Source organism: Sodalis sp. dw_96 (assembly GCF_018449575.1).
Classification (GTDB): domain Bacteria; phylum Pseudomonadota; class Gammaproteobacteria; order Enterobacterales; family Enterobacteriaceae; genus Acerihabitans.
The window spans coordinates 171,556-228,606 of record NZ_JAAVUT010000008.1 but is presented as its reverse complement, the minus strand read 5'-3'; the positions used below and the strand labels follow the sequence as shown (position 1 = coordinate 228,606).

The following is a 57,051-nucleotide window of genomic DNA, read 5'->3' as shown; positions in this document are numbered from 1 at the left end:
CGCCAGTTATCCGGTAATGAGACTTGGATGCCCGGTTGCAGCGGCGGCTGTTGCGGTTGGCGTATCGTGCCGACGATAAGTTCAGCCCGATCCAACCGGTTAATTTCATGGGGCAGCAACTGCACCGCGCCTGACGCCTTCGGCATCAGCCAGAACAGCGTAAACAGAATACCGAGGATAAAAAGGGGCACCGGTTTTTTCAGTGTGGCCCCCCTCATTATATCAGGCCTTTGTTCCTGGCCTGGATGATCGCCTCTACCCGGTTATGGACGGCTAATTTGCTGTAGATATTCTTGATATGCGTTGCCACGGTATGGCTCGACAGACTCAGCATGCGCGCTGACTCCGCCACGGAGAAACCCTGGGAAATATGTTTGAGGATATCCATTTCCCGCAGGGTGAGACTATCCGGCCCCGCCGGGGCAGCGGACTTTTCGGCGGGTTCGAAACGTTTAAGCAGATAGCGGGCAATCTGAGGCGACAAGGGTGCGCCGCCGGCGTGCACCAGCTCCACCGCCCGGGCGAAATCCTCGATGGAGGTATCTTTGAGCAGATAGCCCCGCGCGCCGGCCTCAATGGCCCGTATTACGTGGGCCTCATCGCCGAATATGGTGGCCACCAGTACCGCGGTGGGATAGATTTGCTGTTGTAGCGTTTTGATCAGTTCGATACCGTCGCCGTCGTGCAGGCCGAGGTCAATGATAGCGACATCGGGAACGGTGTGCCGCAACAAGGCTCTGGCTTCGGTCAGGGTAGCCACACTGCCCACCAAACTGAGATTAGGGTGGGTCGTTACCATCGACTCGAATTCCGAACGCATAGATTCATCGTCTTCAACCAATAATACCCTGATGCTGAATGTCTTCATGATGGCGCCATAAAAAAAAGAATTTTGCAACTCATCCGCTAAGCCTTACTATTCGCTCCGCTCACGGCGCGGCATGATTGATCACTGGATTTGCGCTGGTTTTTTCAATTTTTTCAGAAGATAGCGAGAAACCTGGCGCGGTGTAATTAGTTAGCATGATCAGTTACTAAAATCAGTTTTGCATGGAATGACTGAATTAGGAAGGTGAGATAGTGCTCAGCTCAGCGCCCTTTGCGTTCCGCTTGCTAAAACAGGGACTCTTCAGGCTAAATTTTCAGACTATTATCACCCCATTTACTTAGGGTCTCAGGCCGTTATGGGTTTTCTCATGACCTTGAATGCGCCCGCCAGGGCGACGAATATCACCAGTGTGCACAGCACAACAAACAGTTCACTGCCGATTTGTAATCCCCAGGTACTGGCGGCAACGCCCATGACGCCGACGGTTACCCCGGCGGTGATATAGCCGCCGAAAAAAAATGTGCCGGTGACCCCAGCAAGCTCGTCCGGCGGCGCGTATTGCTTGATAAGCGTGATACCGGCGAATTGCGACAGGCTTTGAGCGAAACCGGCGCTCAGAGCGGCGGCCAGCAGCAGGCCGATGGAGGCGTTATATTCGGCGCTTACCACCAGCACCACCGCCAGCAGGCCGAGCAGCTGGCTTGCAAGAAGCGTGGTGAACAGTCGCCAGCGGCGCAGGGTGAGCTGAGCCATGGCCCCGGCGCCGAACACCACAAAGGCGCAGGCGCCCGCCAGCAGACGGCTGTCATTGTGCAGCAATCCGGCCAGCAGGCTTGGTCCGAGGGAGATAAACAGCGCCGACAGGGCAAAGGGACCGGAAAATATCATGATGGCCAGCAGAATAATGCCCCGATTGTGCTCAGGCAGGCGGGGCAGTTGGAACCAGGATTTTCTCCTGGCGCCGGTGACCGGTTCCGGCGGCGGGATGCGTAATACCGATAACGACACCGCCGCCAGACAGGGGATCAGCAGCAGGAAAATCAAACGGGTGGGCAGCGGGGCGAATTGGGCAAAAGCGCCGGACAGCAAGGGACCGACGCCAAACGCCATCACCGTGGTAAAGCTGGCCACCAGCGGGGCGAATCGATAGCCGCGCCGCACCCCCGCTTCAATCACCGCGGCGGTGCCGGCGCTGGCGAAGGCGCCGCTGGCAAAGCCGATTAATAGCCGCCCGGCCATAAGCCACAGCATGTTCTGCGCAAAGGCAAAACAGACGCAGGCGGCGATGGCCACCAACAGCGCCGGCGTCAGCACCGCGCGCCGGCCATGGATATCCGACAGCCGGCCGGCAACCAGCAGCGATAACAACACGCCAAGGTTATAGCAGATGAAAATATAACTGATCCCGGAGGTAGGGAAACTCATTTGCCGTTGCCAGAGGATATAGAGCGGCACCGGGGCGTTGGCGGCAATGAAAACCAGTAACAGGCCCAGAGTGACCCCCACCAGCGGAGGATGCGGCCGAGGGTGGCCTAAGCGATGGTCTGACATCATAAATTATCCGTACGGCATATGACCCATGGCGTTGAAGGTAACCTGCCCGCCGGGATCCTTGCGAAAATTGAACCGGCGGCAACGGTCTTGGCCGTTGAAGGCCGGATAAGTAAGCACGCTATGACGTTTGACCGGGGTTGTCCAGCCTGGGGGAATCGGATACGCACAAACGGGTAATATCATCTCAAATGAAACTAAAAAATTTCATTTAGAAAAAAAATATAAAGATAAACTTTCATAATAAAAGATTAAACTTTTAAATTGTGATGTGCATCTGATAAATGAAAGAGCATCTTGGCTACCTTAAGCATCGAATTAACAACATAGCGCCTGGCTATCCTGTTGTTTTCCGCTTAAGTGAACCAAGGAGAAGATATGTTTGATGTCATAGCCCATGGAGCCGAGTGGTTTATCGGCCTGTTCCAAAAAGGAGGGTCGGTGTTCGTCGGGATGGTCACCGGCATACTCCCGCTGTTGATCAGCCTGCTGGTGATCATGAATGCCCTGATCGTGTTTGTCGGCCAAAGCAGAATAGAACGCCTGGCTCAGCGTTGCGCCGGCAATCCCGTATCCCGCTACCTCTTTTTACCGGTTATCGGCACTTTTGTGTTTTGCAATCCAATGACCTTGAGCCTGGGCCGCTTTATGCCTGAGAAATACAAACCCAGCTATTATGCCGCCGCGTCCTACAGCTGCCATTCGATGAACGGCCTGTTTCCCCATATCAATCCCGGCGAACTCTTTGTCTACCTGGGTATCGCCAACGGCCTGACCACCCTTAATTTACCCCTGGGACCGCTGGCGGTGAGCTATTTGCTGGTGGGTATGTTCACCAACTTTTTTCGCGGCTGGATTACCGATCTGACCACAACTGTCTTTGAACGCAAAATGCATATCCAACTCGATCAGCATGTCCGGCTTTGAAGCAAGGAGAATGGGATGAATAAGTTTATTCGTATAGAGAAAGGCGAAAGCGGCTGGGGCGGTCCTTTACTTATCGAGGCGGTACCGGGCAAAAAAGTGGTCTACATCACCGCCGGTACCCGGCCGGCGATAGTGGACAAGTTGAGTGAACTCACCGGCTGGCCGGCGATAGACGGTTTTAAAGAGGGCGAGCCGCCGGCGGATGAGATTGGCGTGGCCGTCATTGACTGCGGCGGTACTCTGCGCTGCGGCATCTATCCCAAACGCCGTATCCCGACGGTGAATATCCATTCCACCGGCCGTTCCGGTCCGCTAGCGCAATTTATCCATGAAGATATCTATGTCTCGGGGGTACGGGAGAAAAATATTCAATTATTGCGCGACGACCCGATGTCCTGTGCCGCCGTGCCGTTACCGGACGACGCGGCCGCCGTTCAGGCTGAGCACCGTTCGGCGCCGGCTGAAGATAACCGATCCTTCGCCGGTAAAGAGTATGACGCCAGTAAAAAAATCACCGAACAAAGCGACGGACTGTTGGCGAAAATCGGCATGGGCATGGGCTCGGTGGTGGCGGTATTTTTCCAGGCCGGACGTGAAACCATCGACACGGTGTTGAAAACCATCCTGCCGTTCATGGCGTTCGTTTCAGCGCTGATCGGCATCATCATCGCCTCGGGCCTGGGAGATTTCATTGCCCACGGCCTGACGCCCCTGGCCAATAGTCCCATCGGGTTGGTGACGCTGGCATTGATTTGCTCTTTCCCGCTGCTGTCGCCTTTCCTTGGCCCGGGGGCGGTGATTGCACAGGTTATCGGCGTGCTGGTGGGGGTGCAAATCGCCCAGGGACATATCCCCCCGCATCTGGCGCTGCCGGCGCTGTTTGCCATTAATGCACAGGCGGCCTGCGATTTCATTCCGGTGGGACTGTCTCTGGCCGAAGCCAAGCAGGATACGGTGCGGGTCGGGGTGCCTTCGGTGCTGGTGGGCCGATTTCTTACCGGCGCGCCCACGGTATTGCTGGCCTGGGCGGTATCGGGTTTTATCTATCACTGATTGAGCCGTTCAGGAGCCGTCATGAATATTATTTACCAAACCACGTTTACCCGCATCGGCGACTACGCCCGGGACTCCCTGGCGGAGGATATGGTGATCACCTTTCGCGAGGGCGCGCCGGAGGATATTGAATCTTTTTGTTTTATACACCGCCCAGGTGATAGCCAGGGTGACTTGCAGCCCGGCGAGACGCTGCAGCTTGGGGGCAGTCGATTCCCCATTACCGCGGTAGGGTCGGTGGCCGACCGGAACCTGCGCGAATTGGGGCATATCACGATCCGTTTCGACGGCGCCGAACAGGCGGAGTACCCGGGGACGGTGCATGTGTCCGGCCTTACCCCGGCGGATATTCCCGTCGGCAGCACGTTAATGATTTTGGCTTGAATACAGAGTGCAGGAGAAGTTTATGAAGCAGGTTGCGGTAGTCATTGGTGGTGGTCAGACCTTGGGGGCCTTTTTATCCGCGGGTTTAGCGGAGGCCGGTTACCGGGTGGCGGTGGCCGATTTGAATGCGCAGCATGCCCGACAGGTGGCGGCGGAAATCAATACCCATTTCGGGGCCGGGACGGCGGAGGGCTTTGAGGCCGACGCCACCAGCGAAGAGAGCGTGCTGCGGCTGGCGCGGGCGGTGGATGAGCAATTCAGTCAGGTAAACTTGCTGGTGTATAGCGCCGGTATCGCCAAGGCGGCTCCCATCACGGAGTTTAACCTGGATGATTTCGATTTGTCCCTGCAGGTGAATCTGGTGGGATACTTCCTTTGCGCACGGGAATTTACCAAATTAATGATCCGCGACGGCATCGCCGGTCGAATCATTCAGATAAACTCCAAATCCGGCAAGGTGGGCAGCAAGCATAACGCGGGTTACAGCGCCGCTAAGTTCGGCGGCGTGGGCTTGACCCAGTCCCTGGCGTTGGATCTGGCGGAATACGGCATTACCGTGCATTCGCTTATGTTGGGTAATTTGCTGAAATCGCCGATGTTTCAGTCGTTATTGCCGCAGTACGCCGAAAAACTCAGCATCCGCCCCGACCAGGTGGAGAAGTATTATATCGACAAGGTGCCTCTGAAAAGGGGCTGCGAATATCAGGATGTGCTGAATATGCTGCTGTTTTACGCCAGCGACAAGGCTTGTTACTGCACCGGTCAATCCATTAATATCACCGGCGGGCAGGTGATGTTCTGAGTTACGGTCTCCCGGAGCTCCCTGGCCGGGGATTTTGTGTTGGGACCCATGGAGAATGGATGACAAACGTGCCCCCTGCTGATGACCCTGGCCGGGAATCTTTTGTGGAGACCAACGGAGAACGGATAATGAACATGACCACCCTGCTGATTACCCTGGCCGCGCTGGCCTGGCTCGGTCAGATTGTACTGGGGGGCTGGCAGATCCACCGCTTCAATCGGGCTTATGATGCCTTATGCCGTCAAGGAGCGACGGTGGGAGTGGGCCGTTCCGCCGGTCGTTTCAAGGCGCGGGTAGTGCTGGCTTTGGCCTTTGATCGGCATGAGCGGGTCTGTGATGCCTTTATGCTGCGGGGCCTGACGGTGTTTGCCCGGCCGCGGCGATTGCCGGCGTTAATTGGTTTGCACATATCCCGGTTAAACCCGGATGTGATTTTTCCGAAAGATCGGACATGTCAAACTGCACTTTTATTAGCGATTAAACCGAAAACATGATATTTTCATTTTAAAAGATACTTCCTTTCATTTGAAATATTCAAAACCGGTTTCACGGTCTGTGGGGGAGTATTCACTCATGTAGGCGGGAAAATCGTTATGAAACCAAAGCAGCGTCATGCGGCGATTCTGGAGCATCTGCAAAGCCACGGTAAGACCTCGGTGGATGAGCTTGCCAGCCGCTTTGCCACCACCGGCACCACCATTCGCAAAGATTTGACCTTGCTGGAAGAAGAGGGCTCGGTTATCCGAACCTACGGCGGGGTAGTGTTAAGCAGGGAAGAGGGCGATCAGCCCATCGATCGCAAAACCCATATCAATACCGCTAAAAAGCGGCAGATTGCCCGTCGGGCCGCCGGTCTGATTAACGACGGCGACTCGCTGATCTTCGATGCCGGCAGCACCGTGCTGCAAATGGTGCCTTATCTGGCGCAATTCAATAATATCACCGTGATGACCAATAGCCTAACCATTGTCAACGAGCTGGTGGAGCTGGATAACGATCAGACCATCCTGATGCCCGGGGGAACTTATCGTAAAAACTCCGCTTCCTTTCACGGCAGCCTGGCGGAAGCGGCGTTTTCACATTTCAGCTTTGACAAGCTCTTTATCGGCGCCGACGGGGTCGATTTAGTCGCCGGCGTCACCACCTTCAATGAAGTGCATACGGTGAGCCAGGCGATGTGCCGGGCGGCCAAGCAATTAATTTTGCTGGTGGACTCGTCAAAGTTTGGCCGCAAAAGCCCCAATGTGGTGTGCGAATTGAGCGCGGTGGATTTACTGATTACCGATCGTGATATCAATGAGGTTTATCTATCGGCATTGCGGGAGAAGGGCATTAACGTCCTGTTGGTGGGAGAGACCGATGAGTGAAGACAGAGGAAACCGCGGTCAGGCGGCTGCTGTTCACGATGATTCGTCGGGTGCGGCTCAAGCGCCGGGCAGCGATGCCGATAATCTGTCGCGTATGGCGCAGGCGGTGGGTAGCGAAAACGATGAGCAGCCCTATGTCATACAGCCGGCGGGCAGCGATGCCGATTTGTTGTCCTATGCGCGGGAGACGCTGGATATCGAGCTGGCGGAAGCGCGGCGCATGCGGGATCGCCTGGACGGCGGTATCGTGCGTGCCTGCCGGTTGCTGTTGGCTTGCCGGGGCAAGGTGGTGGTTTCCGGCATGGGCAAATCAGGGCATATCGGCAAGAAAATCGCCGCCTCCCTGGCCAGCACCGGTACGCCGGCGTTTTTTGTGCACCCGGCCGAAGCGTTGCACGGCGATTTAGGCATGATCGGTGGGCAGGATGTGGTGGTCTTCATCTCTTACTCCGGCCGTGCCCGGGAGCTGGACCTGATTTTGCCGCTGCTGGCGGAAAGCGCGATCCCCCTGGTGGCCATCACCGGAGATAGCGGTTCGCCGCTGGCGCTGGCCGCCGCCTGTGTGCTGGATGTGGGCGTAGAGCGGGAAGCCTGCCCCATGGGGCTGGCGCCCACCTCGAGCGCGGTGAATACCCTGATGATGGGGGACGCGCTGGCCATGGCGCTGATGCGTTTTCGCGGGTTCAACGCCGAACAGTTTGCCCGTTCACACCCCGGCGGCAGCCTGGGGGCGCGGCTGCTGAATTGGGTTCATCACCTTATGCGCAGCGGTGAACGATTGCCGATGATTGCCCGGCAGGGCACGGTAATGGACGCCATGCTGGAGCTTAGCCGCACCGGTCTGGGTCTGGTGGCGATATGCGACGAACGACTGAGGGTGGATGGGGTCTTTACCGACGGCGATTTACGGCGCTGGCTGGTGAAAGGCCGTACGCTGGACGAACCCATCAGTGACGCCATGAGCCGGCCGGGGTATCTATTGCCGGCGCAATGGCGCGCCGGGTCCGCGCTGGAGGCGCTGCATCAGCAGCATATTTCCGCCGCGCCGGTGGTGGACGAGGAGGGACGCCTGGTGGGGGCGATAAATCTGCATGATTTACATCAGGCGGGCATTGGCTGAAACCGGTCTCTTCCCCTTGGGTCAGAAGGAGAGCACCAGCGCCAGCGAGGCCAGGGTGACGAACAGCACCGGCACCGTCATGATGATGCCGACCCGGAAATAATAGCTCCAGGTGACGGATAGGTTTTTCCGCGCCAGCACATGCAGCCATAACAAGGTGGCCAGGCTGCCGATGGGGGTTATTTTCGGCCCCAGATCGCAGCCCACCACGTTGGCGTAAATCATTCCCTGCCTTATGGCGCCGGTGGCGGCGCTGCCGTCGATGGACAAGGCCCCCACCAGCACCGAGGGCAGGTTATTCATTACCGACGATAAAAATGCCGTCAGGAAACCGGTACCGAGGGTGGCGACCCATAATCCGCGGCCGGCGAGGTCATTCAGCCAGCCGGATAATAAATGCGTCAGCCCCTCGTTGCGCAGGCCGTAGACCACCAGATACATGCCCAGCGAGAAAAAAACAATCTGCCAGGGTGCGCCGCGCAACACTTTGCCGGTATCGATCGCCGACCCCTTGCGCGCCGCCAGATAGAGCATAACCGCGCCGAGGGAGGAGATGAGGCTGACCGGTACGCCGAGCGGTTCCAGGCCAAAAAAACCGCATAAAAGCAGGACCAGCACCCACCAGCCGGTTTTAAAGGTGCGCAGGTCGCGGATGGCTTTTCTTGGCGCCGGTAGTAATCCTCCATCATAGGCCGCCGGAATGTCACGGCGAAAGAACAGATGCAGGGTCACCAGGGTGGCGAGCACCGACACGATATTCACCGGCACCATCACCGATGCGTAGCGATTGAAGCCCAGCTTGAAAAAATCCGCCGAGACGATGTTCACCAGATTGGATACCACCAGCGGCAGGCTGGCGGTATCGGCGATAAAACCCGCCGCCATGACAAAGGCCAGCGTGGCTTTGCGGCTAAAGCCCAGCTCCAGCAAAATGGCCATCACAATCGGCGTCAGTATCAGCGCCGCGCCGTCATTGGCAAACAGCGCCGCGACAACCGCCCCCAGCAGTATGATATAGCTGAAGAGGCGCCGGCCGCGTCCCTTGCCCCAGCGGGCCACATGCAGCGCCGACCAGGTGAAAAAGCCGGATTCGTCCAGGAACAGGCTGATGATAATCAGCGCGATAAAGGTGATGGTCGCATTCCAGACAATCTGCCAGACCACCGGAATATCGGCGATATGCACCACTCCGGCCAGCAGGGCCAGCAGCGCGCCCAGGCAGGCGCTCCAACCGATGCCCAGGCCGCGGGGCTGCCAAATCACCAACACAATGGTCAGGATAAATATCCCTACCGCCAGCGCCAAACCCATAACACTCTCATTTTTTATGATTATTCAGTACGTAGCTATAATAATAGCAATAGTGTGGGTGGTGGCGTTTAGGGATATAAAAAACAGGCGACCCGATGTTGCCGCCCTACCTGCCGTTCCGGCGGTGTCTGCTCATGGCATGCGGGCCTGGCATAAGGGCACCGGTCGCTGAAGACACAGCCTCCCTGTCGCCGCCGCGGGCCGCCGGTGTCGGTGATAACCGGCAGGGACCCGGTGTTTTTCAGCCGGGGATGGGTGGGGGGAATCGACGCCAGCAGGAATTGGGTGTAGGGATGCCGTGGAGAGGAAAACAGCGTTTCCGTCGGCGCCTCCTCGACGATGCGTCCCCGGTACATGACGCCGATGCGGTCGGCGATATGATGCACCACGCTGAGATCGTGGGCGATAAACAGATATGACAGCGCCTGCTCCCGTTGCAGCTCCATCAGCAGGTTGAGTATTTGCGACTGGATGGAGACATCCAGCGCCGATACCGGTTCGTCGCAAATAATCAGCCGGGGATTGAGGATCAGGGCTTTGGCGATCCCGATCCGCTGGCGCTGGCCGCCGGAAAATTCGTGCGGATAACGCCCGGCATCCGCCGCGGTGAACCCGACCCGGATCAATAATTGACGTACCCGCTCCAGCCGCTCGCGCCGGGTGCCGATACGGTGGATAATCAGGGGCTCTTCGATGCTGTAGCCGATACTGCGTTTGGGATCGAGGGAGGACAACGGATCCTGGAATATCATCTGGACCTCTTTACGCCATTCACGCAGTGGTTTTGCCCGCAGGGTGAAAACGTCTTTTCCGTCAAAACGCACTTGCCCGGCGCCGGCTTCCACCAGCCTTAACACTGTCCTGCCGGTGGTGCTTTTGCCGCTGCCGGATTCCCCCACCAGGGCGTAGGTCTCCCGCGCGCGGACATGAAAACTCACGTCATCCACCGCGTTGAACCAACGGGAAGCAAAACCCTGCCGGACGGGGAATCGTTTGGTCAGATGCCTGACCTCCAGCAAAGGATGGACGTCATGGTCTGAAGAGTTGAGGCTTTCCGGCAATGTGAGCGTGCCGTCGGCCGATGGGCTGTGGTTCATTCCGGCATTCCCCTTTGCATGTCGGCGGTTCGCCAGCAGCGGACCCCGTGCAGGCTGTTAGCGGACGCGCCGTCGTCGGTGTCGGCCTGCACCGATAACAGCGGCGGCGGTTGCCGGCGGCAAAGCGTCTTGACATAAGGACAGCGCGGAGCGAAACCACAGCCGGTGGCCGGCTCGGTGAGGGGCGGGACGCTGCCTTTGATTTCCGTCAGCGGGATTTTACGTTGTCCGCCCAGCGTCGGCATGGAGGCCATCAATCCGCGGGTATAGGGATGCAAGGGGCTATCAAATAACGTCATGACATCCGCCTCCTCGACAATTTCGCCGAGATACATCACCAGCACCCGCCGGCACATCAGCGCCACCACCGAGAGATCGTGGGTAATCAGGATGATACCCATGCCATGGTCCGCTTTAAGCTTATCCAGCAACGCCAGGATTTGCGCCTGGATCGTCACATCCAGGGCGGTGGTCGGCTCGTCGGCGATGAGCAGGGCGGGATCGCAGGCAATGGCCATGGCAATCATCACCCGCTGGCGCATGCCGCCGGAAATTTCATGGGGATACGCGGCGGCGCATGCCGCCGGATCCACAATTCCCACCTGATGCAACAAGGCGATAACCCGCTCTCTCAGCGGTTTGCCGCCAAGCCGCCTATGTACCCGCAGGCTCTCCCCGATTTGCCCGCCCACGGTCATCAACGGATTCAAACTGGACAGCGGATCCTGAAAAATCATGGCAATCTCGCTGCCCCGGGCGGCCCGGCGCCCCTTGGGGGATAATGACAGTAAATCCTTTCCTCTAAACAGGACTTCTCCCTGAACGTCGGATATGGCCGGCGTTAACAGCCCCATGATCGACTCGGCGGTTACGCTTTTGCCGCAGCCCGATTCGCCGATGATGCCCAGGGTTTCATTTTCAGCCAATTGAAACGTTACCCCGCGCACCGGCGCGACGATTCCCTCGCCGGTGGCGAAGCTCACCGTAAGATTATTCACCGCCAGCAGGGGCTGTTTGGTCATAACATACCTTTTGGATTAACGTTTTGCCTTGAGCCGCCGGATGACGCTTCGGGACAGGGGTTTGATATTCGGATCCAGCAGATCCCGCAAACCATCCCCCAGCAGATTCAGCGCCAGGATGAGAAAGATAATCGACATGCCCGGAAAAAAGGTCATCCACCAAGAGGTGAAGATCACCTTTTTCCCCTCCAGCAATAAATTGCCCAGGCTGGGCATCGGCGCGGGAACGCCGGAGCCGAGAAAGCTTAATGCCGCCTCGGTGAGTATCGCCACGGAGAAGATAAAAGTCATCTGCACGATAAAAGGCGGCAGGACGTTGGGCATGATATGCAGCCAGATGATGCGCCGATCGCTGGCCCCTTGCGCCCGTAATCCCTCGATGTAATTTTTCTCTTTTACCGACAGGGCCGCCGAGCGCACTACCCGGGCGACGGAGGGGATATAGACCAGCGATAACGCCAGCACGACATTAGCGGTATCCGGCCCCAGGATGCCCACGATGGCAATGGCCAATAATAATGACGGGAAGGCGAACAGGCCGTCGCAAATCCGCATGGCGACAAGATCCACCAGACGATAGCCGGCGGACAATAAGCCGATGACCATGCCCAGCGCGCCGGCGCAAAGCGTCACCGACAGCCCCACCGCCAGAGAAATCCGGATGGCGAAAGCCACCCGGATCAAGAGATCCCGGCCAAAGTTATCGGTGCCGAACCAGTGATGCACATCCGGCGCTTTTAGCCGGCTCAGGGGATCGAGAGCGTAGAGATCATAGGGACTGATGGCCAGGGTGAGCAGCGAAACCGCCAACATCGCCAGAACCACTGTGCCGCCGGTCAAAAGCAGCTTATTGCCGAGCCATCGTGCCATCGGTTCGCTCCCTATCGCCTGCCGACGTTGATACGCGGGTCGATAAAACCAAAGGACAGGTCGACAATCAGGTTGATCAGGACATAACTGACGGTGATCAGCAGCACCGATCCCTGTATCACGGTCAAGTCCCGGCGCTCGATGGAATCCACGATCAATAATCCAATCCCCGGGATGCCGAACACGCTTTCAATGACAATCGCCCCGGTGACCAGCGAGCCGAACGACTCGCCGCAGATATTCAGTACCGGAATCAGCGCGTTTTTGAAGCCGTGGCGCCACAACACCGTCCATTCGGACAGGCCTTTGGCGCGGGCGGTTTTGATGTAATGCTCGTTGAGCACTTCCAGCATCACCGTGCGCGTCATGCGCGCCAGCAGGGCGGCGATTCTGATGGCCAGGGCCAGCGCCGGCAACAGCAGATAATACAGATTCTGCCACAGACCGGCGCTGTCGGATTTGTAACCGATCACCGGGAACCAGCGCAGATGCACGGCGAAAAAGAAAATCAAAAACAACCCCAACAAAAAACCCGGGATCGACAAGCCGAACGTGGCCAGGGCCATAATAATGCGGTCGGCCCAGCGGCCGCGCCTGTAGGCGGCAAGGATGCCGCCGGAAATACCCAGCGCCATGGCAATGCTTTGCGCCAGCACGGCCAGGGCCAGGGTAGGTTTGAGATGCTGGGTAAACAGTGAAAACACGCTGTCCCCTAAAAACAGCGAGTGTCCCAGATTTCCCCGCAGCACCTGGGAAAACCAGTGCCAGAACTGTTCCGGTAACGGTTGATTCAGTCCCAGCTGTTGACGCAGAGCCAACAGGTCTGCCGGGGAGGCGTTATCCCCCAGGATCACCAGCGCCGGATCCCCCGGCGTCAAATGCACCAGGCAAAACACCACCACCGCCACCACCAGTAGCACTGGAATAAGCGCCAAAAGGCGGTGCAACGTATACCAAGCCATTGAGCATCCTCATAAACCAGGCCGCTTGATTGCCGGACCGGTGTTTGCCCGGGTTATTGCTTGTTGACCTTCACGTTCCACAATATCGGGCCGATCAGATCGTCATACCCCTGTACGCTGTTTTTGACGGCGATAATGTCCGGTTGGGTATGTCCAAGCACTATCACCGGCAGATATTGCCAGGTCAGGACATGCAGCTTGTCAATCAACGGCCTGGCGGCTTTCAGCGACGGGGCCTGTTTAATCTGGTCCAATACGCCGTCGATGTCCGGACTGTTAGACCAGCCGGGGAAATGTGCGCGGGAATCGAGAAACGGGTATTGATGCAATACCTGGCGCATGGAGAACTCCAGGGCGCACAGATCAAAATTCTTCGGATCCTGGCGCCGCTGCAATACGGTGGGCCAATCGTAAACGTCCAGGCGGGATTTTATGCCGATCTGCTTTAACACCTGCTGGGCGACAATCGCCAGATTATAGAGCTCCGCATACTCCTTGGTGGCGATAATCACCACTTCCTGGCCGTGATAACCGGACTCTTTCACCCATTTCCTGGCTTCGTCCAGCTTGTGCTGGTTATAAAACGGTTTTCCCGCCTCGCTGTACCAATCCACCTGCTGCGGGAATCCCAAAGAGGAGTCGGCGCTGAAGAATCGCGGGTCGCTGTAGCCGGCCACCAGGACGCTGTTGACATCCAATGCCAGATTAAAGGCCTGGCGCAATTTGATATCGGCGAACGGACCGGTTTGTTTGTTAAACAGATAGGTGATTAACGAACCGCCTGACGCCGGGGCGTACAGATGAATGCCCGGCGCCTGTTTCAGGGTGTCGATATTATCTTTCGGCAGATTGAATACCAGATCGTATTCGCCGGTCAAGGCGCCGGCCAGCCGGGTGGATTCATCGGTGATATAGCGGAAATAGATATCTTTCACATAGGCGTTTTTCTTGCCGGATAATCCGCTGGCCGGTTCCTGCCGCGGGGTATAACCATCGAACCGGGTGAGATGGAGGTATTCCCCCTGTTTAAACTCCGCCAGGCGATAAGGACCGGTGCCGATAAGCTCTGTTACCGGCTGTTTATCGCTCTCGGCCTGGTGGATAATGCCGGCCGGCATGATGGCCGCGATGTTTTTCACGTCCGCCAGAATATTCAGCGTAATCAGCGACGGCGTTTTCAGTGTCAGGGTAACGGTATCGGCATCAAGCTTATCGAACCGTGCCCCGGGTAAATTGGCTTTGCCCTGAGTCGATACCGCCAGCCAGCGATTCATCGACGCCACAACATCATCGGCGGTGAGGGGCTGGCCGTTATGAAAAACCAGTCCTTTGCGTAAAATGAAGGTATAGGTCAGTTTATCCCCGCTGATGTGGTAGCTCTCCGCCAATTCCGGCACCGGCTCGAACTTATCGTTGATGGTGAACAGCTCTTCAAAAATATGGCGATCCACATCCGAGGTGGCGTTATTGGTGGTGAGATAGGGATCAAGGGTTCCCGGCCGGTTTCCGTAAGCGATATTCAGGGTGGCATTGCGATCGATCTGCTCCGCCGCCGCCCTGGCCGCGCCGCCGGCCAACGGTCCCAGCAGGCACAGCAGCAGCGCGGCGGCGATGAACGGCGGTCTATTCATTAAACGACTCCGAGGTATTGAGCAAACCCGCCGTGTCGGCTGTATGGCCGGAACCCGCTTCGGACCGCCCGCCGGTGAATTCACGCTGAACCTGTCGGAGCAGCGGTCCGTCGGTTAACAAGCGATAGCCGGCTTTGGCCAGCACCCGGGCGCCGGTGACCAGCGCCCGGTAGCCCTGCTCGGAATTGGCGGCTTCGCGAAATTCCACCGTATGGCCTATCAGGGAATCCGGACCGATTTTGATATAGGGATGGGCAGTGGGCACCGCGTGGCTGATATCACCGGCATCGGTGGACCCTTTGCCTTCTTTGGGGCTTAAATCCACCTGCTCCCCATGGGCGGTCAACAGGTCCAGCAGCAGGCCGTTCAACGCGTGGTTGATATTAAAATCTCGCGGACCGACCTGGTGCTCAATTTCCAGCCGGGCGCCGGTGGCCAGCGCGGCGCCTTCCGCTATGGCTCGGATGCGGGGTTCCAGCGCAATGACCTCATCGCGGGTATCGGCGCGAATATAATAATGCGCCGAGGCGTACTCCGGGATCACATTCGGCGCCTGGCCGCCGTTGGTGATAATCCCGTGAACCCGCACACCGTCGGGCAACTGCTGGCGCAGAGCGCTGATGCCGTTATACAGCAATACCACGGCATCCAGGGCATTGATACCCAGATGGGGCGCACTGCCGGCATGGGAAGGTTTGCCGTAAAAATGGAAGTACAGGTGATTATTGGCCAGCGACGGCCCGGATAACCGGGTGCGCCCGGCGGGGTGAATCATCAGCGCCGCGTCGACACCGCGTAAGAAGCCATGTTCCACAAAGCGGGCCTTGACGTTACCGTTCAGTCCGCCAGGGCCTTTCAAACCGCCTTCTTCCGCCGGGGTACCCAATACCACCACTTTCCCACCGGTATGGGGCAGGGTTTCTGCCAGGGCAATGGCGGCGGCGACACTGGTCACGCCGATGATATTATGCCCGCAGGCATGGCCGATTTCGATCAGGGCGTCATATTCCGCCAGATAGGCGATGGTCGGTCCGGGCCGTCCGCTATCTTTCACCGCGTAAAAAGCGGTTTCATGACCGGCCACATTGGAAGTGACCTCAAAATCAGCCTGTTTTAACAGCTCCGTCAGCACTGTATTGGCATGATATTCATTATTGCCGGTTTCCGGATGCCCATGAATATCCTGGCTGACGGCGATATAATGTTGCCGATGGTGTTCTATGGAATCATCTATCAATGCAAGGTTGTTGTCGGTGGTCATCTTCAGCCTCATTATTGCAAACCGAATTGTTTAGGGTATATAGCAATTGGCGGTGAGAGATAAAAATTGTTTCCGGCGCCAAATACGTTTCATCTTTGTCCGGCGGAATAGTCTGGATATCCCTCATTCCGAGAGTATGGTCAGAACCATACACTAAAAGGGATGGGGGTTTAAAATGCAAAAAACGCATATTCTAAGTTGATTATCAGCCTATGGCAGTTCCTTGACGGGAGGCTTTTTTTCGCCTTTTCGCCGGCTGAATAATGGAGAGTCTTTTTGCTTTGCTATCAGTGACAATTTTTTTGTTATAATTAATATTAAAATATAAATACCTTAATTATCATATAATTATATATTTTTTGTGTATTTAATCACCTATTAGTGGGCATGGCAACGCACCAATAAGCACCTTCCTGTCATTATTTTAGGCATTTTATGTCTATTTTATAATCGAAAAATGGCAATGACGAAAAATCACTTATGACATCCATATTTTTGCTAAAGAAGCGTATTTCTCTCCCTTATACTGAGCGCCTTTAATAACACTAACGCGGCAAAGATTTGCCGGTATTAAACAAGGGTCATTATGCGTAAAACGTTAAGCCTGTTACTGGGCGCGGGAAGTTTGCTGATATCATTGTCGGCCGCCTATGGCGCGGCGGTACCGGATGAGGTGAGAGTCGCCTATAGCGGCGGTTCCCAGGTGCTGTTATTAGCCAAGGCCGACGGCACGCTGGAAAAAACGTTGGGCACAAAAGTTAAATGGGTTCAATTCGCCACCGGCGCCGATGCGCTGAATTATTTCGCCAGCAACGCCATCGATATCGCCAATTTCGGTTCCAGCCCGGCGGTGGCCGGTATCGTGCGCAAATTACCCATCGAGATTGTCGGCGTGTCCGGTGTGATTTCCACCTATGAACGTTTGATCGGCAAGAACGGTATCAACCAGTTGAAAGATATCGAAGGAAAGCGAGTGGCTTATCCCCCTAACTCCACTTCCCAATACGCGCTGGAGGCGGCCATAGCCGTACATAAGCTGGACCGGTCCAAAATTACCCTGATTCCCCTGCGGCCGGCGGACATGGTGGCGGCCTGGCAACGCGGCGATATCGACGCCGGTTATGTCTGGGCGCCGTTTGCCCAACAGCTGGAAGCCGACGGCGGCCATCAGGTTTTCGCTACCCGTGATCTGCAAAAGGACGGCTATCTGATTTACAACAACTATGTCGTTCGCAAGGCGTTCGCTCAGCAATATCCGGCAGTGGTGACCAATTTCCTCAAGGTTCATCAGCAAAAAGTGGATGAGTTTCGTCGCGATCCGGAGCGGGCCGCCGCCATTGTAGCGAAAGAGGTCGGCGCGCCGGTTTCCACCGCCACCAATACCCTGGCCGGGCTGACGTATCCGTCTCTGGCGGAGCAGGGCACCGCCGCCTGGCTGGGTAACGGCGAAAATACCGATAACAGCGGCATCGGCCAGGCGGTAAACAAAACCGCGCACTTCCTGGAAACTACCGGCGATGTCAGGCAGCGGGATATTCCGGCCAGTTGGAAAGAGGCCATAGATTCCCGTTTTGCGCGGCAGGCGGCGGAAAAGTGACCGGTTTATGAAAACTGTTCACCATGTTGCCATAAGCGTGACCTCGGTGGCGGTGTTTTTCCTGCTCTGGCAAGTGGCCGGACAGCGCCACTGGATCGACCCTTTATTACTGCCGCCCTTGTCCGATATCGGCGAAACCACGATAGAGCTGCTCCATGACGGCTATCGCCAGGTGCCGCTCTGGCAGCATGTGGCGGTCAGCCTGGCACGGGCGCTCAGCGCGTTTATCGCCGCCGTCGCGGTGGGGGTGCCGCTGGGCCTACTGATGGGATTGTCCGAGCCGGTGGCCGCCATACTGAATCCGTTCGTGCAATTTTTGCGGCCGCTGCCGAAAATCGCCCTGATCCCGCTGGCGGTGGTCTGGCTGGGGATTGGCGAATCGTCCAAATTTTTTCTGATTTTCATCGCCACCTTTCTCAGCGTGGTGGTGGGGGCCACCGCCGCCGTGGCCCGGGTCGGCAGGACGCGTATTCGGGTGGCGCAAACGCTGGGGGCGTCGCGCCAGCAGATCTTCTGGCGGGTGGTGCTGCCCGATACCCTGCCGGAGCTGTTTACCGCCGTGCGGCTGTCCATCGGCGTCGGCTGGACGTCGCTGATTGCCGCCGAGATGGTGGCGGCCACCTCCGGCCTCGGCTGGATGGTGATTAACGCCAGCGCCTACCTGCGTACCGATATCGTCATGCTCGGCATCCTGCTGCTGGGGATTATCGGCTATTTATTGGACTTATTGCTGGTGGGGCTGCAGAAATGGCTGGTGCCTTGGGCGGGGAAAGACGCATGAACCGATTTAAACGGCTGAAGCACCAGGCGGGGAAAGACGTATGACCGCGTATATCGATGTTGCGCATGTCACCCTGCGCTTTACGGAAAAAAACCGGCAGCTTACCGTGCTGGAGGATGTCTCGTTATCCCTGGATCGGGGGGAGTTCGTGGTGCTGCTGGGGCCGTCGGGGTGCGGTAAGTCCACCATCCTGAATATGATTGCCGGTTTCACTCCCACGCAACAAGGCCGGATCCTGTGCGATGGACTGACGTTCAGCGGGCCGCATCCCAGCCGGGGCATGATCTTTCAACAGCCCAACCTTTTCCCCTGGCTCTCGGTGCTGGATAATGTCACCTTCGGCCTGCGGATGCAGGGGCAGAGTAAGACCGAGGCCGATAAGCGCGCCTTGACCTGGTTAAAGCGGGTGGGGCTGGAGGGATTTGAACGCCATGCCCCCTGGCAGCTCTCGGGAGGGATGAAGCAGCGGGTAGCCATGGCGCGGGCCTGGCTGCCGGATCCGGCGGTATTGCTGTTGGATGAACCGTTCGGCGCCCTGGATGCGCAGACCCGCATGATGATGCAGGAACTGCTGCGCACCGCCTGGCGACAGACGGGCACCACCATTTTGTTCGTCACCCATGACGTGGAGGAAGCACTGTTCCTGGCCGACCGGATCCTGATTATGTCGGCGCGGCCGGGCAAAATCGTTGAGGAGGTCAAGCCGCCATTCGGTCCTGAACGGGATATCGAGACCCTGGCCCAGGCGCCCGGCTACAGCGAGATCAAGGGGCGGATATTGCATCGGGTGCGCACTGAAGCGCGGCGCACGCAGTTGGCCAATGGGTAATGTTTATATAGCCATCATGGCAGACAGCTGACAAATGTAATCGAAGTCAATAGGGCGGGGCAGGATGCTAGAAGAGTAAACCGTCCGCGCCAGGACGGCGCGGATCGAGCCTCCATGGATGGATTCACAGCGTGTTTACGATCTGGCATCCTGCCCCGACCGGGCGCTTTATCAATAAACTTTATGACGGCTATTAGTCATGATAGCCATGTTGAGTAGCCAAGGGAGGCCGGCTTTCCACAGCTAGACGGTTTTGGCCGCGCCCAGCCTGGAGGCCAGCTGAGACAGGCCGTAGCAGAGCAGATAATAGATGACGCCGACAAACACGAATATTTCGGTGGGATAAATCTGCTCCCGGTTATTCACCTGTCCGGCGACGGTGGTGAGCTCCGGCACATTAACGATAAACGCCAGCGAGGTATCCTTGATCAGGGCCACCATCAGGCCGATATAGGACGGCATCAGGTGGGGCATGGCCTGGGGCAGCAGGATAAACCGCAGGATGCGCCATTCACTGAAACCCGACGAAATGCCCGCTTCCGTTTGCCCCGCCGCCAGGGCGTTTAGGCCGGCCAGGGTGGTATGCATCACCGCCGCCGAGGTAAACCATGCCAGGGCCAGTATTACCGTCAGCGGACCGGGTATGGAACCGCCGAACACAATGGGCAGCAGGAAAAACATCCAGAAGATAACAAAGATCAGCGGAATGCCGCGGATAAATTCGGCCCAGATAAACAATATCCGTCGGGTCCAGCCCTTGTACCGCCAGGCCACGCAGGCCAGGGTTACCCCTCCCGCCCACGCCAGCACCCCGGCGCACAGCGCCATGATAAGCGTCAGCAGCACGCCACCCGGCTGACCGTCGGCCAAACGGCCCCACAGCAGATAGGTCAGATTATTTTCAATCACATCCACATTAAAGGTCATTCCGTCAATCCTTTCCCGGGTTATCCAGAGCCGAGAGGGACAAGGGCGCCGGATGCTGTTTATCTCGTCGTTTCGGGCCCAGCCACAGCATTAGCGAACCCATGACGATGCCCAGCAGAAGATAAAGTCCGGTACCCACGGCAAAGCCTTCCAGCGCATGGGCGTTGTAACTCTCGATTTGGCTGATTTGATAGGTGAGCTCGGCAAAACCGATGGCGCTGGCCAGGGAAGAAAGCTTCATCAAATTCAGATACTGACCGATAAGCGGCTGCCATGCGTTAACCAGCCCCTGAGGCAACAGCACGTAAGCCAATATCTGCCACTGGCTGAAACCCTGTGATATCGCCGCCTCCGCTTGTCCAACCGGCACCGAATTCAGCCCGGCCTGTACCTCTTCTATGAGAAAGGCCGCGGTGAACAGCGCCAGGCCCCAGGTCGCGCAGAGAAATTCCGGCGTCAGCCAGGGGATATTCATCGGCAACACCGCCCAGGGATGCATATCGCCGATATAAAACCGCCACCCCTGCGGCAACGCACCCCAGGCGGCAAAATACCAGAACAGCAGTTGCACCAGCAGCGGCGTATTGCGGAATATCGACACATACGCCGCCACCAGGCCGCGGCCGAGCCGGCCCGGCGCCAGACGCAGCGCCAGCATCAGCAAGGTCATCATCGTCGCCAGGATACCGCCCGCCAGGGTGACATACAGGGTGGTGAGAAAACCGGAAATGAGCCAGGTCAGCGGCTGGCCGCTCAGTACGCCGGCCCAATCCACATGCCAGCTCATCAGACATCCTCCACGCGGGCATGCAGCGGATTCAACACCTTTTGCAAAAAGCGCTGCGCCCGCGGATGCTGCGGCGCGGTAAAAAAGCGTTCCGGGGAGGCCTGCTCCAGGATGGCGCCGCCGTCCATAAACACCACCCGATCGGCTATTTCCCGTGCAAAGCTCATTTCATGGGTCACCACTATCATGGTGATGCCGCTGTGTGCCAGCTCCTGCATGACCTGCAACACTTCGCCGATCATTTCCGGGTCCAGCGCCGAAGTGGGTTCGTCAAACAGGATAAGGCTGGGATCGGTAACCAGCGCGCGGGCGATGGCCACCCGCTGCTGCTGGCCGCCGGACAGCTGGGCGGGATAATGCCCGGCCTTGTCGGCCAAACCCACCCGGGTCAGCAGCAGCGCGGCTTTTTGCCGTGCTTTGTCTTTGGGCCAGCCGTGAACCTTGGTTAACGCCAGACTGACGTTTTCCAGCGCGCTGAGATGGGCATAAAGATTAAATTGTTGAAATACGAATCCGATATGGGTGCGTAGCCGGCGTAATGCTTGCCCTCTCAGGCCGGAGGTGGGCTGTCCGTCGATGAGGATTTCGCCGCCGCTCAGGGTTTCCAACTGGTTAATCAGACGTATCAGGGTTGACTTTCCCGAACCCGAAGGCCCGCAAATAGCCACCACCTCGCCGCTGGCCACGCTGAAATCCACGTTATGAATGACTTGTTGGGATCCGAAATATTTATCCACGCGGCGAAATTCCACCGCGGCGGAGTGCGGAGCGGGAATTACCGCCGCATTGGCGGCGGAAGAGATGGGTTGCGGAAATGGCATGAATCCAGCCTGTTTATTTCGCGGTGATTTTGAACAAGCGCGGCTGCGGTGATTTGGTTTGCGGGCCGAACCAGGTGTTGTAAATCGATACCGCCTGTCCGTTGGCTTCCAGCTTGAGCAGTTCGTTATTGACGAAGGTCAGTAAGGTGGTTTCTCCTTTCTTCACCCCGACGCCTATCTCTTCTTTGCTCAGCAGCTCCGGCAGCACTTTGTATTTGGCTTTATCCGGCGCGCCGTCCAGCAGGCCGGTCAGGATAGTGCTGTCCTGGGTAATGGCCTGGACATTGCCGCTGCGCAATGCCGACAGCGCCAGGGGAATATCGTCATAAGAAAGCACGCGGGCGTTGGGGAAGCGGTTATGCAGTTCCTGTTCGCCGGTGGTGCCTTTCACCGCGCCGATACGGGCGTTGGCATAATCGTTCAGCTTGTCCGGGGACGCGGCCGGAACCAGGAATTGCTGGCCGGTGACAAAATAAGGAATGGAAAAATCAATGACCTTGGCCCGTTCCGGCGTAATGGTGATATCCGCCACGATAATGTCGGCCTTGCCGGACTGCAATAACGGAATACGGTTGGCGGGATTGGTGGGCACCAATTGCACCTTCACGCCGAGGGCTTTGGCCAGGGCGTTGGCGAAATCCACATCATAACCGACGATATTATGGGTTTTGGCATCAACCGAGCCGAACGGCGGGTTGGAATCAAAGGTCGCGACCCGGATAACGCCGGCTTTTTTAATATCGGCCAGCTGATCGGCATGGGCGGCAAACGAAGAGACACCACCCAGGGCCAACAGGGTGAGCAACGCCAATGCGGATTGACGATTAACAGCAGTAGATGCCATGAGGTTTTCCTTGAGATATTTGCTGAATAAATGAGCTGGGTCAGTGGGTTATTGGCTGAGGCCGGCTTTTAGGAGGGGAATATTACACAGCGTCTCTTAATACACCACGTATAAAAAAGCATATCTTTATCACCGCTAAGCATAAGTAAAACTTATGACCGGTTTATTGCGCTGGGATGGCCGCGTTTTACCGCTGAAATAATAGGCGTGAAATAGATAACAGCACGAAAATAAAAGCATTGTGGCGGGAAATAGCCTGCCGCGATTTTCCCGTTAAAAGAAGGAATATATAAGATGTGATTTGAATATCTATATTTTAATTATATCAATCGAGATTGATAATTATTTTGATTGTTTAGATAGTGTTTAATTTATTTTGCGAAATGGCATGTAAAAGTTAATGGATGATTAAGCGCGTTTTGTGCGGACTAATCCTGAAATCGTTCCTTTGGTTTGGTGGCCCGCGCCGTAGAATTGGATCACGATGATGTTTTAGCGGGACGGGAAATGAGCGTATTAACGCCGGTAGTGGACCATGTTGTGATAAATGTCGCGGATGATTTGGATAACGCGGCGCAGATTTACCAAAGCCTTGGCTTTCAACTGACGCCGCGTGGATACCATTCCCTTGGCACCAGCAACCATCTGGCGATTTTTGGCGAAAATTACCTGGAATTGCTCGGTCACAAGGGAGGATATACCGGAAAGCAAGGCAAGGGCTGGCCGGCGCAGCCCGGCTTAAGCGGGCTGGTCTGGAAAACCGGCGGCGCGGATGCCGATGAGATCTACCGGCATTTGCAGCGGGTGGGGTTGGCCGGCTCCGGGCCGGAATACTTTTATCGCCCGGTGACGTTGCCGGACGAAAGCGAAGGAGAGGCGCGGTTTCGCACCGTACGCCTGGCGCCGGAACGCATCAATAACGGCCGCAGCTTCTTTTGCCAGCATTTAACCCCTGAACTGGTGTGGCAGGCGCCCTGGCAGGCGCATCCCAACGGCGTGACGGATATCATCGGCGTGGTGATCGCCGCTCAGGATCCGTTTACCATCGCCGATTTGTATGGCCGGCTATTCGACGGGAACGCCCCGCTTCAATCCGATGGCGCGGGGGGATACCGGTTATCCGCCGGGAAAACCACCCTGTCGTTTGTCAATCCCGTCCGGGCGCGGGAAATTTACGGTCCGGCGGCTCGCGGGGATAACGGCGCCGAACGGATGGTGGCGCTGGAGTTCGCCGTGCCGTCGCTGGGGCAAACCGAACGCTATTTCCGGCGGGCCAAACTGGCTTTCCGGGCCGATGGAGAACGGCGGCGGCTGTTTATTGCCGCCGGGGAGGCGTTTAATGTTGCGCTTGCTTTTCGGGAAATATAATTTTCCGGCCGGTCTGCTGCAAGCCGGCCTGCGTCTGCTTTCGGGTGGACGGGCGAAGGTAAAATCCCCCGGGACCGCCGGCCGGCTGAGGCGGCGTCACCGTCCCTCTCGGGAAGAGCCGATGGCGCTGTTTGACGGCTGCGGTGGATTTATGCCGCTACCCGCCGGAAGCGCTTATGCGGATATCCCACGCTTTTGTGACTCACCTTCAGGGATATCGGCGGCGGTGGAAGCCTCTCCCCGCCGTTCGCCCAAATAGGCACGACGAACGCGCCCGTCGCCGGCAAGTTCGGCGGCGGTACCGTTCAGGGATATGCGTCCGCCCTCCACCACATAGGCCCGATCGGAAATTTTCAGCGCGGCGCGGGCGTTTTGTTCCACCAGCAAGATGGCGATGCCCTGGCGGCGTATCTGTTGCAACAAATCAAAAATCTGCCGCACCAGGCGGGGGGCCAGGCCCAGGGAGGGTTCATCCAACAGCAGGATGCGCGGACGGCCCATCAGCGCCCGGCCGATACACAGCATCTGCTGTTCACCGCCGGAAAGCGAGCCGGCTTTTTGTTTCAACCGATCTTTCAATAACGGAAATATGGACAACACCCGGTCCCGCTCGCTGGATTTTTTGCCCTGCTGTATGCCGCCGAGGATCAGGTTTTCCTCCACCGTCATGGTGGGAAAAATCTGTCGTCCTTCCGGCGCCTGAGCCAGGCCGAGCCGGACAATGGCGTGGGCCGGCAGACGGTGGATCGGGTGGCCGTCCAGCATTATCGTGCCTGCCGACGGATGATAAATTCCCGACAGGGTACGCATCAATGTGGTTTTGCCGACGCCGTTGGCGCCCAATACGCAGACAATCTCTCCTTTATCCACCTGCAGCGAGATGTCCTGCACGATGGTTAACCCGCCCAATTTCACCGCCAGGTGTTCTATTTCTAATAGACTCATGCCGCCTCTTCACTCCCCAGATAGACATCCTGCACCGCCGGGTTAGCCAGAATTTCCGCCGGTGTGCCCTGTGCCAGCAACCGGCCCGACGCCAGTACCAATACCCGCTGGCAGAGATTCATCACCAGGTTGAGATCGTGTTCCACCAGCAGCAATGTCAGGCCCTGGCGGTTTAACCGGTTCAGGAATGCCGACAGCTCACCGGTTTCGGTATCGTTGAGGCCCGCCGCCGGTTCGTCCAGGATCAGCAGTTGCGGATCGAATGCCAGCGCGCGGGCAATTTCCAGATACTTGCGTTTGCCGTAAGAGAGGTTGGCCGCCAGCTCATTGGCATAGGGCAGCAACCCGGTTTGATCCAGTGCCCGCCAGGTGGCCTCGCCCACCTGTTTGGCCCTGGCGGCGCGGTGCAATAAGGTATCCAGCAGGCCATAACGGTAACGGCCGATGGCGCCGACGCTGACATTATCAAACACCGTCAGGTTGGGGAATACCCGCAGATTTTGAAAGGTGCGGGTAATGCCCAGTCGGGCGATGCGGTGCACCGCCGCGCCGGTAATGATCTTTTGGCGCCAGCGGATCTCTCCGCTGCTGGGGGGCGTAAAGCCGGTTATCAGATTAAACAGGGTGGTTTTACCCGCGCCGTTGGGGCCGATAAGGCCCACCAGCTCGCCGGACGCCAGAGTGAAACTGACATCTTCCACCGCCACCAGACCGCCGAAACGGCGGCCGACGCCTTCCAGGCTCAGCAGGGGTTCCGTCGGGAACTGCCCATGTCCCGCGGACGCAACAACATTCAACCGTTGCCCGTTCATTTCCACCCCTCCCGCAATCCCCACCAGCCGCGCACCAGTTTCAGCGCCGCCGCTTCGGTCCATAGCCCTTTCGGCCGGAACAAGATGGTGAGAAACAGGATAAGCCCGACGGTGAACATTCGGTAATCGCCGATGGGGCGCAGCACCTCGGGCAGGGTGATCAATAAAATGGCGCCGACGATGGCCCCCGGTAAACTGCCGAGCCCGCCCACCACCACCATGGCCAGGATCAGTACCGATTGATCGAATTTAAACGAATCCGGCGCAATGTAGCCGGTAGTGTGGGCCCAAAGCGCGCCGGCGATGCCGGCGAAAAAATAACTCACCAGCAGCACCTGGCCTTTCAGGCGAAACGGCGACAGCCCCAGAGCCTGGATGCATTGATCGTCCTCCCTCAAGGCGCGCAGGGCGTTGCCATAATAAGAGTGCATGACCCGGTGGATCAGATAGAGACACACCAGGGTGATGGCCAGGGTTTCCCAAAAGATGCCGGCCTGTCCGCTGCCCCCCAGGGTGGGAATATCGGTAATGCCCATCGGACCTCGGGTCAAATCCACCCAGTTCAGCAGCGTGACATAAATGATTTCGCCGATGCCGAGCGTGGCGACGGCGAAATAGATGCTCACCAAACGCAGGGTGGGCAGGGTGACCAGAAAACCAATCAGCGATGCCGCCACGCCGGCCAGCGGAAGCGCTAACCACACTCCAAACCCGCACTTGGCGCTCAGCAGGGCGCTGGCATAGGCTCCCAAGCCGTAAATCGCGCCGTGCCCCAGGGACATCAGTCCGCTGACGCCGGTCAGTAGATTGGCGCTGGCGGCCAACAGGATAAAAATCAGCGCGGTGGTGGCGACCCGCCAGGCATAACCCGAATCGGCATAGGCCAGCACCGGCAAGGGCAGCAGTAACAGCAGGTAGCTATATTTAGTGAAAACGTTCATGTTCGCCTCCGCCTCGTCTTAAACCCGTTCACGCCGGCCTCCGAAGATGCCGTTGGGGAAGAACAGCAGCGTTAATAACAGCAGTCCATAGCTGATCAGATCCGCCCAGCCCTGGGGAATATATTCGGTGGCTATGGCTTCGCTCAGACCGAGGATCAGGGCGCAGATAATCGCGCCGGGAATGGAGTTCAGCCCCCCCATCACCATGGCGACAAACGCCTTGATGCCGGCGCCGAAACCCATGGCCGGAAAAATATTGCCGGTGTAGAGGCCCACCAGGAAACCGGATACCGCGCCCAGCGCCGCGCCGAGCATAAAGGTCAGGACAATGGTGCGCTGGATATCAATGCCCACATGCAGCGCGCCGGTGAGATTGCTGGCCACCGCCCGCACCGATAAGCCGCTGCGGGTATAAAACAGAAACCATTGCAGCGCCAGCAGCATGGCCAGGGCAAAACCGAAGATCACGAACTGCCCGCTGGCGAAGGTCAGCGGACCCAGGGTAATCGGGGTCATCAGCAGATATTGCTGCGGGATGGTTTGCATATTGGAACCGAACAGGTTGGAGACCAGTTCCCGCACCACGATGGAAATCGCCAGGGATGAGAGCAGGGTAGCCTCACGGATGGCCTTTGATTTCAGCGAAGCTTCGTCGGCGAACCGTCGCAGCGGCCGGAAGGCGATGCGCTCCAGCAGCACGCCGCTCACCAGTCCCACCGCCACCACCAGCAGCAATACCGCTATCAGCGGCGGGGCAAAAGCCTGGATAACCAGTAAACCGGCGAACGCCCCCAGCATGTACAGTTCGCCGTGGGCGAAGTTCACCACGTTCAGCACGCCAAAAATCAGCGTAAACCCGATGGCCATCAGGGCATAGACCAATCCCTGGGACAAGCCGTTAACCACCTGCTGGAAGAAAAAAGCGTCAAACATACCGCAAACCCTCGAAGCAAACCCTCTAAGCACATTTTTGAAGCAAACTCTCGAAGCCAACTTTGGAACCAGCTCCCGAAGCCAATTTTGGAACCAGCTCCCGAAGCCAATTTTGGAACCAGCTCCTGAAGCCAATTTTGGAGCCGGCTCTTGAAGCCAACTCTGGAACCCACTCAGGAAATCCAGGCCCGGCGCCACACCACCGCTCCGGGCCGACCGGTCAGGCTTTGGTGGCTACCGGCACGAACTGACCGTTCTGCACCACCAGCCGGGTCTGGGTCTTGGTGGGTTCGCGGGTCACCGGGTCAAAGGTGGTGATACCGGTTACCCCGGGGAAATCCTTGGTGGTTGCCAGGGCGTCGCGCACGCTCTGGCGGGTGGCGTCGGCGCCGCCGCCCTTAACGATGGCGTCCAGCAGGATATTGGTGGCGTCATAGGCTTGCGCCGCGAACTGGTTCGGTTCGGTGTGATACAGGGCGCGGTACTGTTCCACATAATGTTTGACGTTCGGCACCTGGCTGTTCAGATCGAAGGAGGTGGGCAGACGCAGCCCCTCGGCCGCCGGGCCGGCCAATTGGATCAGCTTCTGTTCGTCCAGCGAGCTGGCGCCGAACAGCGGCGCTTTCACCCCTAGCTGCCGGATCTGCTGTAAAAACGCCGCACCGTCTTCATAAAATTGCGCAAGATAGATCACATCGGGCTTTTGACGGGCAATCTTGGTAATAATGGCGCGAAAATCCCGGGTGCCGGGGTTGAAAAACTCGGTAGTGACCACTTGGCCGCCGTCGGCGGTAAAACCGCGGGCGAATTCCTGCGCGGCGGACTGGCCCCAGTCGTTCTGGATAGCGACGATGGCGGCGCGCTTGGCGCCGGTATCATGCACCCAGTTGGCGGTGTAGGGTCCTTCATAGGCCATGGTGGTAATATTACGGAACTGCCAAGGACTGATTTTCACGAAATCTGGATGGGACGCGGTTTGCGAAAGCTGCGGCACATGGGTTTCGGCATAGACCTTGCCGGCGGCAATGGACACCGTGGAGCTGAAATCGCCTATCACGCCGACAATGGACCGATCGTCGGAGAATTTGCGGGCGATATTGACCCCTTCCTTGGCATCGCCTTTACTGTCCTCGAATTTCACCTCAACCTTCACGCCGGGCAGGCGGTGCGATTGGTTAAATTCCGCCACCGCCTGGTTGGCGGAATTGCGGAATAATGTACCGTACTGAGCATATTCGCCGGTCAGCGGCGCTTGATAGCCGATGGACACGACTTTATCGGCGGCGGCGGCCCAGCCGGAAGAGAGAGCCAACACCAGCAGTGCGGCCCGGCCGCCCTGAAACCATGGATTGTTCATTTTTCAGTTCCTAATTGAATGGTGCGTTTCACCGAAGCCAATACGCTGCGCTGCAACCCGGCGGCGAAATCACTGTTATTAAGTTCATACAGACCGTGCATACCCACGCCCGCCGGCGAGTTATTGATATCCAGCAGCTGGCGCGGATGCAGGCCGCTGTGTTTCAGCATCGCGGCGGCACCCACCAGATTTTCCAGCACCACTTCCGTGGCCTGCGCCCGCGGCAAACCGGCCAATACGCCCGCATCGGTGAGGGATTCCACAAAGTAATAAACGTAATTGGGACCGGCGACGCCAAAACCGGTAAACACATCGATAAGGGATTCCGGCAAATAGAGGATTTTGCCGAAACTCTGTAAAAACGGTTCTACTTGGGAGGCGAGCACATGCCCATTGAGGGTAACGCCGCTGTAACCGTAGCCGGTGTCGGTAAGGGTATTGGGGATCACGCGCACGATGGGGCGTTCCGGTCCCAGCAACGCGGCGAGGCGCTGCAAGGTCACTCCCGCCACGATGGATATCACAATGGCCTGCGGCGCGGCCTGCCGGCGGATGTTTTCCGTGACGGCGTTGATATCATCCTGGGGACGAACGGCAATAACGATAAGCGCGGCGTCAGCCAGCGTCGTGCTTTCCGTTACGCGGTATTTTCCGGTGAGCCGCGTGATGCGCTGGGGATCAATATCCGATAGGGTTATCTCTCCGCCGGTAAATGCGCCGTGGCTGATTGCCGCACGAATAATAGCCTCAGCCATTTGTCCCGCACCGATAAAATGAATCCTGGCCATGTCACCCTCTGATAAAAACGATTGTATACCCGTGATACTTCAAGTTGCAGGCGCGTTGGCTTTCCTAGCTCACCCCAGTCACTTACTTGAGTAAGCTCCTGGGGACTCACTGCGTCGCCGCCTTCCTGCAATTTGAATTATTTAGGGTCTGGTTGCCGGTATTAGCGCATCCATTAAAGATCAAACTCGGGATTCGGCTAACAGACTATTTTCGCTAAGCATTGCTATTAACGTTGTTAGCCCAAGATTAGAATAAATTTTTTTTATAATATGCTGTTTTAAAACAATAATGAGTTACGAATGTCATTATAAACAACTATTATTTAACAAAAATTATCGGATAATTGGCCTTATTCCAGATTTATTAATGGCCATGATTTAATTAATCATAGGAAATGCGTATGCTATTTTTTTTGGTGAGATGTTAATACAGAGGCTAATATAATAATTATTTATGGCGTTTGTTAAATATCCAGCTATTAGATGATGTTTTTGCAAAAATCAGGTTAATTTATGATGTGATAAAATACGATGATCGCTTATGATGCTGATAATGGAGGACGCGCCCTTGCCGTCATATCAATCCCAATCTTCTTTGCAGAGCCATTACCGGGCGGGCTCATCAGTACCGCACCGGTCAGCGTAACGACAGGAGCAACAATGCAGGATAACGCCTTTGCTTTTATGCCTTACCCCCCGGCGGAGGTTCCCCATGCGCCCACAGGGCCGCTGGCCGGTTTTACCTTTGCCGTCAAGGATCTGTTTGATGTGGCCGGTTATCCCACGGGCGGCGGCAGCCCGCATATCCTGGCCATGTCCGGTATCAAAACCCGCACCGCGTCCGTGGTGCAGCATCTATTGGATGCCGGCGCCGAATTGATCGGTAAAACCCATACCAATGAACTGGCCTATTCCTTGACGGGTAAAAGCATTCATTACGGCACGCCGCGCAATGGCGCCGCGCCGGACCGGATCCCCGGCGGTTCCTCTTCCGGCTCGGCGTCGGCGGTATCCAACGGTCTGTGCGACTTCGCCCTGGGTACCGATACCGGTGGTTCGGTAAGGACTCCCGCAAGCTATTGCGGTTTGTTCGGCCTGCGTCCCGGCCATGGACGCGTCTCTCTGGAAGGCTGCCAGGAATTAAGCCGCAGCATGGACACCGCCGGCTATTTCACCCGCGACGCTCCGCTGTTTGAGCGGGTGGGGCAATGCCTGCTGGGAGAGGATCCGGCTCCGCTGTCGGCGGAGCCCTCGCTTACGGTGAGCGAGGAGCTATTCTCCCTGCTTTCCGGACCGGTCAGGCAGGCGTTGCAACCGGCCCTGGAACGTATTGCCGCAAGCGTCGGAGCACCGGCCCTTTTAAACGGCGCGCTGCCGGACCAAGCCGAGACCTACTGGGCTTTTCGTCATATCCAGGGTTATGAAGCCTGGCGGGCCCAAGGTGAGAATATCAGCCGATACGGCTTTGCCCTGGGTCCCGATGTGGCGGCGCGTTTTGCCTGGGCCGCCACCATAACCGAGGATCAGTACCGCCGAGCCTGCGGGGCGCGGGACGTTTTGCGCGACGCCTGGCACAAGCTGCTGGGCAATCAGGTGCTGGTGCTGCCCACCTTGCCGGATATCGCGCCCCTGGTGACCGCCGGCGAGGAGGAAGTCGAGCTGACCCGCCGCTTGTCACAGCAGTTGCTGGCGATTGCGGTTATTTGCGGCACCCCTCAGGTGACGCTGCCGCTGGCGCACAAGGACGGCGCGCCGCTGGGTATTTCACTGCTGGGACCCCGCGGCAGCGATCTCAGCCTGGTGCGGCTGGCGGCACGCATCGCCACGAGCTAATACCGGCCGATTTCCTCCGCAAATGCCTCATGGCGCGCGGTGGACCCGCGATCGCCGAACGTGCAGCAAACGTGCTAAAGGGAGAGCATGCCGAAGGGGTCGAAGCGGGCGTGGTTTTACCGCCCGCCCGAGCGCCCCTTGGCATGGTAGGCCCGCGACCACCGAACGTGCTGCGAACGTGTTAAAGGAAAACCCTGCCGAATGTCTGTCCAGCGGACTGATATTTTTTGTAGCGCGGAAAATAGGTATTATATTCAGCCACTCCCGCCGGAAGCGCCAAATAGAACGGTTGATAGAAATAAGCGGCTATACTTGAGCTAACTTAATCCCTGACGACAACGCAAAAATGAGCCGTTTTGTTTGTATTCCCCCATCAGATCCATGACCCGCCGCGCAAACATTTTTTTTAAACTCGCTATAATAAAACGACCGTATTCTAGAATGTACTGATTTATATTCCGTTATCCTGTAATGTCATTTTTTCGGTGTATTTTAGCGTTATTTAAATGCGGCAATGATAAAATTTGATATTGATCAAAGCCATTATACGTTATTCAGGTCTTGGCCAAAATAAAGGAGCAAAAAATGCGGTCTAAAATGCGGCTCTCGAGTCAAAATTTGACTGAATTGCTAAAGGGACCGCAATTTGACGGTTTTTTAGATAACTTTCGCAGCAAGAGCTTTCAAAAAGGGAACATGATCAGCATGCCCGGCGCTGCCGGCAACGACGTGCTGATCGTCTCCTCCGGCCGTTTGCGGGTATTCCTCTCTTACGAGGGGCGGGAATTCACCCTGTGCTTTCTTGAGGAAGGAGACATTTTCAGCACCCATACCCGGGCGTTTATCGAAGCGGCGAAAGACGCCGTAATATTATTATCCACCGCCCAGTCTTTTCGCCAACAGCTTGTAGAACATCCCGAAATATCGTTATTAATGACCGGTATATTGGGCGAAGTATTGGGAAGCTCCTGGGATGTTATTGAAGGGTTAATTTTTCATGACGCTAAATCACGCCTAACGGCGTTTATTGTTTCATTAGGGCGTGAACGGGGCGTATGTACGCCGTCCGGTATTGAATTCGAATGTGATTTAACCATGGAAGATATTTCCTTGATCATTGGCGCGACCCGGCAAACCACTTCATCTTTATTTAATATGTTAATAAAGGAAGGGGATTTATGTCGAACTGTAAAAAATAAATTTATTATCACTGATATTGAGGCTTTGGCATCAAGGCTGTCCGTATACAAGAAATGACAACGGTACTCGTATCTTCAAGCGTTGTAGGTCTGCATAAGGCCAATGCGTTCGCGTGTTAAAGGGAGACCGCGGCAATGGGGCCCGTGGCGACCCCCGCCGGGGAAAGAGATCAGCGCTCGGTGCAGGAGATGCAGGGATCGATGCTGTTAACGATAAGCGCCACATCGGAAATGGTATTGTCCTGCATCATCACATGCAGCGCATCCCAGTTAGGGTAGCTGGGAACCCGCCATTTCATGCGTTCGGGCATATCGGTACCGTTGGTGCGCAGATAATAAATCAATTCCCCGCGCGGCGCTTCGGTTTTGGCAATGGCTTCGCCTGCCGGGATATCCGGCATGCCGCTGATGGCGATGGGGCCGTCAGGCAACTTGGCCAGACATTGGCGGATAAGGGACAGCGCCATGCGCACTTCGTCCAGACGGACCATGGCGCGGGACCAGACGTCGCCGTCCGGCTGGGTCTGAATGGCGAAATCCAGCCGATCGTACATGGCGTAGGGTGAGTTCTTGCGCACGTCGTAAGCGACGCCTGAGCCACGCGCCACCGGCCCGATCAGGCCGAATTCCAGCGCGTCTTCCCTTGGCAGCACACCCACGCCGCGGGTGCGGGTCAGGATCGAATGATTGGTGGCGTAAATGCCGCGGATCTCTTCCACCGCCGGCTGCACTTCATCAAGCCGGCTCAGCAGGTAGGCGATACGTTCGCTGTCCAGATTGTACTTTACCCCGCCGATGCAGTTGGCGCCGAGATCCATCCGGTTGCCGTAGAGGGTTTCCTTGATGTCCTGCACGATTTCGCGGGTTTCCAGCACGTGCATAAACAGCGACGTAAAACCGATGATATGGGCCATGATGCCGACATTAAACAGGTTCGACGCCACCCGTTTAATCTCGTCGGCAATCATCCGCAAATACTGGCCCCGTTCCGGCACCTCCACCCCGGCGATATCCTCCAGCGCCATGCAAAAGGTGGTGGGATGGCTGTTGGAGCATAACGAACAGATACGTTCGGTGAGGGTGATATTCTGATAAAAGTTACGTTTCATCACCAGATATTCCACTCCCCGGTGCACATGCCCGGCGGAGATATGCAGCCCCTTGATGGTTTCCCCTTCCAGGTCGAGCTTGAAGTACATAGGTTCTTCCAGCGCCACATGCAGCGGGCCCACCGGTACCTGATATCGGGTCATTTTTTCTCTCCCCGTTGACTCATGATTTTTTCCCACAGGGACTTGGTGCTGGCGGCGTTGACCATGTCGGAAAACGGAATGAATTTTTGCAGCACGGCCGGATCGATATCGTCATCAATGAATAACCGGGTCGGGTTGGGATGTCCCACCACGTTCAGGTCGTACAGCTCCATAAACTCCCTTTCGTTCCAGTTGGCGTTGCGAAACAGCGGGGTAATGGAGGCAATGTCCCGCTCGCCTTCCGGCAGGTGAACCGTCAGGGTCAGGGTGTCGCCATCGATATCAAAGTGGTAGGCAATCTCATGGACGTCCGACGCCTCCTGGCGGGTGTGCTGGTAGGCGGTAATGGTGCTCAGCCGACTGCCCGCCTGTTTAACCACCGTGACGGCGGGCAGCAGCAGCGCCGGCGACGACAGGGTGCACCAGGCGGTAACCACCCCTTTGACATTGACATGGATAGCATAGGTAAAGGGGGCGTCCAGGGTCTCGGTAAACAGGGACTGGATGCGTTTAATTTTCTCAATCATAGTCCTGCTCCAGGAACATTCAGACGGGCGGCGGACCGGCTGCGGCGGCAGTCGGGACAAAGCCGGCTCAATTCCACCAGGGCGTCGGAGCCGCCGCCATAGACTTTCTCCAGCAGCGTCGCGCTGGGGGGAATAAAGCGCCCGCCGCAGGAGGCGCAGGCCCGGTAGGCTACGGTGCCTTGCTCAATCATTCGGTATTTGTCCTCCTGCTTGTGCGCCAGGTGCCAGTCCTCCGTCAGATGGATGGCCCGCGGGATACAGTAATGCTCACACAGGCCGCAAAACGTGCAGCTGTTATGCCAGAGGGTGAATTGCAGGCCCTCCGGGCTGTCATCGAAACGGATGGCGCCGCCGGCGCAGACGTGTTCACACATCCGGCAGCCGGAACATTTCGATTGATCAAAGTCAATGCGGCCGCGCAGCCCCTTGGGGGTAAAGGTCTCGCCGAAGGGGAACGGGTCGGTGGACGGGCCCTTGAGCAGATTACGAAACAGGATCCTGATAAAGTTCATGGTGCTTTCCTACAGGCGGCGCTGCCAAATGTCGATGGCCATGGCAATGCCTTCAATGATGGCCTGGGGCCGTGGCGGGCAGCCGGGAACGTTCACATCCACCGGCAGATAATTATCCACCGGCCCGGCAATGGCATAGCTATCCCGAAATACCCCGCCCGAAATGGGGCAGATGCCGATGGCCACCGTCACTTTCGGATCGGGGATCTCCTGGAAGACCCGCAATACCCGGTCCTTTACCCGCAGGGTCAGGGGACCGGTAATCAGTACAATATCCGCGTGTTTCGGACTGCCGCAGTACTGGCACCCCAGTCGCTCCACGTCATAGCGCGGTATAAGGGCGGTGGTGGCCAATTCCACATCGCAGCCGTTGCACGAACCGGCGTTGATGCGGTAGAGCCAGGGCGAACGTTTGGCGATAGCGGTTAAAAAACCCATAACTTTTTCCCTATGCCCGGACAATGACGGTGACGAGGCTTATCACACCGAGTAATTCGGGCCATTTCAGATAAAAAAGAAACGCCTGATCGATACGCATTCTTCCCACGGCGGTGCGCAACAGGGTTTTCCCCAGGATAAACAGCACCAGGCACTTCAGCATGAACACCGCCACGCCGGCGATGCCCGCCGGCCCGGTGGGGAAAAACAGCGTGATGCCGAGACCTATCACCACCACGGTTTTCAGGGCCGACATCATGCTGAACAGCGCCAGCGCGGGACCCGAGTACTCCAATAACGGCCCCTCCAGCACCTCCGATTCCGCTTCGGGGATATCAAACGGCGGAATGCCGAGATTGGCGGGGAAAAACAGTAAATAGGTCGCCACCGCCGGCCACATCCAGGGATCCAGCAAAAAGGCGCCGTGCTGCTGCTGATAGCGCACAATCTCCGGCAGGGAAAACGTCACCCAGCCCCCTTGGGCCATGCCGGTTTTCATGGCGACGCTGGCCAGCACCAGCAGCAGCGGACCTTCATAGGCCAGCACCAGCGCCATTTCCCGTGAAAAGCCGATGGCGCCATAAACCGATCCCGACGACGAACCCGCCAGCATCAATACCACGGCGGGAATAGTGAGCAGGTAGAGCAGCACCAATAAATCCCCCAGCATGGCGGCGGGATGATAGACCCCGGCTATGGGGATCAGTGCGGCGGCCAGCAGCATGCTGCCGGCGCCCGCCGCAGGCAAGGCCAGGAACAAAACGCGGGGGGCCCCTTCCGGCACCATGGTCTCTTTGCGCATTAATTTAATGATGTCGAAAAATGGCTGGAGCAGCGGCGGGCCGACCCGCCGCTGCAGACGGGCGGCGACGATGCGATCCACGCCTTTGAGCAACAGACCGAACAGCAGCGCCCCCAGTCCCAGGGGGAATATAACCAAAGGGGCAAACACTGTGCTGAAATCCCACATGATAAAAACCTTATTCCTTGTCTTTCGGCCGAAGCGCCAGTCGGATAAACCGTTCCGGCGCCTGGTACAAACCGGATGCCGGGACGTGGGCCTGGGACGGATTGATATCGGTGACGCCACCCTGGTGCAAATGGATAGACACCGACTGCCGGTTGCTCAGGCGGTAGAACAGCCAGCCCACCAGGGCGATACACGCCATCAGTATGGACAGCGTCAGCGGCTGCCAGCCCTCGATACCGGGTAATCCGCCGGTCCAGGAGACCGCCAGCTGTCCCAGTGACAGCTCGTTCATGACCCGGCTCACCGGCACCAGCAGCAGGCCCGGAAACAGGCCGACGGCGACGCAGCCGGCGGTGAGCAGCGACATGGGCAGCAGCATTGAAATTGGCGCTTCCCGCACGTTGCTCAACGCCTCGCGCGGCTGGCCCATAAAGGCGGCATGGGCGAATTTAAGCACCGCCGCCAGGGTAAACAGGCTGGACATCATGGCCGCCAGACCCAGCACATAATGACCCGACTGGAACGCCGCCTGGTAGATGAGCCATTTCGACGAAAAACCGTTCAGCGGCGGAATCCCGGACAGTGATAATCCGGCGAACAGGAACAGGCCGAAGGTTATCGGCATCTTGCGCCCGAGCCCCCCCAACTGATCCAGGCTGTCCACATGAATTTGCGCCATGATGCAGCCGGCCCCGAGGAACAGGATATCCTTCAGCATCATATGGTTCACCAGATGCATCAGGCCGCCGGCCACGCCAAGGGGCGAACTCAGGGCGAAACCCAGCAGGATGTAACCCAGCTGGCTGACGGTGCTATAGATAAGCAGACGTTTAATGCCGTTTTGGATCACCGCCATGGCCCCGGCATACAGCAGCGTCACGGCGGCGATGATGGCGATGCCGTACATCACATCACTCATGCCCCCCGCCGTGCCCAGCCGGGCGAACAGCAGCCCGGCCCCGCCGAGGGTGAAGAGTTTAATCACCCCGTAGACGCCGCTTTTCAGCAGCACCGCCGAAATATATCCGCTCACCGGCGTCGGGGCGGTGGGGGGGTGCATCTGGTAATCAATGCGCCACGGCAGCTGAGCCGCCTTCATCAGCAAACCCAGCAGGACAAGCAGCAGGGCGCCGCCGAACCAGGGCAGGGACATGGTCCGCGCCGCCAGGGCCAGGGTGGGGAAATCAAAGGCGCCGGCACGGGCCGTGAGCATGGCGACACCCAGGAACATGCAGGTGGCGCCGACGAAGTTAAAGATAAAATACTTGAACCCCTCGGTTAACGCCGCCTCGGTTTCATCATGGATAATGACAAAATAGAGCGTCCAGCTGCTCATGATTTCCCAAAAGGCGAAGAAGTTGAACAAATCTTTACTGGCGGCCAGGCCCAGCAGGCCGCCTATCATAAATACAAAGAAAAAGAAGAACCGGTGCCGGTGATGTCCGTGGGCCATATAGCCGACGGCATACAGCATATTCAGCAGGCCGACGCCGGCAATCAGCGCCGCGAACCAGTAAGACAGCAGGTCATATCGACCGGCGTTCATCAGAACCGCCCCGAGGGCGACCGCCATAACCGCCACCGCCACCGGTCCGGCATTGAATTTGCCGCTTTTGCCGACAATAAAGGTCAACAACGCGCCGCACACCGCAATCAGCGCCGCCGGCGTCCAGGCTAAATTGAGATGGGGCAGGGGCATAATGGCCAGCCCTTGCCTGCGGGCGATTTGATCCACCGCCGGGCGTACCAGGTGTTGCAGACCGAAATCGGGGAACAGGCCGCCAAGGATCACCAGCGCCGCCAGTATGCCCATGGCGATGCGCATGGACAGCGGCGCGTCGCGGGTCACCGTGCCGTTATAGGGCGTGAAAAACAGCACACGCAGAATGCGCATATAGTACATGGCGGCCAAAATGCTGCCCGCCAGAAACAGCACAGCGATGGTGAGATGCCCCGACTGCGCCGCCGCGTAGATCATCAGGAATTTGCTGAAAAAGCCGCTGAAGGGCGGCAATCCCATTACCGCCAGGGCGCCGACGGCGAAGCACAGGGCGGTAAACGGCATGACGCGGCCCAGTCCCGCGACATCGGACAGCCGCTTGCCGCCGGCTTTGGCGATGACGCCGCCCGCCGCCAGGAACAGCAGGTTTTTAAAGATGGCGTGATTAAGAACGTGCAGCAGGGCGCCGGCAAAACTCAAATAGGTGGCCAACCCCACCATGGTGAGGATTTCGCCTACCTGAGCCAGGGTGGAAAAGGCCAGGATCCGTTTCAGGTTTTGCTCCCTGAAGGCCATGACCTCGCCATAGATCACCGTAAGCGCCCCCAGCGCGCTTACCGCCAGGCCGATGGAGGAGAAGGAGAGCCACGGCAACATCCGGGCGACGATATCGGTACCCAGGATAACAAACAGCACTTTGATGATGCCGTACACGCCGGCTTTGGTGAGGATGCCCGACATCAGGGCGGAAACGGAGGACGGCGCCACCGGATGCGCGTCCGGCAGCCAGCTGTGCATGGGATAAAGACCGGCTTTCACTCCCAGGCCCGCCAGGAAGCACAGGCCGATCACCGCCGCGAACGCCGGCGTCAGCTGCGAGGCGTGGGCGGCGATCACCGCCATATCGAAACTGCCGAAGCGCGTATGGCACAAGAGGATGCCGAAGTGCATGACATAGGCGCCGGTGGTACACATCAGGAAATATTTGCGGCCGGCCTTGAAGGCCTCGGGGGTCTGTTCATGGACCACCAGGAAATAGGAACTCCAGGTCATCAATTCCCAGAACATATAGAAATTACCGAAATCATCGGCGGTAGCCACCCCCAGCAGGGAACCGGCCATCAGAAACAAAAAGAAATAGTAGCGGTTGGCGCGGCTGTTATCCCGCATATACCCCTGGGAATAAATCACGGCGACAAATATCAGCGCGGCAAAAATAAGCGTAAATAAGCGGGATATACTGTCTATCCCGCCCGCCTGCCAGGCAAAAAACAGGGTGGCGGCGGAAATCACCAGGGCGGCGCGGTCTCGGAGTCGGGCATTAATCCGTCCCAGCGCAAAAAGGATAAAACCGCCGATATAGGGGAATAACACCAAAAAGCGCCAGGGGACTTCAAATATCGGTACTTCACCTTTTAACGACGGCGTGGCGAAGCGTTCGGCCAAATGCATAAAAGGGCCAGGCACTAAACTCATATAAATAGTGATGGCGGTCAAGAAATACATTAACAACCAAATTGGCGAAAACCCATTAGCCGAGAACCGCATCGGCAATAAAGTGTTCTGTATATTTGATCCGGTTTCCGCAACGGGGCGGGCCGGCTCCAGACAGATGCGCTGAATAACGATAATATAATAAACCGCCGCCACCACCGTGGCCAGGGTGGCAATGGCGGCCAACAGCCATTCCCCCTGTTCCATCGCGCCGTATAAAATCAGGAATTTGCTGAACGAGCCTTTAAACGGGGACAGGCCCATCACGGAAAACAGGCCGAAGCCGAACAGCAGCGACGCCAGGGGCATACGGCTGCCGCTGCCCGCCAAATCGTCCAGGGAGCTGGATCCGGTGCGTTTGATAAGATAACCGGCGCTGACAAACACCAGCAGGCGCATGGTAATCTGGAAACCCAGATGCATCAGTGCGCCGGTAACCCCCGCCTGGTTATCGAGACCAAAACCCAGCAAGACAAAACCGATTTCCGCCAACGTGGAAAACAGCAGGAGTTTTACCAGATTCCGGATGTGCAATAATGCCAATATTTCGCCGGCAAGCAGAAGAAATGTTCCTGCCCATGCCAGTAATGGAATGCTGTAGAGTGAAACTCCCATTTATTCCTCGCTGTAAATCTGAGAGCGGATAAAAATCAAGCCAGGAATGAATTTATTAAAAATCGGCGGAAATGTCTGTCGGCTAGCTGACAGATATTATGGAAGGGAACTGACAATATGACGGCAGGGAACAAGCTCTGGGATTAATGATTGCCGGTTAATATCAAAAAATATGATCAAAGTCACTTTATGGTTGAGAATCATAATTAATACGGCCCGATAAAGACACAAATAAAAATAATTTTTTTATTTTAGCTGATCGGGAAAATATAATCAGCAGTTAAATTGATCTTAATCAATTAAATAGTCGAACGAGAATTGTTCCCATAAAAATATAATCTGGCGAACGTAAAAATTTATACCCAATAAATTACGAGTTGCACCAATCCACAGGGGGTTACGCATTATGTGTTTGGGGGTCCCGGGAAAAATTCTGACCATAAAGGATGCCGCCAATCTGCTGGCCACCGTGGAAGTGGCCGGGGTGAAGCGGGATATCAATATCGCCTTTATAGTCGATAAATCCCATGCCCCGGCCGACTGTATCGGCGATTGGGTGCTGGTCCACGTGGGGTTCGCCATGGCGCGCATCGATGAGCGGGAGGCGGCGGAAATGCTGACCATGCTCAGCGAACTGGGTGAACTGCCGGTATGAAAACCCTCCTCGTCCAAGCCGGTCGCAGAGCGGTATGTCCAGTGACCGGCGACAGTGAAGGGATGCCGGGCATAACGGGGTTGTCCACCGCATGCGGGCGAGGGGGAATCATCACGGCCGCATTGCATCGGACCGCCATCGTCCGCGGGAGAATCGGTGATGCATGAAGCGGCGTTAACCCAGGGGCTGGTGAAAATTCTGCTGAGGGAAGCGGAGCGCCACCAGGTTAGTTCCATCAAACGGGTGTGGCTAAAAGTAGGACGAATGAAGGCGGTAGAGCCGCAGGCGCTGGTCTTCTGCTTCGGGGCGTTTACCGAAGGCACGCTGGCGGAGGGCGCCGAACTGATTATCGACCCGGTGCCGGCGGTGGCGACATGCCATGGCTGCGGCGGTGATTTTGAGGTTATCAAATTCCATTTTCAATGTCCCCGTTGCCAAAGCCGGGATGTCGTGTTGATTCAGGGCGACGAACTCTACATTGAAAGTTTTGACGCTTGAAGCAGAAGGTAACGCCATGAAAGAACAGGAAAATGTCATTATTTACGCCAACGCGCTTAAATGCCTTGGCTGTCATAGCTGTGAAATGGCCTGCGCGGTGGCCCACGGCGGCGACGGCAGTCTGGTGGCCGCCGTAACGGACCAACTGCCTCTCCATCCGCGAATGAAGGTGGTGGCGTCCGGCGAGATAACCATGCCGATGCAGTGCCGCCAGTGTGAAAACGCCCCCTGCGCGCTGGTGTGCCCCACCGGCGCCTGCCGTCAGGCGGACGGCCAGGTGCAAATCAATGAGGATAATTGCGTCGGCTGCAAACTGTGCGTGATGGTCTGCCCGTTCGGCGCCATTACCGTCCGGCGCGCCGCGGCGAAAGACCATTTCAGCGCCACCAATCAGGGCGTGGCGCAAAAATGCGATCTGTGCGTGGACTGGCGTAAAAAACAGGGCAAAACCGAGACCGCCTGCGTTGAGTCCTGTCCCACCAAGGCCATCAGCCTGGTGGATATGAAAACCTACCGTCAGGCGCTGATCAAGGCCCGGGCCGGAGAATTGGCCCAATCTCAGAAGAATATCACTTTGGCATTAAGGGGACTGTAATGGATATCAAAATAAGATCGAGCGATCCCGCCGTTATCGCACTGTGCCCGGTTGCTGAACAAGAAGGGATTGCGACGGTCTTTGATCGGTATGAGATGCAACAGCCGCAGTGTGGTTTCGGCACGCTGGGATTATGTTGCCGTATCTGCTGGAAAGGGCCCTGCCGCGTGGATCCGTTTGGCGACGGTCCCCAGGCCGGTATTTGCGGCGCCAGTAAAGACACCATCGTGGCGCGCAATCTGATTCGCATGATGGCCGCCGGAGCGGCGGCGCATTCGGAACACGGCCGGCATATTGCCCTGGCCATGCAACGGGTGGGTAAAGGGGAGTTGCCCGATTATCATATCCGCGATGAAGGCAAGCTGAAAAATATCGCCGAGCGGCTGGATATCGCCGTCGCCGACCGGACCATAAACGACATCGCCTACGACGTGGCCACCAAGACCCTGGAGGATTATCAAAATCAGGACAGCAAGGTTCCCTGTCACTGGATAAGCGCCTCGCTGCCGGCAAAACGTCTGTCATTGCTGGGAAAACTGGGGGTATTGCCCCATAACATCGATGCCACGGTGGCGCAAATCATGTCGCGCACCCATATCGGATGCGATGCCGACCCGGAAAACCTGGTGCTGGGCGGGATGCGCGGCGCCCTGGCGGATTTCAACGGCATGGCCCTGGCGACGGAACTGTCGGACGCGATGTTCGGCACGCCGAAACCCGTGGTGACTCAGGCCAATATCGGCGTGATCAAGAAACACGCGGTGAATATTGCCGTTAACGGCCATAACCCGCTGCTCAGCGAAGTGATTTGCGATATCGCCGGCGAAATGAACAGCATTGCCCGCGACGCCGGAGCGTCGGAAGGCATCAATATCGTCGGTATCTGCTGCACCGGCAATGAAGTCATGATGCGACACGGTATCCCGCTGGCCACCAACTATCTGTCGCAGGAAATGGCCATTTTCACCGGCGCGCTGGACGCGATGGTGGTGGACGTACAGTGCATCATGCCGTCGCTGCCGCAAATCAGCGAGTGCTATCACACCGAATTCATCACCACCATGGATGAAAACAAGATGCCGGGCGCGCGCCATGTCAGTTTTCACGAAGACAAAGCCAAAGAAACCGCCCGCAAAATCGTGCAGTACGCCATTGACGCCTATGGCCGCCGCGACCCCAAGCGCATCAATATTCCGGATATAAAACAGACCGCCATCGTCGGTTTCAGCAGTGAGGCAGTGATGGCGGCCCTGGCGGCGCTGAACGCGGAAGATCCCCTGGCGCCGCTGGTGGAGAATATCGTGAACGGCAATATCCTCGGGGTGGCGCTGTTCGCCGGCTGTAACAGCACCCGCGCGATACAGGACGAAAATTTTCAAGTCATCGCCAAGATCCTGGCCCGCAATAACGTCCTGCTGCTGGCCACCGGCTGCGGCGCGGGCGCCTTCGCCAAACACGGCCTGATGAACCAGCAGGCTACCCAAGCCTGGGCGGGTGATTCGCTGAAAGCGGTATTAACCACCATCGGCGTGGCGGCGGGACTGGAAGGACCGTTGCCGCTGATACTGCATATGGGCTCCTGCGTGGACAACAGCCGGGCGGTGCAACTGGCCACGGCGCTGGCCAACAAGCTGAACGTAGACCTGAGCGATTTGCCGCTGGTGGCCTCCGCGCCGGAAGCCATGTCGGAAAAAGCCATCGCTATCGCCAGCTGGAGCGTCGCCATCGGTTTGCCTACCCATCTGGGCATCGTGCCCCAGGTCACCGGGTCGGCGGTGGTCACCGATTTGATTACCGAAGGGGCTAAGGGGCTGTTCGGCGGCTACTTCCTGGTGGAATCCGATCCGGCGCTGGCGGCGGAAAAACTGGTGGCGGTGATCCGTGAAAAACGCCACGCCTTGGGGATATAAGCATGAAAATAGCCATAGCGGGAAAAGGCGGCGTGGGAAAAACCACCCTGGCGGGATTGCTCGCCCGCTCTTTCGCCGCGGAAGGTAAACACGTATTGGCCATTGACGCGGATCCCGATGCCAACCTGGCGTCGGCATTGGGTATCCCCGCCGAGCGTTATGCCGATCTTCAGCCGTTTTCCCATATGAAAGACCTGGCAAAAGAGCGCACCGGCGCCGACAGCGGTTATGGCGGACTGTTTATCCTCAATCCGAAGGTGGACGATTTGCCGGATGCCTTTTGCGTGGAGCACGCCGGGGTCCGTTTGCTGTTGATGGGTACCGTCGAGCACGGCGGTACCGGCTGTGTCTGTCCGGAACACACCCTGCTGCGCAGCCTGATGAAGCATCTGCTGCTTGAACGCCGGGACCTGGTGATCATGGATATGGAGGCCGGTATCGAGCACCTCGGCAGGTCCACCGCCGAAGCGGTGGACCTGCTGATTGTGGTGGTGGAGCCCGGACAGCGCAGCATCCAGACCACCCGGCAAATTGAAAAACTGGCCGCCGATATCGGCATCAAAAAAATCGCCTACGTCGGCAGCAAAATCAAGAACCAGGAAGATAAAACCTTTCTGGCATCGGTCTTGCCGGCGGAAAAAATGCTGGGTTATCTCTCACTCAACGAGGCGATTCGCGATGCGGATCGCACCGGTGCCGCACCTTATGATATCGGCGGCGATTTTCTGGAGGAACTGCGGACCATCAAAACCCGGCTACTGGACTATGCGGGATAAGAATTACCGCGTATGAATGCCGAATAAGAACAGCCGGGTGAAAATGCCCGGTGGGAATGCCGATGTAAACATGGCCGGCGAGGGTGGTGGACAAAAAGCCGCCGCGCCGTCGCCCACAAGAGGTGATAGATGTGCCAGCTTAAAGTCAGATTGATCCTGGCGGACAACCGGGAAGAACGGGTGGACGATGTCGCCGCCATCGACGTGGGGCCGGATAAAATCACGTTATCGAGCCTGTTTGAGCCGCCCCGTGAGCTGTACGGCTTTCAGATTAAAGAAATTGACTGTCTGCGCAATTCCGTCTTGCTGGAATGGCGCGCCGCGTGATAACCGCCGAGGAACCCATCATGGCCGAGAAAACATTGACTGAAAAATTTACCGTTATGCTGCCGCACTGGCTGGAGCACAACGAAGAGCATATCGACGAAATGCGAAAATACCTCCACGCCCTGGAAACAGAAGGGCAGACCGAGCTGGCCGGGGGATGCGGCGCCGCCATCGCCCAGATGAACCGGGTGAGCGATGCGTTATCCGCTATGCTGGCGCAGCTTGATACGCCACCGCAGGCGCCGCGAGGGTAGATACCATTACCGTGGCCGCACGACGGCCGCTAGGGCAAGAGTATGTGCAACAACTGTGGCTGCAATATCACCACCGGCAGTCGCCTGTTATTAAAAAACGGCGCCATACGCGCCATCCGCCCGCTGAAACCGGTCGCTCCGCGCTCCATCGAAGTCCTGCAAAATTTACTGCAGGATAACGATCGGCAGGCGGAACAGAACGCCGCGCTGTTTAATGGCCAGGGCACCGTGGTATTCAATCTGATGTCCTCCCCGGGCAGCGGCAAAACCGCCCTGCTGGAGGCCACCATCGAGCGGCTGATGGCGCGGGGACTGAACATCGGCGTTATCGAAGGCGACCTGGAAACCGAAAACGATGCGGTGCGCCTGCGTAAAAAAGGCGTGCCGGTGGTGCAGATTACCACCGGTATGGCCTGCCATCTGGATGCGTCCATGATCCACTCCGCCTACCAACAGCTGGCCGGCACGGCGATGGATATTCTGTTCATCGAGAACGTCGGCAACCTGGTGTGCCCGGCCAGTTTTGCCCTGGGACAGCATTATGACGTGGTGCTGCTCTCGGTGCCGGAAGGGGACGACAAACCGGAAAAATACCCGGTAATGTTCCGCCTGGGGGACAAGATCCTCATCAGCAAAATCGATCTGCTGCCGTACTTCGACGACTTCAGCGTGGCGCGGGTGCGGGACGAAATCAGCATGCTGGCCAACCATTCAGAGGTGCTGGAAGTATCGTCCAAAACCGGACAAGGCATGGACAGCTGGCTGGACTGGCTGGCAGGGGCGGTCGCCAAAGCGGATAAGCGGGCGCGCTAGGCCCGCTATCACTGAAGCTTGAACCAAGCGAGCCAAAGTCAACGCATGTTAACGTGAGCGCGTGTTAAAGGGAGAGCGCGCCAATGCGGTCGAAGCGGGCGTGGTTTTCCCGCCCGCCGGAGCGCCGCATGGCACGCTAGGCCCGCCGGCATCAATCGTGCAACGAACGTGTTAAAGGGAGAGCGCGCCAATGCGGTCGAAGCGGGCGTGGTTTTCCCGCCCGCCGGAGCGCCGCATGGCACGCTAGGCCCGCCGGCACCAATCGTACAACAAGCCTGTTAAAGAGCGCGCGCGCCATCACTGTGGCATGGAATTGGCGGCATCCTCGGCAAGTTTGTTGACGGTATTTTGATAAATGGAATCAGGATCGTCTCCTTGCCGCGGCTGACTAAATTTCACCTTTCCATGGTAAACATCGCCATTGATTTTCACAATCTTGGGACGGGTATTCAGGGTACCGGTTGCCACGCAGGTATTACTCACCTGGTTCAATTGATCGTCCCAGACATTGGCCATCTTTGTACAATCATCCACCCAGACGAATTTTTCGTTGGCATCCAGCTTGGCTAATTGTTGATTCAGCGGAACCGACAAATACACATCAAACATGGGTTCGACCCGGTTCTTTTCCACCTTCAATATCAGCGGCGTCTTGAAACTCACACCGTTAAACTTAATGGTTTTTGAGGCAACGTCGATCTTATATTTAGAGATTTTACTCGGAAAATCCCATTGCCGTATGATGGCCGGAATCCAGCTGGTTATTTTTTCATTGATGTTCATAAAATAGGTGGACAAGGAAACGTTCGAGAGGCTGCTGCGGCCTAACCCGATAAAATTATCTCCCCCTAATACATCCAGCACCGTGGCGCCATTATCCAGAGTGCTTCTTTTAACATTGATTTGCTGTTTTTTATCCGTATCGCCACGAATAATAAAAAACAAATCTTTACGATCGTTTTTGGTTAAAATATCATAGGCGGTATTGTTCATGGCCAGATGATCCGATGACACCACAATAACCGTATTGCTAAAATAGGGCGACTGTTTTATTTTTTCAATCAGGTCCGCAATATGTTGTTGGCTACAGGCCACGGCGCTCAGGGAGCTGTTTTCAACATTATTAAAGTCATAGGTTTTTTTGGTACAGGTCTTGGAAATATACCCATCCGGATGATGGGTATCCACCGTTAAGGCAAATAAAGCAAACCGTTTATTTTCTTTGGATAACTCTATATATTTATTATAAACTATATTCAGCAGGGTATCGTCATACCAGCCCCACTCATTTTTATAATTCGGGTCGTCCACCTGATCCTGCAACTCCTGCAGCCCGTAGAGATGATCAATACCGTGGGACTTCAAAAACAGTCCCTTGCCGCCGAACGCCAGATCGGCGCCCTGGTAAAAAAAGGTATCGTAACCCGAAGCGTGCAAAACGTCCCCCAGGCAAACCGCATGAGGATAAAATGTCGATAAGGAACTGGATGCGTTGCCATCGAAAGGAGCAAATAACGGGATGCCGCACTGGGAGGCCACCATGCCGGCAATGGTATACCCGGTGCCGGGTAATTGAATAGTATTTTCAAAAGAAGTGGAATCGTCTTTATCCGAATTCAGCTCAGTAGTTAAACCCGGGAATTCATTTTGATCAAAATAGGTTTTTTCCAGGCTTTCGGCATAGATATAAATCAGGTTGGGTTTTTTGCCCGACATGGTTTTTTTTGGGGTTTTATAATAAGTATAAAAATCGGAATTATCATGACCAAGTTCAGATTTCATCAAACCGGCGATTTCACCGAATGCCGGAGTAACGACCACCGAGGCGCTGGCGAAAATCAGTGCCAGTATACTGTATAATACATTGGTATTTTTACCGCTGGTCCTGAGCAGAACCCATGACATCAAGCCGAACACCACCAGTGAAACGAGTAAAAAACCAGCAAACGGCAAGATATATTTACCGATGCCGGCGCCGGTCAGGTTGCTGGTAATGGTATACAAGACCGAATCGTTTATACCGTCGCCGGTAAAATAGTTACTGGCAACCCTGGCTAAATTAAGAACAATATAAAGCCCTAGTATAAATAATACTAATATAAACCATAGCTTATTTCTATCAGCCCGCAGCGAGTATATTATGATGGATGTCACAAATAACACAGCTGAAAGTATTTCTGCCGACATCTACATGCCTCCGCAACTGGTTACGGTATAGCCAGGTCCTGTCTTAAAGTAACGATTCAAAGGCGGTCATCCGTCCCGTTTCTACTAATAATAGCCATATATACCAATCAATGTTTGGCTGGGCTAGATTTTTTTACAGAATTATGACCACCGGAGCGGGACAAATATGTCGCTGCCGGCACCGCCATAGTGCGCCAGTGGTTTTTTTTAGGGAAGGGTGCTTTATAATATACTGATTTTCATGAATTATTGCCGTTGCAAGGACGCACCGTTGCCGGGAGCCGGCGACACCCGGGGACGCAAAATTTTACACACTTCTTTCTCCGCGCAGGTCAGGGTAGATTTTAGCACCTACCCCCGCAGGCATACCACCCTCTGGGTGATGACCGAATTCTTCGTGACGATCGTCAATGAATCGGCGTCCAATAATGGGAACGACAAATGGAAATCCTTGCACAGCGTGATGTGCACAATGCCATCCAGCGGGGCTGCAATCGCCGTACCGCTGATTCCAATCAGGGAATGGACAGCAAATCGGGAGGGGGTGAGGAGTTTGTGATTTAAATCGAAAAAATTAAAAAAAATTCACGACCCGCTTATCAATCTTATAAGAAAGGTTGAACCGCCATGGTCAGTAGTCAGGATAAAATAGTGAGGAAGAAACTCTCTGCGTTTATTAGTTTTATGAAAAATATATCTGATAAAACAAAGCTCTGAGACCAGTATTTTTTTTAATCACTAAGCGGGCCGGCAACGGCCGGCCCTAACCCTGGTGTCTTAAGTCACGTTATCTTTTGTTTAGCTATACTAAACAAAAACAATGTTAAAGGATGCTAAACAGATAAACAAGAGCTCATTGCTAATATATCGACATGATCCCAAAACGCCTGAAAGAAGCCCGTAAACGGGCAAGACTGACGCAAGAAAAGTTGGCGGTACTGGCGGGAATTGACGAGTCCACGGCTAGATCCCGCATCAGTCAATATGAAAACGGTATTTACCGGCCCAATTTTGAGACCTGCTGCGCCTTTGCTCGGGTGTTGGACGTGCCGGAATGTTATTTTTACACCGTGGATGACACCTTCGCTTCCGCGTTGCTGACTTTGTACAGCGTAAAATTTATTGAAAAAAAGAGCTAAGCGCTTCCTGGCGAACCTGGCCCCGTGTTGACATGAGCACAGGGCTATCAGAGCCACACGACGAACAAAGGCCAGCCTGAGCTGACCTTTGGTTTTTTATGCCGGCATATTGCCCTCTTATTCAGGGACTTTTTTCAGTTCAAGCCGCTGGATTTTACCTACCACCAGCAGATAGCAGAGCATGGACATCAGCGCCGAACAGCCGACGAAAATCAGTGCGGCATTAAACGAGTGCAAGCCTTTAACCAGATAACCGATTAATAACGGCGTCACGATGGATGCCACATTGCCGAACATATTAAAAATCGCGCCGCACAGGCCGATGACTTCTTTCGGCGCGGTATCGGCAATGACCGGCCAGCCCAACGCGCCGAAACCCTTACCGAAGAATGCCAGCGCCATCATTGCCACCACCAAAACGGTATTGTTGGTGTAATTGCACAAAATCATGGTTGACGCCAACAGCATGCCGAACACAATCGGCGCCTTGCGGGCAAAGGTCAGGGAACAGCCGCGTTTTAACAGTAGATCGGAAACCATGCCGCCGGATATCCCGCCCAAAAAGCCGCATATAGCCGGAATGGAGGCAACCAGACCCACCTTCATAATGGTCATGCCTTTGTCGTGCACCAGGTAAATCGGGAACCAGGTCAGGAAGAACCAGGTAATGGTATTCAAGAAATATTGGCCGAAAAATATGCCCAGCATCATACGGCTGGTTAGCAGCTGTTTGACATAATTCCATTTAGGACCCTGTTTGGCGCTTTTTTTCTGGTCCATATTCACCACGCCGCCGCCCTGTTCGATATAATCGAGCTCTTCCTTGGAAGCGTACGGGGAATCAAAGGGGTTATGAACGAATTTGGTCCAGACGAAAGTCAATATAAATCCGATGATGCCCATAACGATGAAGACGTGTTTCCAGCTCCAGGCATAGACCAGCCAGCCTAGAAATGGCGAGAAGATGGCCAGGGAGAAGTATTGCGCCGCATTGAATATGGATGAGGCGGTTGCGCGCTCCTTGGCGGGAAACCACGCGGCGACCACGCGCGCATTGGCGGGAAACGCCGGCGCTTCGGCAAAACCCAGCAGAAATTGCAGCATAAACAGGGATAACACGGCGGCGGAAATGGATAATCCGCCGACAAAACCCTGCAACAGGGTAAACAGCGACCAAAAAAACAGGCTGAAACTGTAAACCTTAATTGAGCCAAACTTATCCAGTAACCAGCCGCCCGGTATCTGCATCACCAGATAGGCGATACCGAAGGCGGAAAATATCTGGCCCAAATCCACCACATCCAGACCCAACTCTTTCGAGACCTGCGTACCGGCTATGGATAGGGTAACCCGATCGGCATAATTTACTGCTGTAATAATAAAAATAATGAGCAAAACATAAAAACGAACATGGGTTCGTTTTTTAGTTAATAAACTCGTCTCAACCGCCATGATATTTCTCCACGTTAATTTTGCTTTTGCGTGCGGCATGTACTGCGGAGCTGTTTAATAAGCCCGTTAGACATAAATATAATTGTGAAAAGGGTAGCTTTTATTAAAGGCGGGCATTTTCACAATGAAATTTCCTGAAGCGAAAATAGTAGCTTTATTGCTTCACTCTTTTGCCGTGAATTGCAGTATAAAAAGCGTGGGGGGGTAAGTCATTATGCAAATGACCAATCTTAAGGGGGGTTAAGGGGTATTTTTTGTGGTATCCCGTTGAATGTGCTGGCGGTCACATTATGGCAACGTCGTGTGGAAGAATGTTCAAAATATGACAATAATCACAATAGATTGGGCGGATGCCATACCCTCTCCGGCTATATGCCCAGCCATAAGGCAGCATATAAAACAGGACAAAAGATATGAACTGCCCGCAACGGTGAACGAGTCGTTTTACCCTTCCCGCCATCGGGCTTATCAATAACCGTTTAGCCCCTGGTCGGCGCCGGGTTTATACGCGTTCGTTTAACCCCTGGTCGGCGCCAGGATTATAGACGTTCGTTTAACCCTTTATCGGCGCCAGGCTCACCACCGGCGGCGGCGTGCCGAACAGAGCGGCTCCCATCACCACCAGATCACCCGGCAAATTCCTGAGCAGCCCGGCATGATGTCTTTGCATTTTGCCGTCGTGTACCACCGGTAATTCAACCGGCAGCCCGCGGGCTTTCGCCAGCATCTCCGGTATAAAGGCGCCGCCGCCCGGCGGAGTGCTTAATATCAGCACGCCGTCCGCTTCGTCCAGTAAATGGCGCACCGACGGCACGGTGACATGCGGGCTGAGGGCCAGGTAGGCGCGGGAGCCGTAGTCTCTGATGGAGCGCAGCAGCGCCAGCGGATTTTCGCAGGTTTCGGGATGAAAGGCTATCCAGCGCGCGCCCATCTCGGCAAAGCGCAGCGCCCAGGACTGCGGATGCCGTATCATCAAATGCACGTCGATGGGTAAATCAACGCTGTGGCGTAATTGGCGGAACAAGGTCTGGTTGAGGCCGAAGACCGGCGCGAAATGCCCGTCCATGACATCAAAATGCAAGGATTCGAGGTGTGGCAGCAGCGGGATCAATTGCGCCATAACACAGCGCTGATCGGCGGCATAGACGCTGGCGGAAATTTTCATGCCGCCGCCGTTTCGCTGACCCAGGCCGCTTTGCGCAACATGGCCGCCGTGATATTCCCGACGGGAAGGGCGATGCCGTCGCACTGTCCGTGGCGGAAAACGGTAATGACATCCGCCACTTCGAGCAGCTCTTCTTCTTCGCTGGAGACCATGATTACGCAGCAGCCGGCATCGGCCAATTGCCGAATGATCCGGTAGATATCCGCTTTGGCGCCGATATCCACCCCCTTGGTGGGTTCATCCAGCAAAATGAGCTTGGCCTGCTGGCCGATCACCCGCGCGAACAGCACTTTCTGCTGGTTGCCGCCGGATAGGGATTGGATGGGCCCGTCCAACGAACCGAGGGTATTCATACTGTGCAAAATGCCCCGCGCGTTCCGGTCCGCACTGCGATGATTAATCATGCCCCCCTGCCGGAAACGGCGCAAAATCGGCAGTACGGCATTGGTCAGGCTCGACATCCTCGGGATAAAACCGTCTTTTTTACGCTCCTCGGTGAGATAGGCGATGCCTTGCCTGATGGCAAAGGCCGGGTTGGTGGGGTGATAGGGGCGGCCGTCCAGAACGATCTGGCCGCCGGTAATGGTCTCCAGTCCGTACAGGGTACGGCAAAAGCGCGTCCGGCCGGCCCCCGCCAGGCCGTAGACCCCTAATATTTCACCGCGCCGGGCGCTCAGACGGATATTTTTCAGGCGCGGCGTGGAGAGTTGATTAATGCTCAGGAACGGCGTCCGTTGGTTATCCCTGTCGCCACGGTGCTGTGCCGACCCCTGGTAGACCGCGGCGTCCCCGACAATGGCATCCACAATCGCCTGTTTGCTGAGGCTCTGTTTGTCGGCATGATAAATCACCCGGCCGCCGCACATGACGGTGGCTTCGTCGCAGACCCCCAGCACTTCGTCCAGCTTGTGGGACACCAGCACCACGCCGATATTTTTTTCCCGGGCGATGTGCCGCACCGCCTGCAGCAATTCCTCTGCCTGGCCGCCCTCCAGGGCGGTGGTGGGCTCATCCAGGAATAAAAAGCGCGCATCGCGATCGAGATTGGCTATCACCTCCAGCATCTGTTTATCGGGATGGGACAAGTTTTTTACCAGGTCGCCGGCGCTGAAATGCAGTCCGTGCCCGGCGATAACCCGTTGGGTATGGCGCAACATCGCCGTCTTATCGAGGAAACCGCGCCGCCGGATTTCCCGGCCGAGAAACAGGTTCTGCCAAACGTACATATCGGGTATCAGCCGCAATTCCTGATAAACGCAGGCGATGCCCTGATTAAGGGCATCCCTCGGCGATGAGAGGCGGATGACGCGATCCCCCAGCAGCAGTTGCCCTTCGTCGTGGCTGTTCACGCCGGCCAGGACTTTCAGCAGGGTGGTTTTACCTGCGCCGTTATGACCGAACAGGCCATGGATTTTTCCGGGTTTGACGCAAAAATCCACCCCGTGCAGGACTCGTACCCCTGAAAACGCGATCTTGATGCCACGGGCAACATAGTTCATTTCCTCTCCCCTCCGGTTTTATACCTCAATATGCCGCGTCGATAACTTTGGGGGCATTGTCTTTATTCACCAGCAGCGGCGGACTGTTCAACAGCGGCGGCAAGGTTTCTCCGGCGAAATGTTTTTTCACGCTGCCCACCAGCAGGGCGGCCAGTTTCACCGGTTCCTGGATCGCGCCGGCTTTCAGGATGCTGTTGTCCTCGATGCGTTTGACGCCTTCTTTATCCACAAAGCTGTAAAGCTGCACATTGCCTTTCTTGCCCAATTGGTCGATGGCCGCCGCGGCGCCCAGCGCCGAAGGCTCGGTATCGGAAAACACGACGGTCATTCCCGGGTTGCCCTGCAGCATTTCCGTGGTGACCTTAAGGGAGGTGGTCTCTTCCACCTTGCCGTTCACCAGAGCCACGACCTTCAGGTTGGGGTTGGACGCAATGGCCTGTTTGAACCCGTCGTCCCGGGCATTGGCGGAAATGGATGTGGGTTCGCCGACGATACCGATAATCGCCTTGCCGTCGGGGCCGAGATCTTTCACCAGTTGTTCCCCGATGTAATGACCGCCTTCCGCCTGGTCGGTCTGCACGCCCTGCACTACGCTTACGCCCTGCTGCTTCATGCCGTCGGTATCGGGCAGCAGATTAATGGTAAAGGCCGGGATTTTGGCACGGTTCAATTCACCGATGACCGCGACGCAGGGGCCGGAGGAGACGCAGTTCACCGCCACGGCGTCGACTTTCTGCTGCACGAAGCTTTGCACCTGGGACAGCTGTTTAGCGTCGTCATTATCGGCAATGGAGATTTTCACGTTAAAACCCTGCGCCGCGCCGTTATCCTCAAAACTTTTTTTCATCGCCACATAATAGGGATTGGTGAGATTAGGCAGCGTGACGCCGAGGGTTTTTTTCGCCGGCGCGCCGGCGGTTTGACTGCTGTCTTCGCGGTTGCATCCCGCCAATGCGGTGCAGAGCATCACTGCCGTGCCGGCGACAACGAATTTATTACGGATTTGCATGGCCTTCTCCTGGCTGTTGGGTACGTTGGTTTTGACTTTTTGTTATGGACTTGCTTATGGGTTTACGGCGTTTGAGCCAGGGAATGGTGATTTTCCTGGCGGTTCTCAGGGTGTCGAAAGTGACGCCAAACAGAATGATCAGGCCGATAACCAGAGGTTGCCAGTAGGCGCTGACATTCATGACGTTCATCAGGTTGGAAATCGCCGCGATCAGCATGGCGCCTATCATGGCGCCGATAATGCTGCCGGTGCCGCCAAACAGGCTGACGCCGCCCACCACCGCGCCGGCGATGGAAAAAAACAGTTCGTCGCCCCGTCCGGCGGTGGGGTAGCCGGTCATCAGCCTGGAGCCGTAAATCAGTCCGCCGCAGGCGGCGCACAGGCCGGAAATGGCATACACCAGCAGGGTTATGCGGGGGATACTGATCCCCGCCAGGCGCGCCGCGTCGGCATTCCCCCCCACCGCGTAGATATGGGTGCCGGTGACGCTGCGACGCAGGAAAACCACCGCGATAATCACCGCAATCAGTAGCGCCAGCACCGGAAAAGGAATGCCCAGGGGTTTGGACTGGCCGATCAGGCTGTAGCCGATTTGGGTGACCCGAATGGACTCCGCGCCGGTAATGATCTGCGGTATGGAGGCCGCTACCCCCATCATGGCGAAGGTGACAATAAACGGCGGCACGCCGGTTCGCTCAATGATTAAACCGTTCACCAACCCGGTGAGGGCGCCCACCGCCAGGACAATCGGCACCGCCAACTGCCAGGGCAGGCCGAAGTTTTCCATCAGAAGCGCCGCCACCACACAGGTCATGGCGACGATGGAGCCGCAAGAGAGATCGATGCCGCCGGTGAGCAGTACAAAAGACTGGCCCAGGCAAAGGAAACCGATCACCGCGCCGTTAAGCAGCAACACCATCAGATTCGATACGGTAAGAAAGTTGGGGGAGGCAATAAACCCCCCCAGCATAACCAACAGGAATACCAAGGCAATGCCCGCTTCCGGCGGAATACGTATCGGCTGTTTTTGCACCCTCGCTTTATCGGGTTGACGCATGGTGACTCTCCTGGAATGAGTGAGCGCTATGGATATAGTTTTCCAGCACCGGACGGCCGTCCGCCCGAGGCTGCGCCACCGGTTGCAGCGGAACGCTCCAACGATCGGCCATCTCGGCATTGCCGCAACCCTTCGCCACCGCCGCCGCCTGAACCGCCGCGCCGGCCGCGGCGGTTTCCGCCACCGGGCTGACCCAGACTTCCTGCCCGCTGAGATCGGCCAGTATCTGCCGGTAGGCCCTTGAACGGGCGGCGCCGCCGGTGAGCAGTAACCGGCCCGACATGTTAAAACCGTAACCGAGCAGCGCTTCGCGGCCCATCAGTAAACCGCATAACACACCCTCCACGGCGGCGCGGGCCAGGTGTTCAGCGGTGGTGGTGTTGCGCAGGCCGTCGATCCGGCCATGGGCATCGGGCAGATTCGGCGTCCGTTCACCGTCCAGATAGGGCAGCAGCACCAGCCCTCCGGCCCCCGGTTCGCAAGACAGCGCCAGATTGTCAAACTCCTCGGTGGTGACATTCAACAGCCGGCGGAAGGTATCGGTGACCTTTGCCGCGTTGAGGGTGGTAATCATCGGCATATAGCGTCCGGCGGCATCGGCGTAGCCGTTCAGGGTACCGGTGGGATCGATTATCCCCTGCGGATTGATGCCGTACAAAGTGCCGCTGGTGCCGATAGAGATAGCCACATCGCCGGGTTGCACATTCATGCCCAGGGCCGCTGACATATTGTCGCCGGTGCCGACCCCCACCAGGGCGCCGGTGAGTTCGGGCAAACCCGCCGCCGGCGTGACTTCGCCCGCCAGCCCATGGGAGGGGATAATCTCCGGCCAGCGCGCCTGCCAATCGATATCGGCATTCACCAGAGCCGCCAATTGAGGCTGCCAGCTGTTGTCGAACGGGTTGAAATAACCGGTGCCCGACGCGCCGCCGCGTTCCGCCACGCAACGTCCGCACAGCCGGTATACCAGGTAATCGAAGGGCAGCATGATCCGTCGGCTGCGGGCCAACAGGCCGGGATGGTGCCGTTCGGTCCAGGCCAGCTTGGCGATGGTCATGGCCGGGCCGGGTACCGAACCGGTGGCGGCGGCCCATTCAAGGGGCGTCAGCTGCCGTGACAGCCAGCGGGCTTGCGGTGCGGACTCGGTATCGTTCCAAAGCTTGGCCGGCCGCAGCGGGCGGTCGTTTTCATCCAGTATCACCAGCCCGTGCCCTTGTCCGCCGACGGACAAGGCGGC

At 56.7% G+C, this 57,051-nt stretch carries 55 protein-coding genes and 1 pseudogene (2 of these 56 cut by a window edge); 23 read left to right on the top strand and 33 right to left on the bottom strand.

The window, feature by feature from the left end:
• The 3 genes from HB631_RS14430 to HB631_RS14420 form a co-directional block, all read right to left on the bottom strand.
• Positions 1-218: the 5' portion of an ATP-binding protein gene (locus HB631_RS14430; RefSeq protein ID WP_213991858.1), read on the bottom strand. Its footprint begins 1,591 nt before the window's first position; 218 of the gene's 1,809 nt are visible here — the first part of the coding sequence; its start codon is at positions 216-218; the stop codon falls past the left edge of the window.
• Positions 218-868 carry a response regulator transcription factor gene (locus HB631_RS14425; RefSeq protein WP_213991857.1) on the bottom strand — a complete coding sequence of 217 codons (651 nt, stop codon included), beginning with the start codon at positions 866-868 and terminating at the stop codon, positions 218-220. The genes HB631_RS14430 and HB631_RS14425 overlap by 1 nt, the downstream gene beginning before the upstream one ends.
• 306 nt (positions 869-1,174) lie before the next feature.
• Positions 1,175-2,383 carry an MFS transporter gene (locus tag HB631_RS14420; protein ID WP_213991856.1) on the bottom strand — a complete coding sequence of 403 codons (1,209 nt, stop codon included), beginning with the start codon at positions 2,381-2,383 and terminating at the stop codon, positions 1,175-1,177.
• Between the two features lie 375 nt (positions 2,384-2,758).
• Between HB631_RS14420 and HB631_RS14415 the strand changes: the two genes are divergently transcribed.
• The 7 genes from HB631_RS14415 (at position 2,759) to gutQ (ending at position 8,033) form a co-directional block, all read left to right on the top strand.
• Complete coding sequence (locus tag HB631_RS14415) at positions 2,759-3,307, top strand: PTS glucitol/sorbitol transporter subunit IIC (protein WP_213991855.1); 549 nt, start codon at positions 2,759-2,761, stop codon at positions 3,305-3,307.
• A gap of 15 nt (positions 3,308-3,322) precedes the next feature.
• Positions 3,323-4,360, top strand: a complete 1,038-nt coding sequence (locus HB631_RS14410) for a PTS glucitol/sorbitol transporter subunit IIB (protein WP_213991854.1) — start codon at positions 3,323-3,325, stop codon at positions 4,358-4,360.
• A 21-nt stretch (positions 4,361-4,381) separates the two neighbouring features.
• Positions 4,382-4,744 carry a PTS glucitol/sorbitol transporter subunit IIA gene (srlB, locus tag HB631_RS14405; protein ID WP_213991853.1) on the top strand — a complete coding sequence of 121 codons (363 nt, stop codon included), beginning with the start codon at positions 4,382-4,384 and terminating at the stop codon, positions 4,742-4,744.
• Positions 4,745-4,766: 22 nt separating this feature from the next.
• Positions 4,767-5,546: a sorbitol-6-phosphate dehydrogenase gene (srlD, locus tag HB631_RS14400; protein WP_213991852.1), complete on the top strand. Its 780-nt coding sequence runs from the start codon at positions 4,767-4,769 to the stop codon at positions 5,544-5,546.
• A 134-nt stretch (positions 5,547-5,680) separates the two neighbouring features.
• Positions 5,681-6,040: a transcriptional regulator GutM gene (gutM, locus tag HB631_RS14395; protein WP_213991892.1), complete on the top strand. Its 360-nt coding sequence runs from the start codon at positions 5,681-5,683 to the stop codon at positions 6,038-6,040.
• Positions 6,041-6,139: 99 nt separating this feature from the next.
• Positions 6,140-6,913, top strand: a complete 774-nt coding sequence (locus HB631_RS14390) for a DNA-binding transcriptional repressor (protein WP_213991851.1) — start codon at positions 6,140-6,142, stop codon at positions 6,911-6,913.
• 94 nt (positions 6,914-7,007) lie between these two features.
• Positions 7,008-8,033: an arabinose-5-phosphate isomerase GutQ gene (gutQ, locus tag HB631_RS14385; RefSeq protein WP_213991891.1), complete on the top strand. Its 1,026-nt coding sequence runs from the start codon at positions 7,008-7,010 to the stop codon at positions 8,031-8,033.
• A 21-nt stretch (positions 8,034-8,054) separates the two neighbouring features.
• On the opposite strand, the gene HB631_RS14380 is transcribed toward gutQ, so the two are convergent.
• The 7 genes from HB631_RS14380 to HB631_RS14350 form a co-directional block, all read right to left on the bottom strand.
• A complete protein-coding gene (locus HB631_RS14380; protein ID WP_213991890.1) occupies positions 8,055-9,338 on the bottom strand; it encodes an arsenic transporter in 1,284 nt (427 codons plus the stop codon).
• 74 nt (positions 9,339-9,412) lie between these two features.
• Entirely contained in the window at positions 9,413-10,441 is a 1,029-nt protein-coding gene (locus HB631_RS14375; protein ID WP_213991850.1) for an ABC transporter ATP-binding protein, read from the bottom strand.
• Positions 10,438-11,463, bottom strand: coding sequence for an ABC transporter ATP-binding protein (locus HB631_RS14370; protein ID WP_213991849.1), 1,026 nt, complete (start codon positions 11,461-11,463; stop codon positions 10,438-10,440). The genes HB631_RS14375 and HB631_RS14370 overlap by 4 nt, the downstream gene beginning before the upstream one ends.
• 15 nt (positions 11,464-11,478) lie before the next feature.
• Positions 11,479-12,333 (bottom strand): ABC transporter permease, encoded by an 855-nt coding sequence (locus HB631_RS14365; RefSeq protein WP_213991848.1) that lies wholly within the window; start codon positions 12,331-12,333, stop codon positions 11,479-11,481.
• An 11-nt stretch (positions 12,334-12,344) separates the two neighbouring features.
• Positions 12,345-13,295: an ABC transporter permease gene (locus HB631_RS14360; protein ID WP_213991847.1), complete on the bottom strand. Its 951-nt coding sequence runs from the start codon at positions 13,293-13,295 to the stop codon at positions 12,345-12,347.
• 53 nt (positions 13,296-13,348) lie between these two features.
• Positions 13,349-14,926, bottom strand: coding sequence for an ABC transporter substrate-binding protein (locus HB631_RS14355; RefSeq protein ID WP_213991846.1), 1,578 nt, complete (start codon positions 14,924-14,926; stop codon positions 13,349-13,351).
• Positions 14,919-16,187 (bottom strand): M20 family metallopeptidase, encoded by a 1,269-nt coding sequence (locus HB631_RS14350; RefSeq protein ID WP_213991845.1) that lies wholly within the window; start codon positions 16,185-16,187, stop codon positions 14,919-14,921. The genes HB631_RS14355 and HB631_RS14350 overlap by 8 nt, the downstream gene beginning before the upstream one ends.
• A 586-nt stretch (positions 16,188-16,773) precedes the next feature.
• Between HB631_RS14350 and HB631_RS14345 the strand changes: the two genes are divergently transcribed.
• The 3 genes from HB631_RS14345 to HB631_RS14335 are packed head-to-tail and all read left to right on the top strand — an operon-like array spanning position 16,774 to position 19,394.
• Positions 16,774-17,784 carry a glycine betaine ABC transporter substrate-binding protein gene (locus HB631_RS14345; protein ID WP_213991844.1) on the top strand — a complete coding sequence of 337 codons (1,011 nt, stop codon included), beginning with the start codon at positions 16,774-16,776 and terminating at the stop codon, positions 17,782-17,784.
• 7 nt (positions 17,785-17,791) lie between these two features.
• On the top strand, positions 17,792-18,565 hold the full coding sequence (locus tag HB631_RS14340; RefSeq protein ID WP_213991843.1) for an ABC transporter permease: 774 nt from the start codon (positions 17,792-17,794) through the stop codon (positions 18,563-18,565).
• A gap of 40 nt (positions 18,566-18,605) precedes the next feature.
• Positions 18,606-19,394, top strand: a complete 789-nt coding sequence (locus HB631_RS14335; protein WP_213991842.1) for an ABC transporter ATP-binding protein — start codon at positions 18,606-18,608, stop codon at positions 19,392-19,394.
• Positions 19,395-19,637: 243 nt separating this feature from the next.
• Here HB631_RS14335 and HB631_RS14330 read toward each other — a convergent pair whose 3' ends face one another.
• The 4 genes from HB631_RS14330 to HB631_RS14315 are packed head-to-tail and all read right to left on the bottom strand — an operon-like array spanning position 19,638 to position 22,773.
• Positions 19,638-20,321, bottom strand: a complete 684-nt coding sequence (locus HB631_RS14330) for an amino acid ABC transporter permease (protein WP_213991841.1) — start codon at positions 20,319-20,321, stop codon at positions 19,638-19,640.
• A 4-nt stretch (positions 20,322-20,325) separates the two neighbouring features.
• On the bottom strand, positions 20,326-21,108 hold the full coding sequence (locus tag HB631_RS14325; RefSeq protein WP_213991840.1) for an amino acid ABC transporter permease: 783 nt from the start codon (positions 21,106-21,108) through the stop codon (positions 20,326-20,328).
• Positions 21,108-21,929 carry an amino acid ABC transporter ATP-binding protein gene (locus tag HB631_RS14320; RefSeq protein WP_213991839.1) on the bottom strand — a complete coding sequence of 274 codons (822 nt, stop codon included), beginning with the start codon at positions 21,927-21,929 and terminating at the stop codon, positions 21,108-21,110. Before HB631_RS14320 ends, HB631_RS14325 begins: the two co-directional genes overlap by 1 nt.
• A gap of 13 nt (positions 21,930-21,942) precedes the next feature.
• Positions 21,943-22,773, bottom strand: coding sequence for an ABC transporter substrate-binding protein (locus tag HB631_RS14315; RefSeq protein WP_213991838.1), 831 nt, complete (start codon positions 22,771-22,773; stop codon positions 21,943-21,945).
• Between the two features lie 507 nt (positions 22,774-23,280).
• Between HB631_RS14315 and HB631_RS14310 the strand changes: the two genes are divergently transcribed.
• A complete protein-coding gene (locus HB631_RS14310) occupies positions 23,281-24,141 on the top strand; it encodes a VOC family protein (RefSeq protein ID WP_213991837.1) in 861 nt (286 codons plus the stop codon).
• A 246-nt stretch (positions 24,142-24,387) separates the two neighbouring features.
• On the opposite strand, the pseudogene HB631_RS14305 reads toward HB631_RS14310, so the two are convergent.
• The 6 genes and pseudogenes from HB631_RS14305 to HB631_RS14280 form a co-directional block, all read right to left on the bottom strand.
• Positions 24,388-25,086, bottom strand: a pseudogene (locus HB631_RS14305) (ABC transporter ATP-binding protein); the annotation flags it as partial.
• Entirely contained in the window at positions 25,083-25,898 is an 816-nt protein-coding gene (locus HB631_RS14300) for an ABC transporter ATP-binding protein (protein WP_213991835.1), read from the bottom strand. The gene HB631_RS14300 and the pseudogene HB631_RS14305, both read right to left, overlap by 4 nt.
• The gene (locus tag HB631_RS14295; protein ID WP_213991834.1) at positions 25,895-26,839 is read right to left on the bottom strand and encodes a branched-chain amino acid ABC transporter permease; all 945 of its coding nucleotides are present in this window, start codon (positions 26,837-26,839) and stop codon (positions 25,895-25,897) included. Before HB631_RS14295 ends, HB631_RS14300 begins: the two co-directional genes overlap by 4 nt.
• 18 nt (positions 26,840-26,857) lie before the next feature.
• Complete coding sequence (locus HB631_RS14290; protein ID WP_213991833.1) at positions 26,858-27,772, bottom strand: branched-chain amino acid ABC transporter permease; 915 nt, start codon at positions 27,770-27,772, stop codon at positions 26,858-26,860.
• 220 nt (positions 27,773-27,992) lie between these two features.
• A complete protein-coding gene (locus tag HB631_RS14285) occupies positions 27,993-29,129 on the bottom strand; it encodes an ABC transporter substrate-binding protein (RefSeq protein WP_213991832.1) in 1,137 nt (378 codons plus the stop codon).
• Complete coding sequence (locus HB631_RS14280) at positions 29,126-29,917, bottom strand: pyrroline-5-carboxylate reductase (protein ID WP_213991831.1); 792 nt, start codon at positions 29,915-29,917, stop codon at positions 29,126-29,128. Before HB631_RS14280 ends, HB631_RS14285 begins: the two co-directional genes overlap by 4 nt.
• 660 nt (positions 29,918-30,577) lie before the next feature.
• On the opposite strand from HB631_RS14280, the gene HB631_RS14275 reads away from it, so the two are divergent.
• Both HB631_RS14275 and HB631_RS14270 read left to right on the top strand, forming a co-directional pair.
• Complete coding sequence (locus HB631_RS14275) at positions 30,578-31,750, top strand: amidase (RefSeq protein WP_213991830.1); 1,173 nt, start codon at positions 30,578-30,580, stop codon at positions 31,748-31,750.
• Positions 31,751-32,335: 585 nt separating this feature from the next.
• Positions 32,336-33,007, top strand: a complete 672-nt coding sequence (locus tag HB631_RS14270; RefSeq protein ID WP_213991829.1) for a Crp/Fnr family transcriptional regulator — start codon at positions 32,336-32,338, stop codon at positions 33,005-33,007.
• A gap of 112 nt (positions 33,008-33,119) precedes the next feature.
• Here the strand turns inward: HB631_RS14270 and HB631_RS14265 are convergent, their stop codons facing one another.
• From HB631_RS14265 to HB631_RS14240, 6 genes are read right to left on the bottom strand one after another with little or no spacing between them, the layout of a single operon-like run.
• Positions 33,120-34,202, bottom strand: a complete 1,083-nt coding sequence (locus tag HB631_RS14265) for a nickel-dependent hydrogenase large subunit (RefSeq protein ID WP_213991828.1) — start codon at positions 34,200-34,202, stop codon at positions 33,120-33,122.
• The gene (locus tag HB631_RS14260) at positions 34,199-34,729 is read right to left on the bottom strand and encodes an NADH-quinone oxidoreductase subunit C (protein WP_213991827.1); all 531 of its coding nucleotides are present in this window, start codon (positions 34,727-34,729) and stop codon (positions 34,199-34,201) included. Before HB631_RS14260 ends, HB631_RS14265 begins: the two co-directional genes overlap by 4 nt.
• Positions 34,726-35,241 (bottom strand): 4Fe-4S dicluster domain-containing protein, encoded by a 516-nt coding sequence (locus HB631_RS14255; protein ID WP_213991826.1) that lies wholly within the window; start codon positions 35,239-35,241, stop codon positions 34,726-34,728. The genes HB631_RS14260 and HB631_RS14255 overlap by 4 nt, the downstream gene beginning before the upstream one ends.
• Before the next feature lie 9 nt (positions 35,242-35,250).
• Positions 35,251-35,679, bottom strand: a complete 429-nt coding sequence (gene nuoB, locus HB631_RS14250; RefSeq protein WP_213991825.1) for an NADH-quinone oxidoreductase subunit NuoB — start codon at positions 35,677-35,679, stop codon at positions 35,251-35,253.
• A gap of 10 nt (positions 35,680-35,689) precedes the next feature.
• Positions 35,690-36,649, bottom strand: a complete 960-nt coding sequence (locus tag HB631_RS14245; protein WP_213991824.1) for a complex I subunit 1 family protein — start codon at positions 36,647-36,649, stop codon at positions 35,690-35,692.
• A 10-nt stretch (positions 36,650-36,659) separates the two neighbouring features.
• On the bottom strand, positions 36,660-40,478 hold the full coding sequence (locus tag HB631_RS14240) for a proton-conducting transporter membrane subunit (protein WP_213991823.1): 3,819 nt from the start codon (positions 40,476-40,478) through the stop codon (positions 36,660-36,662).
• 406 nt (positions 40,479-40,884) lie between these two features.
• Between HB631_RS14240 and hypC the strand changes: the two genes are divergently transcribed.
• The 8 genes from hypC (at position 40,885) to hypB (ending at position 46,306) form a co-directional block, all read left to right on the top strand.
• Positions 40,885-41,133, top strand: a complete 249-nt coding sequence (gene hypC / locus HB631_RS14235) for a HypC/HybG/HupF family hydrogenase formation chaperone (RefSeq protein WP_213991822.1) — start codon at positions 40,885-40,887, stop codon at positions 41,131-41,133.
• 159 nt (positions 41,134-41,292) lie between these two features.
• Positions 41,293-41,631, top strand: a complete 339-nt coding sequence (gene hypA, locus HB631_RS14230) for a hydrogenase maturation nickel metallochaperone HypA (protein ID WP_213991889.1) — start codon at positions 41,293-41,295, stop codon at positions 41,629-41,631.
• A gap of 16 nt (positions 41,632-41,647) precedes the next feature.
• On the top strand, positions 41,648-42,226 hold the full coding sequence (locus tag HB631_RS14225; RefSeq protein WP_218627015.1) for a 4Fe-4S dicluster domain-containing protein: 579 nt from the start codon (positions 41,648-41,650) through the stop codon (positions 42,224-42,226).
• On the top strand, positions 42,226-44,136 hold the full coding sequence (gene cooS, locus HB631_RS14220) for an anaerobic carbon-monoxide dehydrogenase catalytic subunit (RefSeq protein WP_213991821.1): 1,911 nt from the start codon (positions 42,226-42,228) through the stop codon (positions 44,134-44,136). The genes HB631_RS14225 and cooS overlap by 1 nt, the downstream gene beginning before the upstream one ends.
• 2 nt (positions 44,137-44,138) lie before the next feature.
• The gene (locus HB631_RS14215) at positions 44,139-44,912 is read left to right on the top strand and encodes a carbon monoxide dehydrogenase accessory protein CooC (RefSeq protein ID WP_213991820.1); all 774 of its coding nucleotides are present in this window, start codon (positions 44,139-44,141) and stop codon (positions 44,910-44,912) included.
• A gap of 129 nt (positions 44,913-45,041) precedes the next feature.
• Positions 45,042-45,239, top strand: a complete 198-nt coding sequence (locus HB631_RS14210; protein WP_213991819.1) for a CooT family nickel-binding protein — start codon at positions 45,042-45,044, stop codon at positions 45,237-45,239.
• A 20-nt stretch (positions 45,240-45,259) separates the two neighbouring features.
• A complete protein-coding gene (locus HB631_RS14205; RefSeq protein WP_213991818.1) occupies positions 45,260-45,493 on the top strand; it encodes a hypothetical protein in 234 nt (77 codons plus the stop codon).
• A 42-nt stretch (positions 45,494-45,535) separates the two neighbouring features.
• On the top strand, positions 45,536-46,306 hold the full coding sequence (gene hypB / locus HB631_RS14200; protein ID WP_213991817.1) for a hydrogenase nickel incorporation protein HypB: 771 nt from the start codon (positions 45,536-45,538) through the stop codon (positions 46,304-46,306).
• Positions 46,307-46,603: 297 nt separating this feature from the next.
• On the opposite strand, the gene opgB is transcribed toward hypB, so the two are convergent.
• Entirely contained in the window at positions 46,604-48,493 is a 1,890-nt protein-coding gene (gene opgB / locus HB631_RS14195) for a phosphatidylglycerol--membrane-oligosaccharide glycerophosphotransferase (RefSeq protein ID WP_213991816.1), read from the bottom strand.
• A gap of 441 nt (positions 48,494-48,934) precedes the next feature.
• Between opgB and HB631_RS27060 the strand changes: the two genes are divergently transcribed.
• The gene (locus HB631_RS27060; RefSeq protein WP_255557003.1) at positions 48,935-49,057 is read left to right on the top strand and encodes a hypothetical protein; all 123 of its coding nucleotides are present in this window, start codon (positions 48,935-48,937) and stop codon (positions 49,055-49,057) included.
• Positions 49,058-49,365: 308 nt separating this feature from the next.
• Positions 49,366-49,632, top strand: coding sequence for a helix-turn-helix transcriptional regulator (locus HB631_RS14190; protein ID WP_213991815.1), 267 nt, complete (start codon positions 49,366-49,368; stop codon positions 49,630-49,632).
• Between the two features lie 117 nt (positions 49,633-49,749).
• Here the strand turns inward: HB631_RS14190 and HB631_RS14185 are convergent, their stop codons facing one another.
• The 6 genes from HB631_RS14185 to xylB form a co-directional block, all read right to left on the bottom strand.
• Positions 49,750-51,084 (bottom strand): MFS transporter, encoded by a 1,335-nt coding sequence (locus HB631_RS14185; protein WP_213991814.1) that lies wholly within the window; start codon positions 51,082-51,084, stop codon positions 49,750-49,752.
• A gap of 553 nt (positions 51,085-51,637) precedes the next feature.
• Positions 51,638-52,249 (bottom strand): hypothetical protein, encoded by a 612-nt coding sequence (locus tag HB631_RS14180; protein WP_213991813.1) that lies wholly within the window; start codon positions 52,247-52,249, stop codon positions 51,638-51,640.
• A complete protein-coding gene (locus HB631_RS14175; RefSeq protein ID WP_213991812.1) occupies positions 52,246-53,748 on the bottom strand; it encodes a sugar ABC transporter ATP-binding protein in 1,503 nt (500 codons plus the stop codon). The genes HB631_RS14180 and HB631_RS14175 overlap by 4 nt, the downstream gene beginning before the upstream one ends.
• Before the next feature lie 25 nt (positions 53,749-53,773).
• Entirely contained in the window at positions 53,774-54,757 is a 984-nt protein-coding gene (locus tag HB631_RS14170) for a substrate-binding domain-containing protein (protein WP_213991811.1), read from the bottom strand.
• Positions 54,744-55,814, bottom strand: coding sequence for an ABC transporter permease (locus HB631_RS14165; RefSeq protein WP_255557002.1), 1,071 nt, complete (start codon positions 55,812-55,814; stop codon positions 54,744-54,746). Before HB631_RS14165 ends, HB631_RS14170 begins: the two co-directional genes overlap by 14 nt.
• Positions 55,798-57,051: the 3' portion of a xylulokinase gene (gene xylB / locus HB631_RS14160; RefSeq protein WP_213991810.1), read on the bottom strand. Its footprint extends 207 nt past the window's final position; the window shows 1,254 of its 1,461 coding nt (coding positions 208-1,461); its start codon lies beyond the right edge, outside the window; its stop codon occupies positions 55,798-55,800. The genes HB631_RS14165 and xylB overlap by 17 nt, the downstream gene beginning before the upstream one ends.

What these genes read in the sequence shown, in the direction of transcription:
- HB631_RS14245 (WP_213991824.1), bottom strand. Translation starts at nt 36,649, where the DNA reads ATGTGGGATTTCAGCACAGTGTTTGCCCCTTTGGTTATATTCCCCCTG.
- HB631_RS14335 (WP_213991842.1), top strand. Translation starts at nt 18,606, where the DNA reads ATGACCGCGTATATCGATGTTGCGCATGTCACCCTGCGCTTTACGGAA.
- HB631_RS14365 (WP_213991848.1), bottom strand. Translation starts at nt 12,333, where the DNA reads ATGGCACGATGGCTCGGCAATAAGCTGCTTTTGACCGGCGGCACAGTG.
- gutM (WP_213991892.1), top strand. Translation starts at nt 5,681, where the DNA reads ATGACCACCCTGCTGATTACCCTGGCCGCGCTGGCCTGGCTCGGTCAG.
- HB631_RS14425 (WP_213991857.1), bottom strand. Translation starts at nt 868, where the DNA reads ATGAAGACATTCAGCATCAGGGTATTATTGGTTGAAGACGATGAATCT.
- HB631_RS14420 (WP_213991856.1), bottom strand. Translation starts at nt 2,383, where the DNA reads ATGATGTCAGACCATCGCTTAGGCCACCCTCGGCCGCATCCTCCGCTG.
- HB631_RS14260 (WP_213991827.1), bottom strand. Translation starts at nt 34,729, where the DNA reads ATGATTGAGAAAATTAAACGCATCCAGTCCCTGTTTACCGAGACCCTG.
- HB631_RS14165 (WP_255557002.1), bottom strand. Translation starts at nt 55,814, where the DNA reads ATGCGTCAACCCGATAAAGCGAGGGTGCAAAAACAGCCGATACGTATT.
- HB631_RS14215 (WP_213991820.1), top strand. Translation starts at nt 44,139, where the DNA reads ATGAAAATAGCCATAGCGGGAAAAGGCGGCGTGGGAAAAACCACCCTG.
- HB631_RS14170 (WP_213991811.1), bottom strand. Translation starts at nt 54,757, where the DNA reads ATGCAAATCCGTAATAAATTCGTTGTCGCCGGCACGGCAGTGATGCTC.
- HB631_RS14175 (WP_213991812.1), bottom strand. Translation starts at nt 53,748, where the DNA reads ATGAACTATGTTGCCCGTGGCATCAAGATCGCGTTTTCAGGGGTACGA.
- HB631_RS14375 (WP_213991850.1), bottom strand. Translation starts at nt 10,441, where the DNA reads ATGAACCACAGCCCATCGGCCGACGGCACGCTCACATTGCCGGAAAGC.
- HB631_RS14345 (WP_213991844.1), top strand. Translation starts at nt 16,774, where the DNA reads ATGCGTAAAACGTTAAGCCTGTTACTGGGCGCGGGAAGTTTGCTGATA.
- HB631_RS14315 (WP_213991838.1), bottom strand. Translation starts at nt 22,773, where the DNA reads ATGGCATCTACTGCTGTTAATCGTCAATCCGCATTGGCGTTGCTCACC.
- HB631_RS14350 (WP_213991845.1), bottom strand. Translation starts at nt 16,187, where the DNA reads ATGACCACCGACAACAACCTTGCATTGATAGATGATTCCATAGAACAC.
- HB631_RS14320 (WP_213991839.1), bottom strand. Translation starts at nt 21,929, where the DNA reads ATGCCATTTCCGCAACCCATCTCTTCCGCCGCCAATGCGGCGGTAATT.
- hypB (WP_213991817.1), top strand. Translation starts at nt 45,536, where the DNA reads ATGTGCAACAACTGTGGCTGCAATATCACCACCGGCAGTCGCCTGTTA.
- HB631_RS14355 (WP_213991846.1), bottom strand. Translation starts at nt 14,926, where the DNA reads ATGAATAGACCGCCGTTCATCGCCGCCGCGCTGCTGCTGTGCCTGCTG.
- hypA (WP_213991889.1), top strand. Translation starts at nt 41,293, where the DNA reads ATGCATGAAGCGGCGTTAACCCAGGGGCTGGTGAAAATTCTGCTGAGG.
- HB631_RS14270 (WP_213991829.1), top strand. Translation starts at nt 32,336, where the DNA reads ATGCGGTCTAAAATGCGGCTCTCGAGTCAAAATTTGACTGAATTGCTA.
- HB631_RS14340 (WP_213991843.1), top strand. Translation starts at nt 17,792, where the DNA reads ATGAAAACTGTTCACCATGTTGCCATAAGCGTGACCTCGGTGGCGGTG.
- HB631_RS14330 (WP_213991841.1), bottom strand. Translation starts at nt 20,321, where the DNA reads ATGACCTTTAATGTGGATGTGATTGAAAATAATCTGACCTATCTGCTG.
- HB631_RS14295 (WP_213991834.1), bottom strand. Translation starts at nt 26,839, where the DNA reads ATGAACGTTTTCACTAAATATAGCTACCTGCTGTTACTGCTGCCCTTG.
- HB631_RS14275 (WP_213991830.1), top strand. Translation starts at nt 30,578, where the DNA reads ATGCAGGATAACGCCTTTGCTTTTATGCCTTACCCCCCGGCGGAGGTT.
- HB631_RS14255 (WP_213991826.1), bottom strand. Translation starts at nt 35,241, where the DNA reads ATGAACTTTATCAGGATCCTGTTTCGTAATCTGCTCAAGGGCCCGTCC.
- HB631_RS14310 (WP_213991837.1), top strand. Translation starts at nt 23,281, where the DNA reads ATGAGCGTATTAACGCCGGTAGTGGACCATGTTGTGATAAATGTCGCG.
- HB631_RS14185 (WP_213991814.1), bottom strand. Translation starts at nt 51,084, where the DNA reads ATGGCGGTTGAGACGAGTTTATTAACTAAAAAACGAACCCATGTTCGT.
- HB631_RS14415 (WP_213991855.1), top strand. Translation starts at nt 2,759, where the DNA reads ATGTTTGATGTCATAGCCCATGGAGCCGAGTGGTTTATCGGCCTGTTC.
- HB631_RS14225 (WP_218627015.1), top strand. Translation starts at nt 41,648, where the DNA reads ATGAAAGAACAGGAAAATGTCATTATTTACGCCAACGCGCTTAAATGC.
- HB631_RS14180 (WP_213991813.1), bottom strand. Translation starts at nt 52,249, where the DNA reads ATGAAAATTTCCGCCAGCGTCTATGCCGCCGATCAGCGCTGTGTTATG.
- HB631_RS14190 (WP_213991815.1), top strand. Translation starts at nt 49,366, where the DNA reads ATGATCCCAAAACGCCTGAAAGAAGCCCGTAAACGGGCAAGACTGACG.
- cooS (WP_213991821.1), top strand. Translation starts at nt 42,226, where the DNA reads ATGGATATCAAAATAAGATCGAGCGATCCCGCCGTTATCGCACTGTGC.
- HB631_RS14290 (WP_213991833.1), bottom strand. Translation starts at nt 27,772, where the DNA reads ATGTTTGACGCTTTTTTCTTCCAGCAGGTGGTTAACGGCTTGTCCCAG.
- HB631_RS14370 (WP_213991849.1), bottom strand. Translation starts at nt 11,463, where the DNA reads ATGACCAAACAGCCCCTGCTGGCGGTGAATAATCTTACGGTGAGCTTC.
- HB631_RS27060 (WP_255557003.1), top strand. Translation starts at nt 48,935, where the DNA reads ATGGAAATCCTTGCACAGCGTGATGTGCACAATGCCATCCAGCGGGGC.
- HB631_RS14280 (WP_213991831.1), bottom strand. Translation starts at nt 29,917, where the DNA reads ATGGCCAGGATTCATTTTATCGGTGCGGGACAAATGGCTGAGGCTATT.
- nuoB (WP_213991825.1), bottom strand. Translation starts at nt 35,679, where the DNA reads ATGGGTTTTTTAACCGCTATCGCCAAACGTTCGCCCTGGCTCTACCGC.
- srlD (WP_213991852.1), top strand. Translation starts at nt 4,767, where the DNA reads ATGAAGCAGGTTGCGGTAGTCATTGGTGGTGGTCAGACCTTGGGGGCC.
- HB631_RS14410 (WP_213991854.1), top strand. Translation starts at nt 3,323, where the DNA reads ATGAATAAGTTTATTCGTATAGAGAAAGGCGAAAGCGGCTGGGGCGGT.
- opgB (WP_213991816.1), bottom strand. Translation starts at nt 48,493, where the DNA reads ATGTCGGCAGAAATACTTTCAGCTGTGTTATTTGTGACATCCATCATA.
- HB631_RS14210 (WP_213991819.1), top strand. Translation starts at nt 45,042, where the DNA reads ATGTGCCAGCTTAAAGTCAGATTGATCCTGGCGGACAACCGGGAAGAA.
- HB631_RS14325 (WP_213991840.1), bottom strand. Translation starts at nt 21,108, where the DNA reads ATGAGCTGGCATGTGGATTGGGCCGGCGTACTGAGCGGCCAGCCGCTG.
- HB631_RS14390 (WP_213991851.1), top strand. Translation starts at nt 6,140, where the DNA reads ATGAAACCAAAGCAGCGTCATGCGGCGATTCTGGAGCATCTGCAAAGC.
- HB631_RS14360 (WP_213991847.1), bottom strand. Translation starts at nt 13,295, where the DNA reads ATGGCTTGGTATACGTTGCACCGCCTTTTGGCGCTTATTCCAGTGCTA.
- HB631_RS14300 (WP_213991835.1), bottom strand. Translation starts at nt 25,898, where the DNA reads ATGAACGGGCAACGGTTGAATGTTGTTGCGTCCGCGGGACATGGGCAG.
- HB631_RS14285 (WP_213991832.1), bottom strand. Translation starts at nt 29,129, where the DNA reads ATGAACAATCCATGGTTTCAGGGCGGCCGGGCCGCACTGCTGGTGTTG.
- HB631_RS14265 (WP_213991828.1), bottom strand. Translation starts at nt 34,202, where the DNA reads ATGACCCGATATCAGGTACCGGTGGGCCCGCTGCATGTGGCGCTGGAA.
- HB631_RS14205 (WP_213991818.1), top strand. Translation starts at nt 45,260, where the DNA reads ATGGCCGAGAAAACATTGACTGAAAAATTTACCGTTATGCTGCCGCAC.
- gutQ (WP_213991891.1), top strand. Translation starts at nt 7,008, where the DNA reads ATGGCGCAGGCGGTGGGTAGCGAAAACGATGAGCAGCCCTATGTCATA.
- srlB (WP_213991853.1), top strand. Translation starts at nt 4,382, where the DNA reads ATGAATATTATTTACCAAACCACGTTTACCCGCATCGGCGACTACGCC.
- hypC (WP_213991822.1), top strand. Translation starts at nt 40,885, where the DNA reads ATGTGTTTGGGGGTCCCGGGAAAAATTCTGACCATAAAGGATGCCGCC.
- HB631_RS14240 (WP_213991823.1), bottom strand. Translation starts at nt 40,478, where the DNA reads ATGGGAGTTTCACTCTACAGCATTCCATTACTGGCATGGGCAGGAACA.